We start from the raw sequence: 54,435 nt of genomic DNA on the forward strand, positions 1-54,435 counted from the left end.
GTGCCTGTCACGGAAATCCAGCCACGGCGCGGACGCGCCGTGAATGACTCCTCCTTCTTAAAACGAGTCTCCCGCGCCATGGACATGGTGCTGCTGGAACCCTGCGACAGGCACAGGGATGAGGATTGCGGGTGCATTACCATTTTGAATTCCTTGTCATATCACCCACTTGTTACTTCGCGCCCCGTATAAATTTGCCATCATGCGGCCGCGAATATCAGGCGCCGGGCTCGGAGAGACCTCGGTATCGAGAGGAGTGGACATATGAATTTCAAAACAGTTGCGGCGGCTGTGCTCGTTGTCGGCATGGGGGTGACGGCGGTCTTCGCGCAGCAGGAGGGCACGCATGAAGCGCGCGAAGCGCTGATGAAGAAGGTCGGCGGCTCGGCCGGCGCCATGACGGCAATCGCCAAGGGCGAGAAGCCCTATGATGCCGAGGTGGTGAAGGCAGCGCTGACGACGATCTCTCAAACCGCCAAGGTCTTCCCCGACCAGTTCAAGCCGGGCACGGAAACCGGCGACAAGGCGGCGAGCCCGAAGATCTGGGAAAACATGGATGATTTCAAGGCGCGCGCCGCAAAGCTGAGTAGCGACGCCGAGAAGATCCTCGCGCAGCTTCCGGCCGACGCTGCCGGTGTCGGCGGCGCGTTGAAAACGCTCGGTGCCAATTGCGGCGGCTGTCATGAGAATTACCGCATAAAGACGGATTAAGCGCTCGCCGTCCCCATCCGAATCCATCGGTTCGCGCCTGCCTTGCCGGAGGTGTGCACCGGTTTATCTTAGACCGTTGCAGTCGCTGAAAAGGGGAGCAGCATGGTCCGCAGGTTCATCCGGTTTGTGCTCTGTCTTGTCGGCATTGTCGCCCTCGGCGGTGCGGCCTTTTATTTCGTCACCGCGCCGAACCCGCTGCCGGAAAGCCATTGGGCCAATCTCGGCACGCCGGATGTGACGAACGGCGAAACGGTGTTCTGGGCGGGCGGCTGCGTCGGCTGTCATGCCGCTCCCGGTTCCGAAGGCGATGCCAAGCTCACGCTATCCGGCGGTCTTGCGCTGAAGAGCCCCTTCGGCACTTTCCATGTTCCGAATATCTCGCCGGACGAGAAGGCGGGCATCGGCTCCTGGACGCTCGCCGAATTCGGCAATGCCATGAAGCGCGGCATCACCCCCGGCGGCCAGCACCTCTACCCGTCCTTCCCCTATGGCTCCTATGCGCGCATGAGCGACAAGGACGTCAACGATCTTTTCGGCTACATCAAGACGTTGCCCAAGAGCGGCAATGTCGCGCCGCCGCACCAACTGCCGTTCCCCTATGATATCCGGCTCGCACTTGGCGGCTGGAAGCTCCTCTATTTCAACGACGCGCCCCGTATCGTGCTCGCCAACGCCGACGACAAGCTGAAGCGCGGCCGGTATCTCGTCGAGGGCCCGGGCCATTGCGGCGAATGCCATACGCCGCGTGACGCGCTCGGCGGCTTCGAGCCTGATATGTGGCTCGCAGGCGCTCCGAATCCGGAAGGCCGTGGTCGTATCCCGAACATCACCCCGGGCTCCAAGGACATCAGTTCCTGGAGCGAGGCCGATATCACCAACTACCTCGAAACCGGCTTTACCCCGGACTTCGACACCGCCGGCGGCTCGATGGCCGAGGTCCAGAGGAGTCTCGCGCATCTGCCGAAAAGCGATCTCGAAGCGATCGCCGCGTATTTGAAGGCGGTGCCGAGCCGATGATGCGAGATCCATGCCCGCGCGGCCACGGCCGCGGAGCTTGCCGGCAAGAGCCTCAACCAATGGGCGGAAGTGATACTGTCGAGAGCGGCCGGAAAGCCGGCCGCCTGAGCCTCACGCAGCCTTCGGCTGGTGCTCTGCGCCAAACATCAAAAGATACTGGTCGAGATCCTCGTTGCGGAAGTCGAGCGCCCGGTAGATTTCGGCGGCAAAGGTGGTCGGGGCGGAACCGGGGGCGGTCACCAGCATCCCATCGCGCACCGCCGCCGGCGCGTCCTTGTAATGCGCATGCCCGGAATAGCCGGGCAGGTCGGCGATGAAACGCAAGGCATTGCTGGTATGCGCCGCATTGTTCAGCGCGCCCGCCTTGGCAAGCGCCAGCGTTGCGCCGCAGATCCCCGCAACCAGTTTGCCGCGGGCCATAAAATCGGCGATGACGGGCTTTAGATCCGGCGCCTTCTCGGTCTCCCAGATCATGCCGCCGCAAAGCACCAGACCGTCGAACGCCTCCGCCCGCAGCGCTTCGGCCGCCGTATCGGGCGTGACGCGCAGGCCGCCCATGGACCGCACCTCAGCGCCACCGGGCGCCGCCGTCACCACGTCGAAGCCGAATTCGGTGCGGGCGGAAGCCGTCAGCTGCCCGACCTCCCAGTCCGCGAAAGCCTCCGTCAGAACCACAGCAAGCCGTGTCATTTGTCTCTCCCTCGTCCGTTGGAGCGGCAGGCGCTCAAGCCAGCGCCTGCATATAGCGCATGCCGGTGACCGGGCGAGGGGTGAAGTCCATATGCTGATAGAAACGGTGTGCCTGGATGTTTCCGGTCGCCGCACTCACCGAAAGGTAATCGCAGCCGGCATTCCTCGCGGTTTCGCGGGCGCGGTTGACGAGGTGCTGGCCGATGCCGTGGCCGCGATGGCCGTCGCGCACGAAGAGGTGGTGCAGGTCCATGCCACGCTTGCCTTCCTGCGCCCTGTAGAGCGGCACCAGGATGGCGTAACCGATCAGCCCGTCGCCGGTTTCGGCCACTAGCGCCGTGATCCATGGAACCGGGCCGAAAAGGTCGCGTTCCAACTGCTCGGACGTGGTGATCGCCGCATCGCCGTGATGGGCGGCAAGCAGGGCGATCATCTCGTTGAGTGCCGGCAGGTCCCGCGGTTTTGCCGTGCGGATCGTCACCACCGGGGGGCGGATCAATGAAATTTCGCTGTCTTCGATTGCAATCATGGCCTTCGCGTCCTTGTTTGGTATTCTGCCGTCAGGACGCTGCCGATTACAACAAAGCCGCCTGACGGCGGCTTGTTGACAACATGATCTGTCCGGCCGCCCTTTACAGGTACAGCCAAAAATACGTGCTGGTGATGTGCGCGTTGTTGATCATGCGCGATAGATTCTCCAGAACGCGCGATTTGTCAATGGGGCGTCATCATCCGTGGATACTATCTGTTAAGTTGCGTAGTGTGGCGCTGCAGCCTTATGTAGAAAATCCCATAATTCCAGACGAACGCTTTTACGGAGGGGCATCATGCGTTTCGTTTCCAAGGAAGTTGAAGGATATCGCATTTTCGCGGTCACGGGTGTCAACACCGTCTCGTTTGCCGTCGACTACCAAAATGCCGATACGAAAGGCCTGCTCGGTTTCGCGGTCGAGCGTTACGACCCCACGGAAAACCAGCGCTATTTCGTCTATGGCATGAAGGTCTTCGCAAGCGTCATCCCGCAGCCGGACGAGAAAACGGTCGTTACGACCTACGATCACCCGGTGCAAAGTTTCGTCTGGGACGACTTCACGGCAAAGCCGGACCGCCGATACGAATATTTCTTCTATCCGCTGAAAGGCAAGCCGAAGAACATCGACCGCAGCGCGCCGCCGGTGAAGATCGTGGTCAGGACTGAGCCGCTCTTTACGGAGCTTGAGCACGATATCTTCTTCAACCGCGGCGTTGCCAGCAGCCAGGCCTATCAACGCCGCTTCGGCAACGAAAAGCCTGACGATCTGCAGCCGGCAGAGAAGCGTCTTGAAGCGTTGCAATGGCTGAGCCGCGACCTCGACGAGGCGCTTTTCAGGTTCATCGATCAGGCGCGGGCCGGCGACACGCTCCTCGGATGCTTCTACGAATTCCGCTATCTGCCGGTCGCCGAGCGCCTGAAGGCCGCCATCGATCGCGGCGTCGTGGTAAAGCTCATCCTCGACGCGAAGATCAACGAACACACCGACGGCAAGGGCAAGTTCCATCCGAGCTTTCCGCGCGAGGACAACAAGGCTATGGTCAAAGACGCCGGGCTTCCGGCGACGGCGATTGCCCGCTGGCGGGAAAACAATCCGAACAACATCCAGCACAACAAGTTCCTGGTCCTGCTGAAAGGTGCTGCGCAGAAGCCGGCGGAAGTCTGGACAGGATCGACCAACATGTCGCCGGGCGGCATCCACGGGCAGACGAATGTCGGCCATTGGGTGCGCAATGCGAATGTTGCTGCGGCCTTTGAGGCTTACTGGAAGACGCTCGAAAACGATCCGGGCGCAGTTGAGGGAGAAACGAGAGCCGTATCCGATGCCAAGCGCAAGGCCTATCGCGACGCCGTGATGGGGCTGGCGCCGATTCCGGCGGACTGGGAGAATATTCCGAAAGGCGTATCGAGCGTCTTCAGTCCGCGGTCAGGAAGCAAGGTGCTCGACATGTATGTCGACGCGCTCGATTCCTCCACCGATTACGGCGGCATCACGCTTGCGTTCGGCATCGGCAAGAAATTCAAGACGGCGCTGGTCGACAACACGGAAGCCGAGATGCCGCAGCGCCCCGTGATCTTCCTGCTCTTGGAAAAGCAGGACAAGCCCAATCCCCGTGCCAGCGATCCCTTCGTGCCGCTGAATGCGAAACACAACGTCTACCAGGCCTGGGGATCGTTCCTGCGCGATCCGGTCTACCAGTGGACACGGGAAACCAATGCCAGGGCGCTCGGGCTCAACCAGCATGTGGCTTACGTCCACTCGAAATTTCTGCTGAAGGACCCGCTCGGCGCCGACCCGATCGTCGTGTCCGGTTCGGCGAATTTTTCAGAAGCTTCGACCAACGACAACGACGAGAATATGCTGCTGATCCGCGGCAGCGAACGCGTGGCCGACATCTACTTCACCGAGTTCAACCGGCTCTTCAACCACTATTATTTCCGCTCGATCCAGGAGGTCATGGCCGGCCGGAGCGATGGCCAAGCGAATGCCTCGGCCGATACCAGTGCAAGCCTCTTCCTGGACGAGAGCGAGACCCAGGAGTGGCTGAAGAAATACAAGCCCGGCACGCTGCGCTGGAAGCGCGTGCAGGTGTTCACCAAGATGGCGGGTGCAAAGACGTTGTAGCGTTCCGGAACGGACAAAACATTATGCGATGCTTCGCAGCCCAAGCGGCGGGCTCATCAAGCCGGTGGATGGTCGAGGCTGCGCCCTGCGGGCTTGCATCTCAGGATAAGGGCTGATCGCCGGCGCCCGCGGCACGGCCCTCATCCTGAGGTGCCCGAAGGCGAACCCGCAGGGCCTCGAAGGATCACCTCCTCGCACGCCGCCTTGGCGGTATGGATCCGCTGAATGCGTGCCTTTTGCCACCAGCGCCCATCCCATACTCTCGTCATTCCTGTTCCTGCGGCAAGGACAGGAATGAGGGCGGGAAGGATGGGGAAGCGCCAGTCAGCAACGCGGTCTTTGCCGTTCCGCCCGTCGAACATCACATGGAAAGCCAAAGATACGCTTCCCTTTCGCGGTTGCCGCATATACTATAGACCCCTATACTAAAATGGTAGCAGCCCTTGTCGCACACCACCCGTCAGAAGAAAAAGCTCATCGCCCGCGTCAGCCGCCTCAAGGGCCAGCTGGAAGCCGTCGAGCGCGCTCTGGAGGCCGAGCGCCCCTGTGGTGACATCCTGCAGCTGCTGGCCTCGATCCGCGGCGCGCTGAACGGGCTAACCGGCGAGGTGCTGGAGGATCAGCTACACGAGCACGTGCTGCATGCGGCCGACGAGAAGGCCCGCGCCGAGGCGGTCGAGGAAATTTCGCAAGTGCTGCGGACCTACATCCGCTGAAGAGATCGAAGGAGCGCGCGATGAGCACACAAACGCTAGAACACGACCATGTCTTCCTGGGTGCTGGCCATGAGCGCAACGAGCGCCGCGTCTGGTTCGTGATCGCGCTGACGGCGGTGATGATGGTCGTGGAAATCGGCGCCGGCACAATATTCGGCTCCATGGCGCTCGTCGCCGACGGCTGGCACATGTCGACGCATGCCAGTGCGCTTCTGATCTCAGCCGTTGCCTATCTCTATGCCCGCAAGCAGGCCCGCAATCCGCGCTTTACCTTCGGCACCGGCAAGCTAGGCGATCTGGCGGGTTTCGCAAGCGCCATCATTCTTGCCATGATCGCGCTGCTGATGGCCTGGGAGAGCGTCTTGCGCATCGCCAATCCGGTACCCATCAGCTTCACCCAGGCGATCGGCGTTGCCGTCATCGGCTTTGCCGTCAATCTCGTCAGCGCCTGGCTGTTGAAGGATAGCGGCCATCACCACGGGCACGGTCCCCATCATCACCACGGCGATCATGCGCATCACGATCACGGCGACCGTCCCCACCAGGGCGGGACCATCGACAACAACATGCGCGCCGCCTACACCCATGTCCTCGCCGATGCGCTGACCTCCGTGCTCGCGATTGCGGCCCTTTCCTTCGGCAGCCTTTACGGCTGGCTCTGGCTCGATCCGCTGATGGGCATCGTCGGCGGCCTCATCATCGCGCAATGGTCCTGGGGCCTGATGAAGTCCTCCGGCCGCGTGCTGCTCGATGCGATCGCGGACGGCGAGGAGCTGCCAGGCGAAATCCGCAAGGTGATCGAAACCGGCAGCGACCGCATCACGGACCTGCATGTCTGGCAGCTCGGCCCCGGCCATCACGCCGCGATCGTCGCCGTCGCGACGTCCGAGCCGCGCGAGCCTGCTTTCTACAAGGCGAAGCTCGAAAGCCTGGACGAGCTCTCGCACGTGACCGTCGAGGTCACGCAATTGCAGGCGGCCTGACGACGCCGCAAAGGCGACGACAAGGCGCCACAATCGCGGCCTAGCTCTTTGGCTTGTTGATTCAGCCGGAGTGATTTCATGAATGACTTTTCAATCCATCGCCGCACGATCTTGAAGACCGCGATGCTCTTTCCCGCACTTTCCCTTGCCTCGTTCGCCCGCGCCTCCGAAACCGATGACGACATTGAGCGCCGGTTGGCGGAGCTTGAAAACCGCACCGGCGGCAGGCTGGGCGTTTCCGTCATCGACACCGAAACAAAAGTCACGCTCGGCTATCGCGAAACCGAACGCTTCCCCATGTGCAGCACCTTCAAGGTGCTCGCCTCGGCCATGGTGCTTTCGCGCGTCGACAAGGGCGAGGAGAATCTCGAGCGTCGCGTGATCTATGACCAGGACAAGCTCGTCTCCTATTCGCCGGAAACGGAAAAACACGTCGGCGGGGAGGGGATGAGCGTCGGCGACCTTTGCAAGGCGGCAATTACGCTGAGCGACAATACCGCCGGCAACCTGTTGCTTGAAAGCGTCGGAGGCCCGAGGGCGCTCACCAAATGGCTTCGCTCGATCGGCGACCGCGCGACCCGCCTCGATCGCTGGGAGACGGCGCTGAACGAAGGCAAGAAAGGCGATCCGCGCGACACGACGACCCCGGACGCGATGCTCGACACGCTCGGCAACCTCGCGCTCGGCTCGGTGCTGTCCGAGCCCTCACGCGAAAAGCTGATCGAATGGATGCTGGCGAACACCACCGGCGATGCACGTCTTCGCGCCGGTCTGCCGGGAGCCTGGAAGGTGGGCGACAAGACCGGCACTGGCGACAATGGCACCGCTGCAGACATCGCCATCATCTGGCCGAAGGGCCGCGGCCCGATCCTCGTGACGGCCTATATCGCCGAGGCGACGGCGCCGGTGAAGGAGTTAAACCTCGTCTTTGCCGAAGTCGCGAAGATCGTCGCGGGCATGGCGCGATAATCAGCAAATTCAAAAGCATGCGGCGGAGATATGAATCTCCCCCGCATCGTCTTGAATCATTTTGCGAACTTAGGCGGTCTGTTCGCCTTGGGTGTCGGCCGCCTGAGACCCGGAAGCGGTGCCCTCGGTATCGTCTCGGTGATGCCGGGAAGCTCGTTTGATCGCCTCGGCAATCTGCTTTTCGCTTGCGTCGCGTTCCTCAGGCTGTGTGGCGGCAAGGTCATCCTCGCGTATACCGGGTTCCTTGAAAACGCGCTTGCGGTTAATCGCGTCCGGCGTCTTGCTGGCATAGTCGTGCAACCCGTCCACCAACTCGGCATGGTGTTTCTTGGGCGGCGAGATCGGCTTCGGTTTCCTCGGCAATCGTCGTGTCTCCCGGCGGGCTGCATCGCCCACATGGCGCTGGAAATGGAAGGCCCTGTATTGCTCAGCTGCAGTCAACCGCCGCTCTCGCTTGGCGCGCTGCTCTCCGGCGAGGTTATTGGGACTGAAAAGCCTTCAAATGTTTCCCCCGATCTCCATGAAAAGACTCACTTAAAGATTGCAGGCAGACCATGGCGGCAATACACGCCGCAAGGCTTTTGCTTCAATTTCAGGTCGTGCTTGAGGAGGCGGCGTTTAAATTTTGCCGCTTGAAGTGGAGGCCGCATTATAGCGGCGCCCAACGCCGGTAACGCCTACGGCAGCGTATAAGCGATCACGTAATCGCCGGGCTTCGTCCCCACCGACCCATGCCCGCCGGCAACCATGACGACATATTGCTTGTTGTCGCTGGCCGTATAGGTCATCGGCGTTGCCTGACCGCCGGCTGGGAGACGCGCTTGCCAGAGCTGGTTGCCGTTGGTGGCGTCGTAGGCGCGCAGGTAGTTGTCGACGGCAGCGCCGAGGAAGGCGAGGCCGCCCTTGGTGAGTATCGGCCCGCCGATACCCGGCACGCCGACCTTGAAGGGTAGCGGCAGCGGCGTCATGTCATGCACGGTGCCGTTCTTGTGCATATAGGCGATCTTGCCGGTCCGGAGATCGACGCCCGCGACATAGCCCCATGGCGGCGCCTGGCAGGGGATTTGGAGCGGGCCGAGGAGCGGTCCCATGAACACGCCGTAGGGCGCCCCGTCATTGCGGTTCAGGCCCTGCTCGCTGCCCTTTTCGTCCTGTCCGCGCGGGGGAATCTCGGCGGCCGGAACGAGCCTCGAGGTGAAGGCGAGATAAGTCGGCATGCCGAACATGATCTGCCGCTCCGGATCGACCGCGACGCTGCCCCAGTTGAAGGTGCCGAAATTGCCCGGATAGACGATCGTTCCCTCCACCGAAGGTGGCGTATAGCGGCCCTCGTATTTGTAGCGGTGAAAGGCGATGCGACAGGCGAGCTGATCGATGAGCGTGATCCCCCACATGTCCTTTTCCTTCAGCGGATCGGGCGAGAAGCTGAGGTCGGAGATCGGCTGCGTGGGCGCCGTATGGTCCTCGGGGATCGCGCCGCCCGGCGCCGGGATTTCCTTGAAGGGAATGATCGCCTCGCCGTTGCGCCGGTCGAGCACGTAGATGTCGCCCTGCTTCGTCGGGGCGACGAGAGCCGGAACGACGCTGCCGTCCGGCTTCGTCATGTCGAAGAGCACGGGCTGCGCCGGCACGTCCATATCCCAGAGGTCGTGGTGGACGAACTGCTGCACCCATTTCAGCTGGCCCGTATTGATGTCGAGCGCCACGACGGAGGAGGAGAACTTTTCGACATTGGCGCTACGGTTCATGCCGAGCTGGTCCGGCACCTGGTTGCCGAGCGGGATATAGACGGAGCCAAGCCCTTCATCGACACTGAAGACGGACCAGCTGTTCGGCGAGTTGGTGACGTAGGTCTGGCCTTCGGGCAGGGGTGCGGTCTGATCCGGATTGCCGGAATCCCAGTTCCAGAGAAGCGCGCCGGTGTTGATGTCGAAGGCGCGGATGACGCCGGATTGCTCCTGGGTCGAATAGTTGTCGTTGACAGCCCCGCCGATGATAAGCTTCCCGGCGACCGCGACCGGCGGCGAGGTGGAGTAATAATAGCCGGCCGGCTTGTATTTCATGCCGGTCTCCAGATGCAGCACGCCCTTGTCGGCAAAGCTTTCGCAGATTTTGCCGTCGGCTGCATCGAGCGCGATCAGCCGCGCATCGGACGTCGGAAGATAGACCCGTGCGGCGCAGGGCTGGCCGGCCGCGACGGCCGGATCGGCATAGTATGTCACGCCGCGGCAGGTCTGGTGCTGCCGGTCCGGGTTCATGCCGGAATTGGCGTCGTATTTCCATTTCTCCTTCCCGGTCTTGGCGTCGAGCGCGATCGCCCAGTTGTGCGGTGTGCAGAGATAGAGCGTGTCGGCGACTTTGAGCGGCGTCACCTGATAGGTCGTCTCGCCGATATCGTCAGGCCGCTTTACGTCGCCGGTCTGGTACTCCCAGGCGACCTTCAAATCCTTCACATTGTCCTTGTTGATCTGGTCGAGCGGCGAATACCGCTGGCCGAAAGGCGTGCGGCCATATTGATGCCACTCGCCGTCCGGCACATTGCCGCCGAAGGGCGGCGCGGCCGCCACGACCTCGTTGGGAAGATCGCCGGCAAGATCATGCGGATCGGTCGTCATCGAATAACCGGCAACGAGAATGGCGATGATCACCGGCACGGCGAGCGGCCAGGGATTGGCAGGGTAGGGAAGGCCGCTCGGGCTCGAAAACCCGAGCGGCCTTCGGATCCACGGCGTCAATAGCCAAAGCCCGAGCAGAATGATCAAGCCGCCGCGCGGCCCGAGCTGCCACCAGTCGAACCCGGCTTCCCACACCGCCCAGATGAGCGCCACGGCAACCAGCACCGCATAGACCCAGAGCGCCATGGCCTTGCGCATGAAAAGCAGCGCTGCGGTGATGAGAAACATCAACCCTGCAAACAAATAGAAGACGCTGCCGCCGAGCGTCACGAGCCACAGTCCGCCGCCGCTAAGAACCAGTCCGATGACAAGAAAAAGGATGGAAGTAATGACGATCGCCATAAAGCCGGTCTCCCGCTAAGGTGAGCTGGGCATGGTGGGATGGGGACAATTCCGCCGAATCAGCGACTTAGGGCGAAGGGGCTGTCGTTCAATGGTCACATTTGGCGCAGGGAGGCATGGATGGACGGCGGTATCGCCTCGCATGCAACGCTCCTCGTAGTCCCCGATTCCCTTCGTCCTCCATCATCCCTTTGCTTGTCAGGGAGATCCAAGAGATCCAGCAGCGCCATGTCCCTGGCGCCTGAGACTCCTTCTTGTGAGCTGGTCATGTCACGGCGCAGACGCGCTGTGGCTGGATTCTTGTGACAAGCATAGAAATGAGAAAAAGTGAGGAACACTCACGTTTTTCGAAAAGCGCCTGTAGTACCCGCTCCTTGGCCTCCGTGAAGCTGAAGCAATCGCAAAACCCCGGCTTCCCGCTCGCAAGAAACACGCAGCCGTGGTATGCAATCGCATCATCGGATACAGGGGATTATGCGATGATTTCTGTTTCCAGGGCGATTGGTGCGGCGGATTTTGAGATCGCCGCGGGATTCTGCGATGCGCTCGCGGCCTGGGATGCGGCCGAGGTGCAGGCCTATGGCGTCGCTGCGGAAGAAGTGCTGGCCATTTACCACGGCGAAACGAGCAGCAGCCTGGCCGCCAAATACAGTTCGGCGGACGCCATGATGTTCATCGCCAGAAGGGAGGGCTCGCCCGCGGGATGCCTGGCCTTTGCTCCATTCGATGACGTAACCATGGAGATACGCAAGTTCTACGTCGATCCCGAATTCCGCGGCAAGGGCGTCGGCAGTGCGCTGATGCGAGTGGTCCTGGCTGAAGTCGAAAAAGGCGATCGCCGCGCAATTGTGGCTCACACGACGGTTTATATGGAGAACGCGATCTCGGTCTACGAAGCCTTCGACTTCACGCGCTGCCGGCCGTTCCGCCAGATGCCGGACAGCATCGCGCATACCGAAGTCTTCATGTCGCGGCCGATCTGAACAGGCGCCGCGCAGAGACATTTCACGTCCCGCAAAACGTCTTTAGCACCCGCTCTTCCGGCTTCGGCGGCTCCATGTAGGCTGCAAACATCGGCTGGTCGTCGTAGGGCTTGGAAAGAACCGTCAGCAGCGCCTCGAAGAGCGAGAAGTCGCCGTCCTCGGTCGCGGCAACGATCGCCTGCTCGATGCGGTGATTGCGCGGGATGAAGGCCGGGTTGACCTTGCGCATCGCCTCCGCGCGTTCGGCCGGTGATTGCAGATCGCGCGACAGCCGCTCGCGCCAACGTGCCAGCCATTCGCCGCAGGCCTCCGGCTCGCGGAAGCTCGCGGTAAAGGCTGTCACCGCCGCATCGTCGCCGGCAGGCGCGCAAAGCCGCCGGAAGGCCAGCGTGAAATCCGCCTTTCCGTCCTGCATCAGCGCCAGCAGCGACTGGATCAGGTCCAGATCGCCGTCCTCTTCCGAGACGAGCCCAATCTTGCGGCGCATGCCGGAAAGCCAATGTGCCTGGAACCGCTTGCCATAGTCCGTAATGACGTCGTTGGCGCGCTCGACGGCCTTGTCCTGATCCGAATCGATCAGCGGCAGCAGCGTCTCGCCGAGGCGCGCAAGGTTCCACTGGCCGATGCCGGGCTGGTTGGCATAGGCATAGCGACCGTGATGGTCGATCGAGGAGAAGACGGTTGCCGGATCATATGCATCCATAAAGGCGCACGGCCCGAAGTCGATCGTCTCGCCGGAGACCGACATGTTGTCGGTATTCATCACGCCGTGGATGAAGCCGACATGCAACCAGCGGGCGATCAGCGCCGCCTGCCGCTCGCAGACCGCTTGGTAGAGCGCAAGATATGGGTTTTCGGCGGCCTTCAGCTCTGGATAGTGTCGTTCGATCACATAGTCGGCGAGCGCCTTGATGCCTTCGGCATCGCCGCGGGCCGCGAAGAACTGGAAGGTGCCGACGCGGATATGGCTTCCCGCAACGCGGGTGAAGACCGCACCCGGCAGCACCTCTTCGCGATAGACGGGCTGGCCGGTGGAAACTGCGGCGAGCGCCCGTGTCGCCGGGATACCGAGGGCATACATCGCCTCGCTGACGATATATTCGCGAAGCACCGGCCCGAGTGCTGCACGCCCGTCGCCGCGGCGTGAGAACGGTGTCTGTCCCGCGCCCTTCAACTGGATGTCCTGCCGCTTGCCGTTCCGGTCGATCACCTCGCCGAGCAGGATCGCGCGGCCGTCGCCGAGCAGCGGCACGAAGCCGCCGAACTGGTGCCCGGCATAGGCCATGGCCAGCGGTTCGGCGCCTTCCGGCAGGAGATTGCCGGAAAAGATCGCGGCACCCTCGCGCCTCAGCAAATCCACATCGAGGCCCAGTTGGGCGGCGAGTTTCTCGTTCAGCTTGATCAGCCAGGGCTCCGCCGCCTGCGACGGCTCCTGCCGCGCAAAGAAGTGCTGCGGCAACCGGGCATAGCTGTTGTCGAACGGAAAGGCGCACACAGGCGCAGCTTTTTCAAGAACAGAGGTCATAGGCCATAGGTAGGGCCGCGCCGCTGCGCATGCAAGCCGCACGGCAGCGGACACATCTGCCGCCATCGGTCACTGAGCATGCACCGGCCCTGGTTTGTCGGTTCCGGTTGGCTGATCGGCGACATGCGCATGATACCCGTTCGGACCGATGCCGATGTCCCGCAACAGGTGACCGTCGAGGCCCTCAAAGGGTATCAGCCCAGCATCGAACAGCTCGAAAACTTCGTGCTGATGCTTGTGTTTGTGGCTGAAAGCATAGCGCACTGCTTGTTGGATCAGGTGGCTCGGCCGCCATTGTTGGATCGTAACCATCATTACACCTCATGCACTCACTGCCTGCGGCGGTAGGCAGGCTTCGCAGATTGCCGTGACATGCCGGTGATCGGTGCCGCAGCAGCCGCCCAGCACGCGCAGCTGCGGCATGCTGGACAATAGCCTCCGGTAGCGGTTGCCGAAATCGATCGGATCGCCGGCGTCCAGCGTCTCGCTATCGTCGAGCTCGGCATGGCTCATCATCGAGGCATTGGCGCGGATGCCGCAAATACGCTTCACCCAGCCGCTATCATCATCGAGTGCGGCCTCGAAATGCGTCGGGTGCGCGCAGTTGATCATGTAATAGGCTGGCGCGCCGCCGGTCGCCGTATCCGTCGTTTCGATCGCATCCTGGATGCTGCGCCCGGTCACGAGCCTGCCGTCCGTTTCCACGGTAAAGGAGATCGCCGACGGCATGCCATGGGCCTTGGCGGCGCGGGCAACCCCGATCGCCTCGTCGATATTGGTGAGCGTGAAGGCCGTCACCATGTCCGCCTCCGTCCCGGCGAAAGCTGCGATCTGCTCGCCGTGGTAGTCCTCGGCTTCCGAAGCGTTCATCGCGCCCGCTTTGTAGCCGTCGCCGCGCGGGCCGATTGCGCCGCTGATGACGATCGGCATCTGCGGCCGCTCGTATTCGCCCCTCAGCCCGGCGAGCAATTCGACGGCATCCTCGTTTGCAGCCTTCAGCGCTTGCGGCGAATAGCCAAGCTTGTTGCCCCAGTCGGCGTTGGCGCGCCAGGTCGCCGTGTCGAGCACGAAGCCGGTGCCGTGCTGCCGCGCGATATCGAGATAGCGCCGGTAGTATTCCTTCAGCTTTCGCCGTCCTTCCGGCGAGGCGAGAAGGACGAAGGAAGCGAAATGCGGAAGCTCCATGCCCTCGTGGAAGATCAGCGTGGTTTCCATGCCGCCGTCGGTGATGAATGTGCCGCTTAACTGCGGCAGTCTGTCTCTGTATCTGCTCATCGGTAGCTCCGCCCCTCGTTTGACCGGTCGGATCGATCGGCCATGTGAGATTTCTCCGCCTTTAGAGCCTGCTAAACTAGCCGGCTTGCGGTATACTGGTGGCGATTTCCAAAGTTGCCGTTTGAAATCAATCGGTTGGGAGGATGAGGCGGCATGGGTGATGCGTTGGGCCGCGATGAAAAACTGTACCGGCGGTACAGGAGGGGCTGATGCGCAAGGGCGAGGAAACGAGAACCCGCATTCTCGATGTGGCGGAGGCGGCCGTACTCCAGAAGGGTTTCGGCGGCACCTCCATCGAGGAGCTGATTGCCGAGACCGGCATCACCAAGAGCGGATTTTTCTATCATTTCAAGGATAAGAACGAACTCGCGAAAGCACTGCTCAACCGCTACATCGAAAACGACGAGCGGATCTACGACGAGATCTTCAGCCGCGCCCGCGACCTAGTGGACGATCCGCTGCAATCCTTCCTGCTCGGCCTCAAGCTTCTGTCCGAACTGCTCTCCGATCTGCCGAACGGCCATCCCGGCTGCCTCGTCGCCACCGTCTGCTACTACGAACGGCTCTTCGACCGCGAGATACGGGAGATGAACAGGAACGCGGTACTCGCCTGGCGCCACCGCTTCCGCGGCATGTTCGAAGAGATCATGGCCGTCTACACGCCGCGCGAGCCGGTGCATATCGACCACCTCGCCGACATGGTCTCCTCCGTCCTGGAAGGCGGCATCGTGCTGTCGAGGGCCCTCAAGGAACCGAACATGCTTGCCGAGCAGATCCTGATGCTCAGGACCTTCGTCAAGCTGCTGTTCCAGCCTTCCGTGGAGGTCTCGAGGGCGTAGGCTTAGCGCGAGAGGCGGCGGATGCGGCCATGGCGTGGGGCTATGCGGCGCAGAAAGTCTCGGCGTCTCCACTCTCTCCCTCATCTGTGTGCTTGTCACAGAGATCCAGCCACGGCGCTTCCGCGCCGTGAATGACGTCTTGTTTGAATGTGTGTCTCCCGCGCTGAAGGACTTGAGCGCGCTGGATTCCTGTGACAGGCAGAGGAATGAGGAGAGTATGGGATGGGCGCTGGTGGCAAAAGGCACGCATTCAGCGGATCCATGCCGCCAAGACGGCGGCCCTGCAGCTTCGCCCTCGGGCACCTCAGGATGAGGGCCGTGCCGCGGGCGCCAGCGATCAGCCATTATCCTGAGATGCAAGACCGCAGGGCGCAGCCTCGAAAGACGAGTGCGGTGCGTCTTACCCGCTCTCCTCCATCGCCGCCGCCATCTCGGCGAGCTTGCGCACGGTGTTGAGGTTGCGCGACGTTCCTGCCTTCAGCGCCGGAAGCTTGAGCTTCGATTTTCCGGAGCCGATCGGATAATGCACGTAGATCTCGCGCCCGGCGACCTTCGCCTCCTCGCCGTCCGGCGCCACCATATTGTCAAGGGCACCCTTGGGGGCAGCCTCGGGCAGGAAGGTCACCAGCAGGAAATTCGGCTTGGCATCGGGAAAGGGCGCCTCGTCGACGATCTTCTGCAGTTCCTTGCGGCTGCGGATCATCACGCCCGGCTTCTTGCCGAATTTCTGGGCCAGCGCCTCGTCCAGCCGCCTCTCGACCGTCGCCTCGGTCTCGTCCGAGCGGAAAAGCACATTGCCGCTCTGAATGTAGGTCTCGACGTTCGTAAAGCTCAGCCGCTCGCAGATCGCCTTGAGCTCCGCCATCGGCAGAGCGCCCGTTCCGCCGACATTCACGGCTCGAAGCAGCGCGACATAGACCGGTATGGGTTTGCTCCTTTCACGATTCTGGTATCCGGGACAGGCGCCAACCCCAGCGACGCTCATTCCTGTGCTCGTCACAGGCGTCCAGCGCACCCAAGTCCTTGGGCGCAGGAACTCCATGAGAATAGTTCACTGCGCGGACGCGCCGCCGCTGGGTTCCTGTCACAAGGACAGGAATGAGGAAAGCCAATTCCCGTGCCGTCTCCCGCTCACACCTTCCCAACCACCTTGATTGCAAATGCATACTCAAACGCGATCTCCTCCAGCCGCTGGAAGCGGCCGGCGGCGCCGCCGTGGCCGGCGTCCATGTTGGTCTTGAGCAGGATCGGCGCTGCGCTTGTGGTCTTGTCACGGAGCTTGGCGACCCACTTTGCCGGCTCCCAATAGGTGACGCGCGGGTCGGTCAGGCCGCCGAGCGCCAGGATCGGCGGATAGGCCTTCTCGCTGATGTTGTCGTAGGGCGAATAGGACGCGATCTGCTCATAATCCTCGCGGCTCTCGATCGGGTTGCCCCATTCCGGCCATTCCGGCGGCGTCAGCGGCAGGCTGTCGTCGAGCATGGTGTTCAGCACATCGACGAAAGGAACGGCAGCGATGATGCCTGCGAACTTCTCCGGCGCCATGTTGGCGACGGCGCCCATCAGCATGCCGCCTGCCGATCCGCCCTCGGCGACGATCTTCGCGTAGGACGTGAACTTCTGTTGATTCAGATAGTCAGCGGCGGCGATGAAGTCCTTGAACGTATTGGTCTTGAAGGCCATCTTGCCGTTCTCGTACCAGGCAAAGCCCTTGTCCTTGCCGCCGCGGATATGGGCGATGGCATAGACGAAACCGCGGTCGGCGAGCGACAGGCAGTTGGTGTTGAAACCGGCCGGAATGCTGATGCCGTAGGCGCCGTAGCCATAGAGCAGGCAGGGCGCCGAGCCGTCGAGCGGCGTATCCTTGCGGTAGAGCAGGGTGACCGGCACCTGCTCACCGTCCCATGCCGGCGCGAAGACGCGCCGCGTGACGTAGTCGTCCGGATTGTGGCCCGAGGGCACCTCCTGTGTCTTCAACAGCGTCCGCTCGCGCGTCGTCATGTTGTAGTCGTAGAGCTGCGAGGGCGTCGTCATCGACGAATAGGAGAAGCGGATAACGTCGGTGTCGTATTCCGCAGCGCCTTGCAACCCGAGCGAATAGGCTTCCTCGGCAAAGGCGATCGCATGTTCCTCGCCGGTCTTGCGATCGCGGATGATAATCTGCGGCAGACCGTCCTTGCGCTCCAGCCACAGCAGGTGGCGGGCATAGGCCATGTGGTTGATGATCAGCGTTCCGGGCTTGTGCGGTACGACCTCGCGCCAGCTCTCCTTGGCGGGATTGTCAACCGGCGCTTCCATGATCTTGAAATCCTTGGCGCCGCCGTCATTGGTGAGGATGTAGAAGACGTCGCCGCCTTCCGTCAGCGTATATTCGATGCCTTCCTGGCGCTTGGCGACGAGCTTCGGCTCGGCCGTCAGATCCTTGGTCGAGAGCAGCCGGTATTCGCTGGTCTCATGGTCGTGAATGTCGATGAAGATGAAATCGTCGAGCAGCGAGCCGCCGACGCTCATGAAGAAGCCGGCATCCTTTTCCTCGTAGACGAGCCGGTCCTCGCTCGGCGGCGTGCCGATGATGTGGTGGAACACCTTGGAGGGGCGGTGGTTCTCGTCGAGCGCCGAATAGAAGAAGCTCTTGCCGTCCGGCGCCCAGACCCCGCCGCCGCCGGTGTTCTCGATCACGTCGGGCATGTCTTCTCCGGTCGCAAGATCGCGCACCCTCAGCGTGAAGAATTCCGATCCCCTGTCGTCATAGCCCCAGATGGCGCGGCTGTGATCGGTCGAGTGGTCGAGGCCGGCGAGCCGAAAATAGGATCTGCCGACCGCCTCTTTGTCGCCGTTGAGCAGAACGGTGCGGATCGTCTCGTCCTTGACGTCGCCGTCGCGCGGGATCCGGAAATAGCGCGGCTGCTCGCCGCCGGTCACGAAGAAGGTGCCATAAGCGTGAGCGCCGTCCTTCATCGGCACCGAGCTGTCGTCCTCCTTGATGCGGCCGCGCATCTCGGCAAAAAGCGTCTTCTGCAGCGGCTTGGTATCTTCCGTTGCCGCGTTCATATAGGTGTTTTCCGCCTCCAGGTGCCTGCGGATTTCGGGGTCGAGGATCGACGGATCCTTGAACATCGCCTGCCAGTTATCGGCGCGCAGCCAGGCATAATCGTCCGACCGGGTAATGCCGTGGCGGGTATCGGAAACGGGCTTCTTGGCGGCTGAGGGCGGGGTCGGCAGGTTCTGGAAAACAGACAAGGAAAGGCTCCGGATCGGAATTGCGGGGTGGAGAAGAGATAGAGGTGGAGGCGGGCTGGATCAAGCGCCAAGGCAGGCGAGAACCCCTGCGGCAAATCGGAGCCTTCCTCACGTTGCCTTGATGTCACCACATTGTTTAACAAAGTCCGCTACCGTCGCGCGGAATGTACGCTTCGTTTTGGCTTAGGCTGAGGGCCATAGACCGGGCGGATTCTGCCATGAGCATAAAGAGGAATTTGCCCGTAATGCCGAAATGTCTGGTCCTGTCCGTGTGTCTCGTCAGCTTTGCCTCCTGCGCCTTCGCCGTCGATCCCGCCATCAAGAAGCAGCTGGAAAAACTCGATCCCGCCACCCGCCTCGAACAGAGCTGCGACACCGAAGCGATGAGCCGCATCAACAAGGACAAGACAGGCTTCAAACCCGACAAGGTGATCGCCTACACCTTCAAGGACCCGATCCCCAGCGACGACAAGCTCGAAGCCCCCGGCGCCGTCTTCCGCAGCCAGGGCGACTGGTACCACCTCTCCTACACCTGCATCACCGGCCCCCAGCACATCAACGTGCGCGAACTGCAATACGAGATCGGCGAGAAAGTGCCGCGGGAAAAGTGGAGCACATATTATTTGTATGATTGAGATGTGGCGCGGCCCTTGCCGCGGTCTTCGCCCCTTGCTTTCTCATTCCGGTGCCAGGCACAGGAATGAGTGCGCAAGGAAGGCTCCGATGCTGAAAGGATATTTGGGAGGATGAGGCGTTGAGCGGCCAGCCTCACCCTCATCACTTCGGCAATTGCGGCAGCACTTTCTCCTCGATGAAGAGTTCATCGACGATCGTCATGACGATCAGCGAGAGCGGCAGAGCGAGCATGGCGCCGACGGCACCCCACATCCATGTCCAGAAGATGATGGCGACGAAGACGATGAAGGGATTGATTTCCAGCCGACGGCCCATGACGGCGGGGAACACCAGATTTTCCATGACGAGGTGCACGATGAAGAAGGCGGCCGCCGGCAGGAGGCCGATGATGATGCCGTTGTGGGTGAGGATGCCCGCGACCGCGATGGAAAACGTCATCATGGTGATGCCGAGATAGGGAATGAAGCTCGAAAGGAAGGCGAAGAAGCCCCAGAGCGCCGGCGCTGAGAGCCCGCCCGCCCAGGCAATCATCGCCATGACGACGCCGAGCGCCGCATAGATGACCGAGGCGGTTGCGAAATAAAAGCCCAGCACCCGCTCGACGGAGCTGATGACGCGGATGGCCGTGAGCCGCTGCTGGCGGGTGCGGAAGGTCAGGATGATCGTCTTGCGCAGGTTGACGCGCCCGGAGAGAAAAAGCAGCAGGGCGGCAAAGAAAATCAGCGCCTGCACGAGCGCCGGCGTCAGGTTTGTCGTCACCACATGCAGCACGTTTCCGGTGTTTTCGAGCAGCGCATTGATCGAGATCGGCCCGCTCTGGAGGCTTGCGGGGGTAATGCGCAGCCAGCGTATCTGCTCCAGATAGGGCATGATCCGGTTGATCGTCCTTTCGATGAACGCCGGAGCTTCGTTGGTCAGCGTCGTCAAAGGCCCGGAAAGCGAGCTGACGACGAAGAAGATGACCAGCGCAACGGCGCTTGAAAGGATGATGGCAACGGTGACGCGCGGCACGCCGAGCTTGCTCAATTTTTCCGCCGCCATGCCGAGGATCATGCCTACCACTACGGCGAGCGTGATGGGGATCAGGATCAGCGACATCTGGTATAGGACCGCAAGGCCAAGGATCGCGAAAATCCCGATCATCGCCCAGGCCATGCTGACGTCGAGCGCATCCTTCTGGACGCGGTGCGCCGGCGCCTGCGGCATCTCTTCCGTCGCGGTGGTCAGCGTGTCTTCCCATGCGCTCGTCCGCCGCTCGCCGATTGCGATCTTCTTTGCTTGTTTCCGGATGCCGTTGGCGAAGCCCATCTATGGAATGTCCCCGAAAGCCTCATTGGCTCGAAACGGAAACGCACGGAATGCGTGTTGGTTCCCGGCAGGCTGGCGTGCCGACGGATACTCAGTTTGGGCAAATTGACAATCGCGCGGCCTACTCGGAATAGTTTTGCGGGCTGGTCTTACCTCGGTGGAAATGGAGGGTGACATGCGCGAACCCGATATGCAGAAACTCGATAAACTGGTCGAACGGCTGGTCGGCGATGTCGGAGCTGCGGTCTCCGGCGCGCTCGTCGTGCTCGGCGATGATCTCGGTCTGTTCAAGGCTCTGGCGGACGGCGAGCCGCGGGATGTGGCGCGCCTTGCGAAGGAGACCGGGCTGAAGGAGCGCTATCTCCGCGAATGGCTCTCGGCGATGGCCGCAGCCGATTACATAACCTATGACGACGGGACGGACCGCTTCCATCTCACGCCCGAGCAGGCGATGGTGTTTGCACAAGAAGACAGCCCCGCCTTCTTCGCCGGCGCCTTTCAGGTGACGCAGTCCATGTGGATGGACGAGCCGAAGATCGCCGAAGCCTTCCGCAGCGGACGGGGCGTCGGCTGGCACGAACATAGTGTCTGCCTCTTCCGCGGCACCGAACGCTTCTTCCGGCCCGGCTACAACACGCATCTGGTTTCAAGCTGGATACCGGCGCTGAATGGCGTTGAGGCAAAGCTCAAGGCTGGTGCCAAGGTCGCGGATGTCGGCTGCGGCCATGGTGCGTCGACAATCCTGATGGCGCAGGCCTATCCCGCCTCGCGATTCTTCGGCTTCGATTATCATGCTCCCTCGATCGAGAAAGCCAGGGCCGCGGCTGAGGAGGCAGGCGTCGGCGACCGCGTCACCTTCCGGCAGGCCACTGCGGCCGAATTCCCCCCGCAGGGATATGACATGGTCGCAATGTTCGATTGCCTGCACGACATGGGAGATCCGGTCGGTGCCGGCCGTCATGTCAAGGAAACGCTAGGCCCCGGCGGCACCTGGCTGATCGTCGAGCCATTTGCCCACGACAATCTGAAGGACAACCTCAATCCGGTCGGACGCGTCTATTACGGCGCTTCGACGATGATTTGCACCCCGGCGTCGCTGTCGCAGGAGGTCGGCCTCGGCCTTGGCGCCCAGGCGGGCGAGATGAGGCTCAGGAAAGTGGCGCTCGACGCCGGCTTCTCGCATTTCCGCCGGGCGACGGAAACGCCGTTCAACATGGTGTTCGAGGCGCGGGCGTAGCGGCTCGAAGGAATGGGGGACGGACCGTTGCCTCAAGCCGAAAGCGTCAGCCCGATGCCCCACGGATCCTTGAGGAACACGCCGCCGTCGCGCTTTGCGCTGTCGATCTCCAGCCGGTCGAGTGCCGCCACCGCATTGTCGAGCGCCGCCTTGTCGTTGAAGCGCAGCGTGTAGTCGGAAAGGCCGGTCATACCGTCGGCGCGAGTGCCGGCGCCGCGGCTGTTCCAGATGTTGGCGGCGACGTGATGGTGGTAGCCGCCAGTTGCAAAGAAGCTCGCGCCGGGATAGCGCGCCATCAGCTTCAGGCCGAGGACGTCGCGATAGAAAGCATCGGCTTGCGGAATGTCGCCGACCTGCAGATGGATATGCCCGATCGCCGTGCCGTCGGCCATGCCGCCCCAGGCATCCTCGGGCGCACTGTCGTAGAGCGCCTGCAGATCGAGGCGGATCGTTGCCATTTCGACCTGGCCGTCCTGGTGGAATTTCCAGGCTTCGTGCGCCCGGTCGGCGTAAATCTCGATGCCATTGCCTTCGGGATCGGAGAGATAGATGGCTTCGCTGACGAGATGATCGGAGGCGCCGTCGAGCACGACATCGTTATGGGCCGCATGGCGCAGCCAGCGGGCAAGTTCCGTGCGGTTCGGCATCAGGAAGGCGGTGTGAAAGAGGCCGGCCGCATTGCGCGGCGCGATCTGCGCCTTGCTGTCCGTCGTCAGCGTCAGGAGCGGCAGCCCGTTCACGCCGAGCACCTCGCCGCTCGGCGCCTTCTCGATCACCTCGAGGCCGAGCATCGACTGATAGAAGCTCGAGACCAGCGGCAGGTCGGTGACGACCAGATGCGACTGGCCGACATAGGCAGGCCGCGTCAGCGCATAAGAGGTTTCGGTCGTCATATGTCTATCTCCTGCCATGGAAGGGAAAGGCGCACCGGCGGCGGCAGCGAAAGCGCTGCCCGTAGCAAGCTCGAGGAATGTTCGCCGGTCCATTTCGCCTTCAAGTCCTCTCGAGCCGCTGTACTTGTAGTTTATATGGCGGATTCCGATTGTTCACAGAAGATCAGTTTTTGAGGATAAAGCGTTGAGCGAATGTTGACGATCGCTTGTGCCCACTTGAACCTGTCCATCGCGCGTTATCTTCTTTTGTAGGTAAGCCCGATGTGGAGGAAACCATGTACAAGAAGATCATCGTCCCTATCGAGATGGGTACGGTCGAGAGGGGGGAAAGGGCATTCCGCAAGGCTGCGACGCTGCTTGATGCCGGCGGGGAGATCATCCTGCTCAATGTCGTGCAGGACGTGCCGACCTATATCGCCGTCGACCTACCGGCTGAACTGATCGACAATGCGATCGATGATGGACGCGCGCAGCTGGAGCAGATGCGGCTGAAGACCGGAATTGCGGCGAAGGTGGAGATCGGCCGCGGCCCGCCGGCGCACGGCATACTCGCCGCCGCCGAGGCGCACCACGCCGACCTCATCATCATCGCCTCGCATGTTCCGGATTTCTCGAACTATTTCATCGGTGCGACCGCTGACCGGGTGGTACGCCACGCCAAATGCTCGGTGCTGGTGGATCGGTAAGGATTAAAGCGTTTCATGAAGTTTTACCGCGCACGGTGCTGCCGGCTGTTGCGCCGCCGGCCGTTCAGTGAGAGCATCGGTAAGGGTCGAGGAATGGGTGCGCATTAATGGGCGAGTTCAACGGCATTCGCTGGGCTTACGACAGATATGAGCTGATCGCCGACGGCATCGTGCACGGCGTCGGCCTGGCGCTTGCGCTCGTCGGTGCGACCGTGCTGATTTTCTATGCGACGGTTTGGAGCTCCTACGGCGAGATCGCGGCCGCCTGGATTTACGGCGTCGGCCTTGTGCTGACACTCGGCATTTCCTTTTCCTACAATGCCTGGCCGGTGTCGCCCACCAAATGGTACCTGCGCAGGCTCGATCATTCGGCGATCTTCATCCTGATCGCCGCGACCTATACGCCCTTCCTTGAACGCGGTGCCGACGACCCGCTGCTCTTCGCCATGCTGATTGCCATCTGGGCGATGGCGGCCGCCGGCATCTTCCTGAAATGCGCCTTTCCTGGGCGCTACGACAAGCTGACGATCCTGCTCTATCTCGCCATGGGCTGGAGCGGCATTCTGGTTGCCGGGCCGGTCGCCTCGCGCATTCCCTTCGCTTCGATGCTTTTGATCGTCATCGGCGGCATCATCTATTCGGCAGGTGTGATTTTCCACGTCTGGGAAAAGCTGCGCTTCCAGAACGCCATCTGGCATGGCTTCGTGGTTGCCGCCGCAGCGGTACATTATTCGGCGGTACTCACCTGCTTCAGCATGGGCGCTGCCAGGCTCTGATCGTTCTTTCTTCGCACAAATTCGCGGTTTACATCGCCGAAGGCCAGGCGTATGCGCTTGGGCCGAACGAACCGGAATGGACATGACATGACCGACGCCGTCCTCGTGCGCGACGCCACCGAAGCCGATCTTGCGGCGATCCGCGACATCTACAACCACGCCGTCGAACACACGACGGCGATCTGGAACGAAACCCTTGTCGATCTCGAAAACCGCGCCGAATGGTTCCGGGCGCGCAAGGCGAGGGGCTTTCCGGTTCTGGTCGCGGAAAAGGCGGGGCAGGTCGCGGGCTACGCCACCTACGGCGACTGGCGGGCCTTCGACGGCTATCGCCATACGGCCGAGCACTCCGTCTATGTCGACAAGGACTGCCGCGGCGGCGGCATTGGCAAGCTTTTGATGCAGGCGCTTATCGAGAAGGCCAAAGAGAACGGCGTCCACGTCATGATCGCCGGCATCGAGTCGGAAAACGTCGCCTCGATCCGCCTGCACGAAAAGCTCGGCTTCCGCATCGCCGGCACCTTCTCCGAGGTCGGCACCAAGTTCGGCCGCTGGCTCGATCTCACCTGCATGGAACTCAAGCTTTCGAAGTGACCCCTCGTCGTTCAAGCGGGCATTCTTGGCACTTCAATCGCAGGCGAGGGAGCGGCAAACGAGGCATCGCTGTCTTGCGCTGCCCTCATCCCTGTGACGGGCACAGGCGGTCGATCGTTTCCCTTACCGGAAAATAGCTGGCGGTGGTGATGAGCGCCCGTGCGTTGCCTATTTCCCCGGCTCGAACACCATCGAATGTCCGTTGATGCAGTAGCGCAGGCCCGTCGGCGGCGGGCCATCGGGGAAGACGTGGCCGAGATGTGCATCGCATCTGCTGCAGCAGATCTCCGTACGGACCATGCCGTAGGAGCTGTCGCGATGCTCTGTCACCGCATCCGGCGAGACCGGTTCGAAATAGCTCGGCCAGCCGCAGCCGGCATCGAATTTGGTATCGGAGCGGAAGAGCGGCGCGTTACAGCCGACGCAGCGGTAGAGGCCGGTCTCGAAGCTGTCCCAGTAGGGGCCGGTAAAGGCGCGTTCCGTGCCGTGCTGGCGCGTGATGCGATATTGCTCCGGCGTTAGCTGCTCTTTCCATTCTGCGTCGGTCTTGCGGACTTTGGCGGTCGTGGTGTCGGACATCAGGCATGCTCCTTTCGCGCCGGAGGGGCGGTTCCGTCTTGGCCAGAATGTGGGGCGCAAGACAAGCGGGATCAAGACAGGACGGATTAGCCCGGCAATCATGTTCTATCGCGGGCCGTCGAAATATCTACACAAGGCTCATGCAGTGTGCATCCGCGATTTCGCGGAAAGGCTGCGGCGTAGCTGACGGCCCCTCGGGGAGAGGGCAGGGTAAGGGGCAATCGGCGAAATGCCTAGCCTATAGCTAATCCGAATTGATGGTTTGATCCCGACCGCGCCGTTAACGTACTTTTAGCCATGGCGGCTGATGCCAGGCGGGGGATATGGACGTGTTCATCGTTGTTCTGCCGTGGGCCTATTGCCTTGTGGCTGTGCTCTTTCTGACGATGACTTTGCTGGAAGGCTGGGCCAACCACGATGGTTGGACGTTGGCCCGCCTCGCAGGCGCGGTGGCATGCATCCTCTGGCCGCTGACCGTGATTGTCCTGCTGTTTCACATGTTTGCTTCTGCCGCTACGCTCCGCCAGGCCTGATCGGTCCCGCCTCCGATCATTCATCCAAACCTCCTCCGAAATTGCTTGAGGGCGCTTGCCGATTACCCTAAGTTCGCGCCAACGCATCACTTTCTGGCAATGAGGAGGGGACATGGCCGGTGTCACTGGTCTGACATTTTTGGCCTTGTGCCTGCCGCTTCTCGGCGCCTTGCTTTCCCCTTTCGTCATTCGCCGGCTCGGCGCAAGCGGCGTCTGGCTGCTGGCGGCCGTGCCGTTCCTGTCGTTCCTGCACTTCCTTCGCTTCATACCTGGCGTCGCCCGCGGCGAGGTGGTGACCGGCGGATATTCCTGGGTGCCGAGCTACAATCTGAGCTTCTCTTGGTTTTTCGACGGGCTGTCGCTCACCTTTGCGCTGCTGATTACCGGCATCGGCACGCTGATCGTGCTTTATGCCGGCGGCTACCTGAAGGGGCATCCGCAGCAGGGGCGTTTCTTCTCCTTTATCTTCCTGTTCATGGGCGCGATGCTCGGCGTCGTCGTCTCGGACAGTTTCCTGATGTTCTTCATCTTCTGGGAGCTGACCTCCATCACCTCCTTCCTGCTGATCGGCTTCGACCATGAGCGGGAGGCGGCACGACGGGCGGCACTTCAAGCGCTGGTGGTGACCGGCGGTGGCGGGCTTTGCCTGCTGGCCGGCCTGCTCTTTCTCTGGAACATCACCGGCGTCACGCAGATGTCGCTGCTTTCGCCGTTCGGCGATGTCGTCCGCGGCAGCCCGTTTTATCTGGCAACGCTCGGTCTCGTGCTGTGCGGCGCCTTTACCAAATCGGCGCAGTTTCCATTTCACTTCTGGCTGCCGAACGCCATGGAGGCGCCGACGCCGGTATCGGCCTACCTGCATTCCGCAACCATGGTGAAGGCCGGCGTGTATCTCCTGATGCGGCTGAACCCGGTGATGGGCGGCACACCGGCTTGGGAAATCCTGCTGCCGTTCTTCGGCGGCATGACCCTGGTTGCCGGTTCGGCGCTCGCCATTGCCCATGCCGACCTGAAGCTGAAGCTCGCCTATACGACGGTTTCTTCGCTCGGCCTTCTCGTCCTGCTTACCGGTTTCGGTTCGGAATACGCCATCGAAGCCGCGGTGCTTTACCTGGTGGCGCACTCGCTCTTCAAGGGCGCACTCTTCATGATCGCGGGCGTCCTCGACCACGAGACGGGCACCCGCGACATCACGAAGCTCGGTGGTTTGCTGAGCGCCATGCCGCTGACCTTTGCGATTGCGATACTCGCCGCGATCTCGATGGGCGGCCTTCCGCCCTTCTTCGGCTTCCTCGCCAAGGAGGAGATCTACGCTGCGCTCGCCGGTGGCAACCTGCGCTCGCTGGTGTTCACCGCAGTCGCGATCTTCGGCAATGCGCTGATGTTTGCAATTGCCTTTTCGGTCGGCCTGAAGCCCTTCGTCGGTCAGGCGGCAGAAACCCCGAAACATCCCAACGAGGCGCCCGTCCTGCTCTGGCTCGGTCCCGGCATTCTGGCAGTGCTGGGCCTTGCTGGCGCGCTCTTTTCCGGCATCACGCATCACTACGTCTCGTCGCCGATGGCTTCGGCCGTTCAGGGCGATGCAATCGACGTTGCGATCTCGCCGATGCCGCATCTCGGCCTTCCGCTCGCGCTTTCCGTATTGACCGTGATCCTTGGCGTTGCGGTCTATTGGAAGATTGAGCTGGCCCGGGCGCTGATGGTGTCCTTCCTGCAGGCGGCAGGGCCGGGGCCGGACCGCGGCTTCGATAGCTTCATCGCCGGGCTCGTCCGCCTTGCCTGGCGCGTCACCCGCATCGTCCAGCCGGGACGGCTCGAAATCTACGTGACCTGCACCTTTGTCTGCCTCGCCTTGATTCTCCTCGTGCCGCCGCTGCTTTACGGCGAACTGCCGTCGTTTCCCGTCTGGCCGCGCGGCGTCCAGCTCCATGAATGGGCGATCTTCCTGCTCGCCGTGATCGGCCTTGCGGCCGTGCTTTGCGCCCGCGACCGGCTGACGGCAATCATCTCGCTTGGCATCCAGGGCTTTTCCGTGGCGTTGATCTTCCTGCTCTTCGGGGCGCCCGATCTTTCCTTCACCCAGTTCATGGTCGAGACGCTGTCCGTCGTCATCCTGGCGCTCGTCATGACGAGGCTTCGCCTCTCGCCGACCGACCCGCGTCCGCTGCGTCAGCGGCTTGGCGACGGCTCGATCGCGCTTGCCTGCGGCCTCGGCTTTGCGCTGCTTCTGATGCGGGCGACGGAGGGGCCGTTCAATGCGGCGCTGACGGATTTCTTCAACACCCATTCGAAAACCATTGCCCACGGCGCCAATGTCGTGAACGTCATCATCGTCGATTTCCGCGGCACCGACACCCTCGGCGAGATCGCCGTCGTCGCCATCACCGGCCTCGCCATCATCGCACTGATCCGCATGCGGGCAGGGGGAGAGCGGAAGCTGGTCGCGCCTGATCCGGATCGAGTGGAGGCGGCGGAGTGAAACGCGTTTGTTTCCATCTCGGATGTTTCCATTCCGGCAGATTTGCAGCGCCCGGTGCTGTTGTCTGGAGACGGCATTGCCTCAACCGCCCTCATTCCCGTGCCTGTCATAGGAATCATTCAAAAGGCGGTTCATTCACGGCGCAGACGCGCCGTGGCCTCATTCCTGCGACGAGCACAGGAATGAGGGGACTATGGGATGAGGGCTGGTGGCAAAGCGCACGCATTCAGCGCGATTCATATCGCCAGGGTGGCGCACGAGGAGGTGATCCTTCGAGGATGAGGGCGGGTGATGAGGTACGGTTGTCCTTGCCTGCCACATCGACTGACTTGATGGGCGAAGAAGGTAGCCTCGTCCGCCGCTCGCCGCCAAGCGGAGCACCCACCCGATGAACACCCTCATCTTCCGCACCATCGCCCCCTTCCTCGTCGCGCTCATGCTGCTCTTTTCGGTCTTCATCCTGCTGCGCGGCCACAACGAGCCGGGCGGCGGCTTCATCGGCGGGCTTATCGCCGCTTCGGCACTGGCGATCTACGGCATCGCGGCCGGCGTGCCGGCTGTGCGCCGGGCAATCCTCTTTCATCCGCTGTCGATCGCCGGTGCCGGCCTGATGATGTCGGCGGTCGCCGGCCTGGTCTCGATCGCCGCTGCCGTGCCCTTCATGACCGGCCTGTGGGTCTATCCTTCAATCTTCGGCGTCGAGGTGCCGCTCTCGACGGTCATGCTCTTCGATATCGGCGTCTATTTCGTCGTCGTCGGCGCGATCACCGCCATTGCGCTCGCCCTTGAGGAAAGGGAGGTGGAGTGATGGAACCGCTTTTTGCGATCCTCGTCGGCCTGTTCTTTTCCGCCGCCATCTACCTGCTGCTGTCGAAATTCTCGATCCGCATCATGCTCGGTATCGCGATCCTTGGAAACGCCGTGAACCTCTTGCTCTTTACCGCCGGCCGCCTGACGCGCGAGGTGCCGCCGATCATTCCGGCGGGCCTCGACGCGCTGCCCGCCGGTGCAGCCAACCCGCTGCCGCAGGCCCTCATCTTGACGGCGATCGTGATCTCCTTCTCTTTCCTCGCCTTCCTGCTGGTGCTGACCTACCGTGCCTATCAGGACATCGGCACGGACAACACCGACGAGATGCGCGTCGCCGAGCCCGACGATCCGCCGCTTCCGCCAGTGGGGTATTGAGATGAGGATCGTGCGGATGATACCCCCCCTCCGTCCTGCCGGGCATCGCCCCCACAGGGAGGGAGATCGGCTGGTGGCGCTGGCTTTTTCCATGGGGGCCCCCTTCTCCCCAGCGGGCGGAAGGGGCCCAGAAGGGTCGGATGAGGGGGTAGGCTCGGCATATGGTATCCGTCGCTTGCGCTCCCGACGCTCGCGGCCTGCGCCGCTCGCCCCGCTCATCGCCTCGCTCGGTGCGGCACTTCTCCCCGCCGGGGAGAAGAGGAGGAAACTTTAAATGGCCGCCCCCATCGGCACCGACCTTTCCGCCGCGCTCCTCACCGCACCCGTCCCCCCAGGCAATTGGCTGGTGATCTTGCCGGTTGTGCATTGCATCGTGCTCGGCGCGCTGATGCTGATGCTTCGCGCCCATGTCCGCCTGCATGCGTTGATCGCCGTTCTCGGCCTTGCGGCCCTGGTGGTGGTCGACGCGGTGTTGTTGAAACGGGTGATCGACGATGGCCCAGTCACGATGGTGATGGGGCGCTGGCTGCCGCCTTTCGGCATTGCCTTCACCGTCGACCTCTTCGGCGCGCTGATGGCGCTTGCAGCCGCGATCGCGGCGCTTGCGGGCAGCCTCTATGCGCTCACCGACATCGACGCGGGCGGGCGGCGCTTCGGCTTCTTCCCCTTCCTCATGTTCCTGATGGCAGGCGTGTCCGGGGCGTTGCTCACCGGCGACATTTTCAATCTCTATGTCTGGTTCGAGGTGCTGCTGATCTCGTCCTTCGGCCTGCTGATCCTCGGATCCGAGCGCGAGCAGATCGACGGTGCGATGAAATATGCGGTGCTGAACCTGATCGGTACGACGCTCTTTTTGATTGCGGTCGGCTACCTCTACGCGATCTTCGGCACGCTCAACATGGCCGACATCGCCCTGAAGGCCGCCGGCCTGCGCGATAGCGCGCCGCTGATGACGCTGGCGGCCCTTTTCCTTTTTGCCTTCGCCATGAAGGCTGCCGCTTTCCCGGTAAACTTCTGGCTGCCGGCCTCCTATCATACGCCACGCATCGTCGTCTCCGCGCTCTTTGCCGGTCTGCTCACCAAGGTCGGCATCTACGCGTTGATCCGGGTGGTGGTGATGCTGCTGCCGGTGGAGCGCGAGGCGCTGAGCCTGATGATCGCGCTTGTCGGCGCCGCAACCGTCCTCATAGGCGCACTCGGCGCGCTGGCGCAGACCGATATCCGCCGCATGCTCGGCTATGTCGTCATCTCCGGCATCGGCAACATGCTTGCCGGTATCGCGATCGGCACGCCGGGTGGCGTCAGCGGCTCGGTTTTTTACGCGCTGCATTCCGTCATGCTGATGATGGCGCTCTATCTCTTGGCGGGGCAGGCGGCCCGCCTCGGCGGCAGCTTCCAGCTCAGCGCGCTTGGCGGGCTCTATCGCGAGTGCGGCTGGTTTGCCGCCGTCTCGCTCATCCTCTTCCTCGCCGCCTGCGGCCTGCCGCCGTTTTCCGGCTTCTGGCCGAAGGTCATCCTCGTCAAGGCCTCGCTCGATATCGGCGCATGGTGGCTTGCCGCCGCCCTTTTGGCCGGCGGGTTCCTGACGACCATCTGTTTCGGCCGCGTCTTCCTGCTCGCCTACTGGCGCCCGGCGCCGGCGCCTGTCGAGGCGGTCGCGATCGGCTGGCAATCGGCGCTGCCGCTTCTGGCGCTGACCGCACTCGTCACCGGTTTCGGCATCCTGCCGGAGCCGTTGCTGTCGCTGGCGCAGGCAGCCGCCGGAAGCCTCGCCGATCCGGGCGCCTACATCCATTCTGTCTTCCCGGAAGGAGCGGCGCAATGATCGCCTTCCTCGTCAATCTGCTGCTTGCCATTGCCTGGGTCGCCGTTTCCGGCAGCGCCTCGCTGCACAATCTCGTCTTCGGCTTCGTTCTCGGGGCCGTCGCTTTGGCGATCGTGCGCGAGCCTTTCGGCAGCAAGGGCTATCTTCACCGCACGCGCCTCGTCCTGTCACTCGCGCTGCTTTTCCTGAAGGAACTGGCGCTTTCGGCTTGGACCGTCGCGCGGACGGTGCTGCGGCCGAGGATGGAGATCTTGCCCGGCATCTTTGCCTTTCCGCTGACCGTCGATCGTGATCTCGAGATCACGCTGCTTGCCAATCTCATCACGCTGACGCCCGGCACGCTCTCTGTCGATGTTTCGGAGGACCGCAGGACGCTTTATGTCCACGCGCTCGACTGCGCTGATCCGGAAGCGACGAAGCGCGCCATTGCGAGCGGCTTCGAACGCAAGATCATGGAGGCTTTCCGATGATCGCGCCGTTTACGCTTGTTTCGGCCGCCGCCGCGGTCACGCTTGCGATCCTCGGGATCGCCTTCGTGCTCACCGCCTATCGCGTGATCATCGGACCGACGCTGCCGGACCGCATTCTCGCTCTCGATACGCTGACCGGCATTGCCATCGGCTTCATCGCGGTGATCGCCGTCAAGACGCGCTTTGCGCTTTACATCGATATCGCGATCGCACTGAGCCTGGTCGGCTTCCTCGCGACGGTTGCCTTCGCCCGCTTCGTCCTGTCGCGCCGTGGGCCGGGAGCCGGGCCGTCGCCGGCCGGGCAAGAACAGGCAGTGACGCCGGCGCCGGGCGATGCGGAAGGAAAGGCAGGATGATGGAATACGTTATCGCCACGGCAACCGCCCTCACGATGCTTGCCGGTGCGTTTTTTGCGCTCTCGGCGGCGATCGGCGTCGTCCGTTTGCCGGACCTTTACTCGCGTATGCATGCAGCCTCCAAGGCGGGTTCCGTCGGCTCCGGCCTGCTGCTGCTTGCTGCCGGCCTTTATTCCGGCGAACTTGCAATTTTCGCGCGCGCTGCCGCGGGCGTCGTCTTTCTGCTGCTGACCGCCCCGGTCGCAGCGCACCTCTTGGCCAAGGCGGCGCATGAAACGGGGCATAAATTGTGGGAACTCTCGGTTCGCGACGACATGGAAGGCCGATGAGAGTATAATTTTCAGCGATTTAGCTCGTTTTACGCAAGTTATGCACGCGATTGTGAACTAAAGCCGCAGCCTTGCTTGCAAAATCTTAGTGTTTTGAACTTTTTAAGTAGAAAAACTGCAAATAAGAATTGGACTTTCGGTAAAACAGTGATAATTGAAGTGTAAGTAGAGTTCTGATTTCGAATTAGAATCGTTTCGCCTATTCCATCTCTAGCTTTGATTTCGAATGTCTAATGAAGGCTGTGGTCGAAGAGTGCGGCGATTGTGATTCGTATTCGGGCAGTATTAGAACAGGTTTCGGTCTCAAGAATCTAGGGGTGGATTCGCGTTTTTAGGACATGATGCCGCTGTCTGGCCTTTTACTGTTTGCCTCTACGAAGGCGATCCTCTGAAAGAGGGTCATCCACGCATGCGAACAGGAGAAACAGAATATGACGGATACCGCGACCGGCAACGGGCCGGAATTGCTGGTAGAACTGACGGCCGATATCGTAGCGGCTTATGTCAGCAATCATGTGGTCCCGGTCAGTGACCTGGCCAATTTGATTTCCGACGTGCATTCCGCACTGAGCAACACGTCTGCACCGCAACCCGCCGCAGCCACCATCGAAAAGCAGAAGCCCGCCGTTTCGGTACGCAAGTCAGTACAGGATGATCAGATCACCTGCCTGGAATGCGGCGGCAACTTCAAATCTCTCAAGCGCCATCTGATGACCCATCACAGTCTCTCGCCGGAAGAGTACCGCGAGAAGTGGGATCTTCCCGCCGATTATCCGATGGTCGCTCCCGCCTATGCCGAGGCGCGCTCGCGCCTCGCCAAGGAAATGGGCCTCGGCCAGCGCCGCAAACGCGGCCGCGGCTGAGCCTCGCACGCTCTTAAGCGCGAAAGCCGGGCCCCAAGCCCGGCTTTTTCTTTGTGCGGACATGGAGGAAAATAATCCCAGTATATTCAGCCAGTAACGAAAAAGGCGAATTGAAACAAAAAGGAATTGCACCTGGTGCTTTTCCGGTCGTCCGGATCGAATTTGGCGCCTGCATTATTGCCGGAACCGGTAAATCCCTGTTGACCTCAATCTAAGTTGAGATGCGAACTTGATGCAGTCTGTCAGCCAAGGAGGCGCCGGTGGCCATCATTTTAAGCGACAGTGACCTGGACCGAAGCACGGCTATGCAGATCGCCATCGAGGCGATCGAGGAAGCAATGGCGGCGCGATCAGCAGGGGTATTGATTTCGCCGCCCAGGCATAGCGTGTCCTTTGGCGGCAAAGGCGACCTTGTCTTCACTATCGGCGGCACGATCGGCGAGGATTCCATTGCGGGCTTCAGGGTTTATGAAACATTCAAAGGGCTGCGCCACGAACAGGTCGTCGCGGTCTGGTCGACTGAAACGGCAGAGCTTCAAGGCCTTGTCGTCGGCAGCCGGTTGGGAAATATCCGAACCGGCGCGATTGGCGGCATCGCCATTCGTCATATGTCATCGCCTGGCGTCAGGACGGTAGGCGTCATTGGAAGCGGGCAACAGGCGCGGACACAGTTGGAGGCCGCGGCACTTGTCCGCAGGCTGGATCATGTCCGCGTCTATAGCCGCCACGAACAGAACCGCCGCACATTTTCAGCGGAGATGGAGCAGCGCTTAGGCATCCCCGTGGAGCCCGTGGTTTCGCCACGGCGCGCTGTAAGCGAGGCCGATATCGTCATTTGTGCAACGACCAGCCGAACACCGGTGATGGAGGCAGCTTGGCTGAAGCCCGGAGTTCACATCAACACCATCGGTCCGAAGACCGTGGATGAGCATGAGTTGGGCTTGGATATCGCCGCGGCCGCCCATGTTATCGCGACCGACTCTCTGGAGCAGACAGACGCCTATAAGGCTCCATTCTTCCTGCATGGGTCGCCCGATGCCGTGCGCCTGGTGGATTTGGCAGCGATCGTCAGCGGCAGGCTGCCTGTTCGCCAGGCGCACGATCAAACGACGTTGTTTTGCTCGGCGGGCCTCGCAGGCACCGAAGTCCTGGTGGCATCGAAGCTGCTTGCGGCTTCCGGCGGCAAGGCTCCTGCGGCCTGAAGTGGGCGGAGAGCCTGGATTATCTCGGGAACAGTAGCCACCTTGGCAATCTTTCCATTCATGTAGACAAGCGAGACCCTTCCATGCTCGGCATCATAGGAATCGATGCATTCCTCCGCCAGCACCACGCGAAGGTCGCGTTGGTAAGCGTCGATAGCGGTCATGCGAATACAAGCGTGCGTGTTGATGCCGCACAATACCAGCTCGCCCACGCCCATCGCCGATAGAATGTCTTCAAGTTCGGTCCGGTAAAACGCACTATAGCGCTTCTTTACGATGGTCGTGTCGCTTGGCTCCCAATTGAGGCCAGCATGAAGATGGGCGCCTGAAGTTCCCTCGATCGCGATCTTCAGGTTCTTGTCCCGCATCTCGAGAAAGGCGTCGCTAAGGTCAGGCCGAAATTCCGGCCGCACCCATATGACGGGCAACGCGGCCTGTCTAAAGGCCACAGCCAGCGTGTTGGTTTCACCGATCAGCCGAGCAGCTTCATCTGCGCTCCAATGGTCGAGGTAGTCATTGATGAGGTCGATGATAACAAGGGCGCGTTTGGTCATTAAGCGATTAAACGTCACAAAAGTTGCAGTGTTGTGACGCCACGCGGCATGCCGGTTTGGAACGTTTCTCGTTCATGCCGCGGACATGAAAATGCCGTCAATCACTCCCGAACATCAGCGACTGATGCGCTGCCGTTCCGGCCAGCGCCCCATCACCAACGGCGAGAGCCACGGAGCCTGCGGCCCTTGCTAGATCGCCGCAGGCGAAGATGCCCTTCGCGGTCGTCTGCTTTACGGCATCCGTCCTGATGAACTGGCCGAGCGGCCCCTCTTCGAGCACGCAGCCCAGTTGCTCAGCCCAAGGAATTTGCACTGAAGTCCGCGTCAGGGTGAACAAACCGTCCATTGCGACAATCCTGCCATCGTCCAGACAAACATCCGCACGGTCTCCTGCGATCTCGCGCACTGGTGTCGTCTCGACCTTGACTGCGCGCGCACGCAATTGCGCTGCCTGATCGGCATTCGGGACGACGATACCGTTGGTGAAAAAAGTCGTCTCGCCCCAGTCAGGAAGCATGAGGGCATGATGCATGGAATGCTCCCCGGATGCGATGACGCCGATCCGCCCCTGATTCAGTTCGTAACCATGGCAATAGGGGCAATGGAAGACAGATATTCCCCAGCGTTCCTGCAGGCCTGGAATGGCGGGCAGTCGATCGGCAACCCCTGCTGCCAGGATCAGACGCCTGCCTTCCTTCATAGGCTTGCCATCGATTTCGATAGCAAATCCATTGCTGGTCCTCTCTGCGGCTTGTGCCTTGGCATTCAGCCAGTGGACAGTCGGATAGCGTTCGAGCTGTTGGCGGGCCTCGGATACGATCAGGCCGGGTTCACGGCCGTCCTGCCCTAGAAAACCGTGCGAGACAGCGGCAAAGCGATTGCGGCGCTCACCGGCATCGATCACCAGGATCTTCCGTCGGGCACGGGCGAGCGGCAGCGCCGCTGAAATGCCTGCAAAGCTGCCGCCGATGATGATGACGTCGAAACTCATAAATAATCCTCTTACGTTCGTTCCGGTTCATCGCCCGGCGGGACAGCCGAACGTTAAGTCATGAAACTTGTTAAGTTACGTGAAATAGCTTGTCAATGATCATGCAACTAATATTGTTGCATGATCATGTATCTGTTACATCTGTGATCCGCAAACGAGCTGAACCAGGCCATGAGACACGACACCCGCTTATCCCGCATGCTGCATGTGCTTGTTCACATGGATCGCCACGAAGGCGTCGCAACATCCGAAACCATTGCAGCGATGCTGGGCACCAATGCCGTTGTCGTGCGCCGAACCATGGCCGGCCTGCGGGATCAGGGGTATGTCCGGTCCGAGAAGGGGCACGGCGGCGGCTGGATCCTGGCGCGTCCTTTGCGGGAGATCACCCTGCTCGACATCCACAATGCCTTGGGCGCGCCGCAACTCTTCTCGATCGGACTGGCGGGCGACAATCCGAACTGCGTCATCGAACAGGCCGTCAATGCCTCGCTTGCCGGGGCGATGCATGAGGCGGAAGCCATTTTGCTGGCGAAATTTGGCAAGGTCACATTGGCCGCGCTTGCCGAAGAATCCTCCAAGCGATGGGCAAGGCCTGCGCACTGCTCTTTAGCAATGGAGCATTCCTAGAATTGCCCCTTCGAGGCTATTTTCTGGACCAAACATGTTTCCGCGCTTAAGGCCGCTCGAAAGGCCGTCGGGACACTCGCACCGAAGAATGCAGGCAATAAACAAGGCCGGGCGAAATCGCACGGACCTTCCTCGTCATCGCTTTTCACACCAGTGCAAGTACATCCGTGGTCAATTGTCTGAAGCGACTGAAGGCATCGCGCAGCGGTCCGTTCCGACGCCGCCAACCGCCTGACGATATATAAGGGAATGCGAAAGATATCGTTTGCTTTGTATTCCCTGAAAGCGCACTGTCCAGCCTCCAGCAGCCATTTTCACGGGCGCTGCTGTCTGAGGGCGGTCATGCCCTAGCCCCGACCGAAAGGAGGACTGCATGTCTTCCGAAGTCACCATGAAATACCTGAACAGCGAGGACCTTGGCATACTGCAGCAGGTGCTGAGCGATGCAGGCTATACCGGCGACATTCGTTTCGATCAGCCTCGGACTTTTAATGCTGCGGCACTGCTGCTCATCCAGTTGTTCCAGGCAGGCACGACCTCGCCCGCCGAGCTTGCAAGTGAACTCGACCGCCACTTCGGCAAGGCAAAGCGTGTCGTCGCCATGCCTCCTACCGTTCCGCCGTTTCACCGTTTTGCCATTCAGGGCCTTCCGTCCTCGCTTTCCGCGATCGTCCACTGAACATGAACATAAGGCCACCCACCTTCGACGTCGACGATGCCCGGCGCGCGAACGAGTGCGCCTGCGTCTTCGACCATCTGGCGACGCAGATTGCGATTGAAGCCGCAAACGCGGGGTGGCTGCAGAGCGAGGTTGCATTGGCCCTCGCTGACGCCGCCGAGCGCTACGTCATGCGTGTCGCAGCCTGCGCCCACGAGATGCCGATTGCGGCCAACTGCAACGTTCGGGAGGCCTGACGCATGCGGAGCGGCCTTCTCATCGCGTTCTTTTGCGCATCCGCGGCTCTTTATCTGGCGTGGGGACAGATCGCTGCCTATCAGGAGCGGGAGCGCATTCAAACCGCCGATGCCGCCGAGCGCCGAACACGACTGGCGGAACTTTCCGCAGACGGCTGCAATGGGGCCGTTGGCTCCCTTTCGGCGATGGAGCATCGGCTCCTCAAGGCCGGAGGCATCGAGATCCCTGAGGCTCTGGCGAGCGACATCACGTTATGTCTCGAAGAGAATATCATGTCCGGCCGTTCACGGCTGCAGATGGAGCGGACGCACTTGATCAGGCTGTTTCCACGCGAGACGAGCGTATTGCCAAACGAATGACGGCGCGCTTAAGCCGCGACCCTCACCCGCGCTTCTTCCCGGATCCGGTTCACCATGGACCTCAGCCCGTTGGAGCGCTGGGACGACAGGTTCTCGACAAGGCCGATCTTCGAGAAGATATCGAAAGCATCGAGGCCCGCGATCTCCGAGGCCCTCTTGCCGGAATAGGTGGCAAGCACGATAGCGACGAGGCCACGCACGATATGCGCGTCGGAATCGCCCTCGAAGATCAGCACCGGATTTTCAGGATCCCCCTCGGGATGCGTCACCAGCCAGACCTGGCTGGCGCAGCCCATCACCTTGTTCGCGGACGTCTTCTTGTCGTCCGGCAGGTCCGGCAGTCCCTTGCCGAGTTCGATGACATAGCGGTAGCGGTCCTCCCAGTCGTCAAGGAAGGAGAAGTCGTCGATGATCTCGTCGAGAGATGCCATAAGTGGGCCTTTCACTATTGTGAGTGATATAGGTGAACTGCCGCCGCTTTTGAACCATTAAAAAGAAAAACGTCTGCCAGGCGGCAAACGCCATGGGGTCGGCCGCCGCACCACATCTGCCGCAGCAGCCCATTGCTGCGAATGAACTGGTGATAGAGGGCAGCTTCGCCATGGCACACCAGCAGCGCGACAAGCAGGCGGGCGCCAAGGCCGTGAGGCAGGCGCGAAGGATAGTCGGCGAAGTTCGGCAGCATTGCGGGGAGGCCGCGCCGCTCACGATATCATGCCGATGCCGCTGGCGGCCATGCCGAGAATGACGACGCCAACGGCATCCTGATCCTCTTTCCTTGCGCCCTGTTCCTCGCCTCAAGATCAAAGGCGGCCTTCGTCGCCAGCCCGCCTATCCTTCGAACGCATAGAAAAAACGCCGTGAGGGATGGGCACCCTCACGGCGCAGCACAATGCTGAAATCAAACAGGGCAGGCACGTCAGGCACGGGCATCTCCGTATCATGCGGATCGCCGGTGCAAGCTTGGGGCGGAGAACTCCGCGGAATTCTTAAAGGACCGGCTTCGGTGTCGGCAAGGGAATGGCGCCGGTTACGACCTTGTCGGAAACCGATTCGTCCTCCACCGGCGGGCGGTAGGGCATCGGCTGGTTCAGTGCGGCAGCCCTGTGCTCTTTTGCGGAAGGAGCATCGGCTGCGACGGGAGAATCGGTAAGCGGTGCGGCCGGCGTCGCCTCCGCAAGAGCCGGTGCCGTCTCGTCCGAGAACTGGCTGTCCAGCAGCTCATAAGCGACGCGGGCGCCTTCGCGGGCCCGGTAGCCGAGGGCGGTGAGCGTTTCCGCGCCCTTGGCGCAGACCTCCGGCTTCTCGTTGCACATGCCGGTGAGATATTCATAGGCGCCGCTTGCGGCGGTGAAGGCGTCGAAGAATTGGATTTGCGGGTCGTTGGCAAGCCGCGTCGAGCTCTCCGAGCTGAAGAGCGGCAAGAGGACCAGCACAAGGCCGAACCAGAACGATCCTTTGATCAGAAGCCACATTGTCGTTGCCCATCCTGTTTTTCCCGTCCGGTCTTCTCGCCGAATCAGGCCCGGTTTTCCGGTGTGCTTTCACCCTAGCGAGGAAATGCGAATGCCACTTTTCGAAACTCGACGGCATTTGCGGCAAATTTAATTCGAATTTTAAATAAAGGCATTCTGAGCGCATTTCAGTCAAATTGTAGCCATCGGGGTTAAGCATAGCGCAGTGGGCTGCCTGGAATTGCAGGGATTCCCTAAGGGCAGCGTGCCGCAAAGGTTAACACAATGCCGAAATGCGAGCGAAATCCATCGCTTACCCCCTATTAACCACAAAAACCAAAGGGCCCTGCGGATGGCTCAAAATGGGATTTTTACAGCTTTTGGGCTGTGGAGGGCCGCTTTGCCTTATCCTTTCCTTAAGCCGCCGGGGCCTATTGTCCGCACTGTGTAAAGAGCCTTTTCGGCGGGTATTGCGTGCGCGTATTGAGTGACATTGGCGGACGGGCGGCAGCCCTCGTGGACCGAGCAGCGGCAGGCTGGCTTTCCCGCACGGGAAGCGGCGAAGCTGTTGCCGAGCGCGAGCTTGCGATCCTGCGCCGCCTTGTCTTCCTCTCTTCCGCGGCCTTGATCGCTGCGCCTTTCGGCCTCTCCTTCGTCACCAGCCCCGCCGTGGCACTGCCTGCAGGTGTCGCGACCGTCTGCGCTGCCTTCCTCTTTTCAGCCGTGGGCAGCATCGCGCTTGCCCGCCAGAGCGCTGCTGTGTCGGCCGTCGCCGCGGCGCCCGCGGAAGACTTCTTCCTGGAAAACAGTGCCGGCCTCGTTCTCTTCCTCGATCCGCAAGGCAACGTCACCACCGCCGGTGGCCGTGACTGCCGCGAGTTCCTCGCCTGGATGCGCGATCCGAAGGGCAGGGGCTTCATCGAGCAGGTGCATGTCTCCGACCGCATCTTCGTCCTGCAGGCGCTCGACCGGCTGCGCCAGGGCGAGGAGTGCGCCAGCGTCGACCTTCGCCTCGACCGCCCCTGCGTTTCCCTTGATCTTCGCCAGTTCGCGCATCTCAGAATGGACATGACGGCGCGGCGCGATGAGGACGGCGAGCTCCTGGCCGTCGTCGCCCAGCTCCGCGACGTCTCGGTCGAACAGCAGCTGCGCATGGAAGCCCAAAGCCGGGCGGCCGATGCCGAATCCGCCAACGATGCCAAGTCGCGCTTCCTCGCCGCCGTCAGCCATGAGCTGCGCACGCCGCTGAACGCCATCCTCGGCTTCTCGGATATCCTGCTCGGCGAATATTTCGGCAAGTTCGACAATGAGCGCCAGCGCGAATACGTGACCCTGGTACGCGAGTCCGGCGCGCACCTGCTTTCCGTCGTCAACACCATGCTCGACATGAGCAAGATCGAGGCCGGCCGCTATGAGCTGCTGCTCGAACCGTTCGATGTCGGCGCCTCGGTCCGCTCCTGCGAGGCGATGCTTGCGCTGCAGGCCAAGGGCAAGGGTGTGACGCTGACGAGCCGCATCCAGCGCGGTCTCGACGAGGTTGTCGCCGACCAGCGCGCCATCCAGCAGATCCTCATCAATCTCGTCGGCAACGCCGTGAAGTTCACCGATGCCGGCGGCGCCGTCACCGTCGATGCGGCGGTGCGCGACGGCATCCTGCAGATCAGCGTCAGCGACACCGGCATCGGCATTCCGGCCGACAGGCTCGAATCGCTCGGCCAGCCCTTCATGCAGGTGCAGAACGATTATACACGTCATTACGAGGGCACGGGCCTCGGCCTGTCGCTGGTGAAGGGCCTCGTGGCACTGCATGGCGGTCACTTCGCGATTGCCAGCGTTCCCGGCGAAGGCACGATCATCACCATTTCGATCGCGGCGGATGGTTCCGGCGCCGGTGCCGCGCATGCGGAAAAGGACGGGGCGGTCGATTTCCCGCCGCGCCTGAAAATTGCGGCGACGAATGTCGCTGGACTGGAAGAGGGGCTTTTCGATGGCCGCGCGCAAGCGAAAATCGCCTAAGGGAAGGAGAGGCCGGCAGCAGCCGAGCCTGCTTCTCACAGGGGCTGCCGCCCTCGGCGGCGTGGGCATGACGGGCGCATCTGCGCTCGGCGGCGTCATTGCGCGCAATCCGTCGGTCGCAGGCGGGACCACCGCCTTTGTCGTCATCTTCAGCTTCGTCGCCGCCAATGCGCTCTGGTATCAGCCGGGTACGCATCCGCATCCCTTCTTTCGCACCCGCGATGTGCTAGCGCCCTTCTCGATCGGCCGTCCGACCGTGGAAGAGCCGCACCCAGGCGACGTCACGACCTTCAAGATCGAACGTCCGGGCGAGGAGGGCGCTGCCTCGACCACCAATGCGACGCCGCCGGCTGCAGCACCCGGCCAAGAGCCCAGTCAGCTGGTCATGGACATCCAGAAGGAGCTCATCCGCCGCGGCCTCTATAACGGCACGGCCGACGGTATCATCGGCCCGCGCACCAGCGCCGCGATCCTCTTCTTCGAGGAAACCGTCGACATGCTGCCGAGTGGCGATGCGACGCCGGATGTGCTTGCCGCCCTCAGGACCGATTCCATCGGCCCCTCGGCCGTTCCCGCCGAGAAGCCGCGCGAGGATGTGACCTCGAAAGCCTCGGCCGAGGATCCGGTCGCCGCCGCCATCCGCAGCGCCGAAAAGCAGATCAAGACCGCGCCCGCCGGCCCGAAGCAGGTCCCATCATCCGAGCTCACCAATGTCGATCTGGTACTGAGAATCCAGAAGGGCCTTTCCAACATGGCCTACGCCAATGTCGGCGTCGACGGTGTCGCCGGCGAACAAACCCGCACCGCCATCCGCCGCTTCCAAAAGCACTACAACCTGCCGGAAACCGGCGAGCCCAACGAGGCGGTACTGAAGAAGTTGAAGGAAATCGGTGCGATTTGAGGTTGGGTGAGAGCTGGCATCAAAGCTCGTCCAATGTGCATCTTCACTCCGACGACTCTGGTTCCTGGCGCCGTTTGAGGCGCTTTCAGCACCGTTTCACGACGTCGTTCCCGCGTGCGGCTCGACGAGGCGATCCGGCGTTGTCAGGAGCGTGGCGCAATACGCTGACCGATGCCGGGCAATCGCGGAGCTCTGCCAGCGCCTCCCTTCGCTGGGAGAGCTTGAACGGCAAGGCTGAGCCGGGAGGAAATCTTGCGGCAAGTGATCGGCGCGGTAGGAAGCCACCTTGCTTCGTGCCAACTGCGAACATTTGCGCTATGCTCAGCCGATGGAACGCCGGCACGCCAAATGGATTGCAACGCTATCGTTGGCCGTGGCCGCAGCGAGCGTCGCTGCGGCGCACCCGGATTCGCGCTGCACCTGCCGCAATCGGGATGGCACGAAGTACGAGCTTGGCCAGACTGCCTGCATCAGGGTGGGCGGAGCGTCGTATCTCGCACGCTGCGAGATGGAGTTGAACGTCACGACATGGCGTAAATTGCGGGACGGTTGCCCGGAGGCCTGAACCGCAACGGCGGGCCGCTCTGCCAAGAGCACATCCAATCACCGAAGCCGGTCCAGCCGGGCCGGCTTCGAAAATCCGGGGGACGGCTATCTGATCACCGGCTCGCCGTGATACCGGCGCTTTGACGGCTTCGATACGCCAAATCCGACTTCCATCATCAGGCGCGGCGTATGTTTGGCGAGCGTTCCCATATGGAAGCCGAAGGGATCTTCGACAAAGCCGGTGCCCGCCTTTCCTGTCAGCGTGACTGCGCTCTCCTTGCCGTAGAAGCCCAGCACGTCCTCGGCCGAATGTCCGACAAGCAGTGTCAACTGGTGCTTCATCCGGCGGCGGTTGTGGCTGCCTTGAACATAGACATGCGGACCGGCATCCGCATCGACGTCGGACAGATAGAAGAAGAATTTCAGCATCCGCCAGTCGTCGAGATCGAAGTGGAACTTGAACGAGGCGCGGCTTAGATCGGCTTCCGAGGCAGACGTCGTGGGGAAACTCCACCATGTCCGCGTGGTGATCAGTTTCGCCTCGCCGCCGAGATAATGCCGCGCGATATTGAGGAGCAGCGGATCTTGCTGCACGGCGACCGCTGCCTTGCATTGCAGAACCCGCTCGAAATGATGGCCGCTCAATATCGTGCGCTCGAAGCGGCGTTCGGCTTCGGCATGCTCTCCGGCGAGAAACTCGACCTTGCGCTCGAAATTGCCGAAACACGGCGTCTCGCGTGCAAAACGGGCGATTTCCTCATGGATGGCTGGCGGCAAAGTGAGGCCGGTGAAGATGCCATTTCTTCGCAATTCCGCAGCGGCTTTCTCCGCCTTGATCGCGCCAAACATTGACGGTGCAGTTGCCGAAGACGGAATGGGTCTGGCGGTCAGCCAATGGGCGCGACGGAAAGGCATCGTGCGCGCCAGCAGGAACATCGGCAGCCAGGCGGGATTTTCCTTGAGATCGGTTAAATAGGTTGGTACGCGCGCTGCCATGCGGCGAAGGGGCCCGCCTGTGCGGGCAATGGCTTCGAGGTCTTTCGGCTTAGATTTTGGCGCATCAAGCATCTGACATCCTTATTCGAACATGGTTTCCCATGGCGTTTTCCCCGTGGCGCCGGGCCCACGGTAGGTGGTTTTGGATCATGATGCAATGCAACATGGGGATTGCAGCCTGCTATATGGTTAATAACCAATTGAATAAATTAAAGAATTTCGGACACTGAGTCCCGCCGGGCAACGAGGCTGCGCCCGTATGTATGTGGCAACAAACGGGCGGCGCGCCGGTTCTAAAGCCGGTTGGGGCGGCGCCTAGAAGAAATGGAAGTCGTCGGCGGCAAGCGATGTGCCGTGGCTCACGGCCGCAAACGCCACCGCGGCCGCATCGCCGCTCCCGTCGGAATCGAAGAGCAGGCGGCCAGAGCATGTGTCGTAGATGATGTGGTCGTCCTCATGAAGCGCGGCTGTGCCCTTCGCGAAGGCCCCAGGGTCGAGCGCGCCCGCCACAACGCCGGCGAACACGGAGCTGTCCAGCCGGAAGAGGTCGTCAGCGGAGCTGAAGTCGAGGATTTTGTCGCAATTCGCCCGGCCGGGCTCGGTGTCGAAGACGAAGATGTCGCCGCCCGCTCCGCCGGAGAGTGTGTCGCGGCCGGTTCCGCCGTTGAGAGTGTCGTCGCCGCCGCCGCCGCGCAGGCGGTCCTTGCCAGCGCCGCCATCAACGGTATCGTCGAACCGGCTGCCGGTGATCCGGTCATTGCCGCCCATCGCGGCGACGAGAACCGGGTGATCGTACGCCTCATAGGTGGTGACGTCTTTCGCATCGGTGAGCGTGATCTCTTCGGCCGGCGGCACGATCATGATGGTGATCGTCGCCAGATTGCTGTTGCCCTGGCCGTCGGTGGCGTAAACCGTGAAACTGTCGGTGCCGGCGAAGCCGGCCGCCGGAGAATAGTCGAAGAGGTTACCGTTCAGGTAGTCTTGGTGATAGTGCAGGCTGCCCACATATTGGCCCTGATGAAACGGATAGTAGCCTGCTTCATATCGCGTCTCCTGCTGCAGCGTGCCATGGTCCGGCCCGTCCACGATGACGAAGCTCAACAGGTCGAAATCGGCATCCGACGCGCTGAACTTGATGTCGTCGAGCGATTGGCCAGGAGAAAGCGTGAAGCTCATGTCGGCGGCGGTGGGCGCATGGTTGACGAAGGTGTCGGGCTGCAGCGCGCCGCCTTCCAGGATGATCTGATGCGGGCCGTACTGGGTGTTTTCGCCGCCGAAATATTCGTTGGCGCCTTGCCATGTCACCACCATGTCGTCGGGGCTTTCGGCAGTGACGGAGATAATCTCAGTCGAAAGATAGGCCGCCTGGTCGGAGAGCGTGCGGATATAGCGGCCTTCGTTGTCGAAGACGAAAGTTTCCACCGTCGTGAAGATCTCGGTCCTGCCGTCATTGGTGAAGGTGGTGACGGTAAAGAAACCGTCGAACACGTCGACCGAGGCAAGATCGACCCAGCCGTACGGATAATCTGTATGCGCGGCCCCCGGTCCGAGGACGTCGCCGTCCGTTTCCGTTATGCTGAAAAGGATTGCATCGGGGCTCTCGTTGTTGATGTCTTCCCATACGGTAAGCTCACTGCCATTGCTCAAAGTGGGCATCGTATTTTCCTTCGTTGCAGGGAAACGGCACTGCGGACATCTTCACGGAGAGGCAAGATAGGCTGGGATGCGGGCCGATCAAGCTTGGCGATGGGGTTGACGCTTCCTTCGGCATGCTCGCTCGAAATCTGGTAAACTTTCTTCCTCAAAAAGGAGTGGGTATGTCCACAAGTGACCGGCAAGCCCATTGGCAGACTGTCTACAAGACCAAGGCGGAGAGCGAAGTCAGTTGGTACGAGGATACGCCGGAACTCTCGATGGTTCTGCTGCGTCAGGCCGGGCTGACGCCGGACATGTCGGTGATCGACATCGGCGGCGGGACCTCGCGGCTGGTCGATGCTCTTGTGGCATCCGGCCAGGCCCATATCAGCGTCCTCGATCTGTCTGCCGCAGCCATCGAGACGGCAAAGTCGCGACTGACAGATGCGACGCGTGTGCAGTGGATCGTATCGGACATGACCGCCTGGACGCCCGGCCGCCAGTATGATCTCTGGCACGATCGCGCCGCCTTTCACTTCCTGACGGAGGCGGCCGACCAAAAGGCCTATGTTCGGGTGCTGGGGCAGGCTCTCAAGAATGGCGGCAAAGCCGTGATCGGTACCTTTGCGCCCGACGGACCGGAAAAATGCAGCGGCCTGCCGGTCGCCCGCTACGATGCGCAAAGCCTGCAGGATGTTCTCGGCAGCGGGTTCAAGCTTGCCGCAACGCGCCGGCATGAGCACACGACCCCATGGGGATCGGTGCAGCAATTCCAGTTCAGCACGTTCGAGAAGGTCGCTGGCACGGAGTCGTTTGCTTGAACGATCCGAAACGCCCGGCACGCCGGCTCCTCCATCGCCGCCCCATCGATCAGATTATTGGTGCGCGCCAATTGCGGCGAGTTGTCGCGTCCCGTTCTTTCGTGCGTGTGAAGCCAACGTGACGGAGCCTCGAAACCTGAAGGAAATTGGGGCGATTTGACCGTGGCGGACCGGCTTTCGCACCGCGGAAAATTGCGAAGGCAATGTGCCTGCAGGGCCTTGAAATTCGTTAGGGCAATATCGAAATGTAATTTTGATTGTCATCGGCCGCTGGTTGGCGAAGAGGTACGTTTTGAGACCGTGGTCAACTTCGCTTGAAAGATACCAGCCGTATGGTATCTTTTTCCTGTCTGATACTGTTGGCCGACGGCCCATGGCCGGCCAGCTCAAAGATTTTTGCCTGCCGGGATAGCCCGAATGTTGTTTGAAGATTCCGGCAGCGCTCTATCCGAAACACATATTTCTGATCGCGCCATGTATAAATCAATCGCCTCCCTGAGCAGCGCGGACAACCCGCGGCTTTACAAGGTTCTTTTCGACCATTTCTCGTCGCTCTATCCGGCAATAGCCAAATCGAGCGTGGCTGAATTTCACTTAGGGGGCGATCAGACTTTTCGGCTCCTTCGAGGGTCGAAGGACCTCACTTTCGAGGTTGTCTACTCCGACATTTCCCGGTTCGCCTCTATCACCCGATCATTGAATTCACGAGCACGAAAATACATCACGGGCTTTGCTCTTCAGTGGAGCACTTCGCGCGTGGCACCTCCGCGCGGACTCCTGCAGCTTCCTCGTCCGCTGGATGAAACGCGGGTTCCTGAAGATGTGCTGATGGTGATCTTCCATCTTGATCAAGCCGATCCGGTCGAAGCCGAACGTAAGATCATGGCATGCATCAGCGCGCTCTATCCCACCGGTCCGACATTGCAGCGAGAGGCGCACGACTATAACGGCCAAAGAGCAATAGCGCAGCTCGCTGACTGGCTGTCGTTCCAGGATGCAAAGCGCGTGCTTGACATCGAAGACCCGGACCACGCGGCAACGATGCTGATCTCGATGATGTTTGGAGGAATGGCATCCTGCATGACCGCAGGTGGCGGCTTGCCGGACAGATCGAGCCTTATTGGCTATCTCAAAGGGTGCATCCACCTCTTCGTGAGAGGTTGCCGCTGCAAAGAGGCCGCCTGACCGGAAGAGCCGGATATGGCACTGCCGGCTGCTGTTCACCACCCCATTTTTGCGTGGCGGTGGAGCTCGGCTTTCTTTTGTTGGAATCTCTCTCAGCGGCCTCTTTAGCTTGGCCGGGCAGCACAATCTTGACCGCGAAACGGCCGCTCTGGCAGGTCTGATTGTGGCAAAAATACAACGTCCGCTGGTTCGAAACTATATTTGGTACGAACACGTTTATTAAATAATTGACGGGCTGGCGCATCGCCTGTTCTAAAGGTTGCGTTGCCGGAGCAAATCGCCCCGGCAACTCCTGGCGGACTGAAATTTCAGGGGACCGCATCCATCGCGCTAGCAAGAGCCAACCTTGGGGTTGGCCTCTGGAACGGAGACAAAAATGAACATTAAGAGCCTTCTTCTCGGCTCCGCTGCTGCCCTCGCAGTAGTTTCCGGTGCTCAGGCCGCCGACGCCATCGTCGCTGCCGAACCGGAACCGGTTGAGTACGTCCGCGTCTGCGACGCTTACGGCACCGGCTACTTCTACATCCCGGGCACCGAAACCTGCCTCCAGATCGGCGGCTACGTCCGTTTCGACGTTGGCTTCGGTGCTGGCGACGCATTCAAGAACAACGGCTCTGAGGACTGGGATGCCCGCACGCGTGCGCACATCAACGTCATCGCAAAGAGCGATACGGAATACGGCGTTCTGACGAGTGCGATCATTCTTGAATCCAATTTCCGTCCGAACGAAGTTGACAGCGACGCTCGTTCGGCTGGAGCATCTTCTACGTTCGGCAGTTCTCAGGACAGCACTGGCATCGACGAGGCTTACATCGATCTCGCCGGCTTCCGTGTTGGTAAGTTCGCCAACTGGTGGGATGATGACTTCTCGGGCGAAACCGACGTCATGACGACCCTCGATGGTTCGACGAAGCAGAACTCCATCCGCTATCAGTACGACGCTGGCGACTTCTATGCCGGTATCGCTCTCGAAGAACTGGTTCAGACAGAGGGCGGAAATGCCAACAACCTCGGTATCGACGGTTCCATCGGCGGCAAGGTCGGCGGCTTCACCTATGCGATTATCGGCGCTTACGACACCGACGCCCAGGAAGGCGCCGTACTCGCAAAGGTCGGCGTTGACGTTGGCCCGGGCACGCTTTCGGTTGCCGGTATCTATTCCACCGGTCTGGGCGATCAGGGCTTCAACGGCTACTACGACGCCGGCGAATGGTCCGTGGCTGCTCAGTACGCGCTCAAGGCAACCGACAAGTTCACGGTCACCCCTGCTGTTCAGTACATCGACAACATCGATGCCGACGCGAGTGGCAGCTGGGACAGCGGTAGCGAGCTGCGTGCTGGCGTTACGCTCGATTACAAGGTCGTAGAGAACCTTTCCACAAAGCTCACTGCAACCTATGTTTCGGACGATCACGACAACGCGGCGGATCAGGACTGGGTCGAAGGCTTCTTCCGCCTGCAGCGCGACTTCTAATCAAACGCGATAAAACTGATCTGAATTGACCTCTGATCAGTTTCGAGGGAAGAGCCCGGTATCCCAGCCGGGCTCTTCTTCAATTCAGGCGGTCAGCCCCTTTGCGAAAATATTAAGGCTCGAACGAAGGTAGGCTCGAGTCCGCTTCGCGCGTTTTTCCAAATCCATTTCCGCCCGGCCGATGCTCAAGCTTCCGAAGACGATGCCGATCAGCATGGTGGCTGCAGCGTCTGCGTCAGCAACCGTTATACGGCCCTTCTGCTTCATCTGCCTGAGCCACTCGGCGAGCTTTGCACGCGCGAGGCTGAAATCGTCCCGCAATTCCGCGACGTGTTCCGCCGCTTCCCAGCCGACCTCTATCATGAAGTAGTCATTCATGCCGGGCGCGTCTGCCGCACCGTCTTCATCGATAAAGAAGATTCTGGCGAGCTGTTCCTCCAGCGGAAGCTGGTCATCAATTTCCGGTACGAAGAAAATGGAATCGCTTCGAGATTTCAGTATATCCCGCAGAAGGTCAGCTTTTCCGTTGAAGAACTCGTAGAAGGTTCGTTTGGAAATGCCGCATCTGGCCGCTATCACATCAACCGTCGTATTGATGTATCCGTATTCGATGAAGACATCGCATCCCACGCCGATTATCTCATCCCGTCGCTGATCGGTGTCCACGCTTTTAGGACGCCCGCGCGGCCTCTTTACATTTTCCCCAGTTTTTGAACTCACGATCCCTCATCGCTTATAATTTTTTTCCACCCCGGCTTCGACTGATACATGAACCGGCCTGGCCGGTACAGGCCATCTGGACCCGCTCATCCGACGCGCGGCCCTCACGCCCAGCTCACGCATTGTCACCGTTGCGTTACGATCTCAAGCTTCTCAAAAGAATTTGCCCGAAGCAATACAGATGTTATTTTGTGCGACACACATTGCCATCGCGCGGCACGCTCTGATTACGTGCCTTGATTGCGTGCCGGGGGGCAAGAGATAGACGATGGAAAGTTCGTACAGGCGCAGGAAACAGCCGGAGCTGGTCAAGCGGACCCTGATAGATGAAGCGGCAAAACTTGCCGTGCGGGAAGGGCTTGCCTCCGTGACCGTTCAGGCCGTATCGGACGCAGCGGGCGTGACCAAGGGCGGCTTCATCCATCATTTTCCGAGCAAGAAGGACCTGATCGACGCCGTCTTCGGGGAACTTCTTGAAGCGATCGATGACGATATCGATGCCCGTATGGCCAAGGACCCCGAGCCGTATGGCGCGTTCACGCGCGCCTACATCAACTCGGTCTTCCAAAACAATCTCTGCGCCAAGGGCGGCCAGTGGGCGCCGCTGACGATTTCGGCGCTGACGGATCCGTATCTGCGCGAACTCATGGCAAGCTGGGTCGAGGAACGGGCGCAGCGCCACAATGAGACGGATGGCGATACGCACTTGAAGATCGCGCGCCTGGCTGCCGACGGCATCTGGCTCGCCCATCTTTATAAGATCAAGATCACCGATCCAGAGACGCTGAGGTCTGAGCTTTTGGCAACCACCAGAAAGCCGGATGCGCAGCGCAAGAACTAGGATACTTGCACCGATTCGGGTATGCGCCCTACAACCTAAGTCTAAGCCGCCGCGTTCGTTTGCAACTTATTAACCATATTACCTGAAGCTTTCCTAATTTGCTTGGGGGAGCCGAGGTCATGTATGCGCTGAAGACGGTGGAGGAGGTTGCCGACGAGCCGGATGGGCACAGCGCGGAGGCGTTGCGGCATGTCCTTTCCAGGCTCGCGGAAGAGGCGTCCACGCTCGGCATCGATCTCGTCGATATCGCCGGCGCCATCCAGGACATGGCGGCGATGTCGGCGCGCCATGCGACGGCATTCGACGATGTGACGCGGACAGCACTTTCGATCGCCGAGACGAACCGGGCAGTTGCCGTGTCGCTCAACGAGACGGACCGGACAGCAGCGGAGGCCCGGCACATGCTGAAGGAATCGGCCGGCCGCCTGTCGGGCTCGGTCGAAGAGATCGGCCATATGGTGGAGTCCTCTGAGGAGATCAGCGCCGAGATCAATACCTTCTCCAAATCGCTTGCCGATGTCGACAAGGTTGCCGCAGAGATCAGCACCATCGCGCGGCAGACGAACCTTTTGGCGCTCAACGCCGCAATCGAAGCGGCACGCGCCGGCGAAGCGGGCAAGGGCTTTGCCGTCGTCGCCTCGGAAATCCGCGCGCTGTCGCTACAGACCTCCAAGGCGACTGGCTCCATCCAGGATACGCTGGACGAGCTGCGCATCAGGATCGACCGTCTCTCGGCGGCAGGCAGCGGTGCGCGCGAAAGTGCTGCCGGCGTCAAGGACAAGTCCGAGGCGATGCGCGGCGCATTCACCAAGATGGAGCATGTGATCACCCAGATCCTCGACAGCTCCACGGTCATGGCAAGGACCACCGAGGCTGTCGACCAGCAATGCGCCGGTTTCGTCGCCAAGCTCGGCGAGATGTCGGCCGAAGTGCTGCATTCCAACGTGAAGCTCCAGCACGCCGCAAAGCGCGTCGACAGAGTCGTCGGCCTTTCCGAGAAACTGGTGCAGTTGACAGCAAGCGCCGGCGTGCAAACGGCAGACAGCCTCTGGATCGCCAAGGCGCAAGGTGTGGCCGCCGCGATTTCCGACGTCTTCGAACATGCCGTCGCCGAGGGCCGCATCGGCTTCGAGGCGTTGTTCAACCGGCAGTACCGGCCGATCCCGGGAACCGATCCGGTGCAGCTCATGGCGGCTTTCACGGAACTCACCGACCGCCTGCTGCCGCCGATCCAGGAGCCCGTCGCAGCCTGCGACGAGCACATCGCCTTTTGCGCAGCGGTCGACGAGAACGGCTATCTGCCGACGCACAACCGGAAATTCTCCGAACCCCAGCGGCCGGGCGATACGGTGTGGAACACCGCCAACTGCCGCAGCCGGCGCATCTTCAACGACCGCGTCGGCCTCGCCGCGGGAAAAAGCACAGCACCTTTCCTCGTGCAGACCTATCGCCGCGACATGGGCGGCGGCAGTTTCGTGATGATGAAGGACATCTCCGCGCCGATCACCGTCTGCGGGCGGCATTGGGGCGGGCTGAGGCTGGCGGTAAAGGTCTAGCGTTGCCGCCCGCACTCCGCCGGTCTATACCGCGCCCATGAGATTGCGCACCGACATCTTCGTTTCCGCCCTCCTGCGCCGCGTTTTCGCCAGGGGCGATTTCGCCGCTATTGAGAAGAAGGGGGCGGAGGAAGCAGGTGCCATCTTCATCCGCCAGCATTTCCGCGACGGGCTCGAAACGCTCTACGCGCCTGCGCCGCAAAGCGTCTTCGGTGAGCAGGAGAGCGGCATGCGTCTTTTTGAAATCAGGCTTGACAAATCGGAAGCCGAGAAGGTGCGCGAACTGCTCGACCGCGAGCGGAAGTTCGATCCGGATCTTTGGATCGTCGAGCTCGAAGCCGAAGACGTCGCGGAGATCGTGCCGCTGGCCGACGAGCGGCAGACCCCCCTCTGAAGTTCTTACCGGCGGCCGACGATGCGGCTATCGCGTGCCGGCGGCTCCTGGCGCATGGCGCGCGGGGCGGAAGCGGCGGCTTGCTCGGCCGGCACCTGGTCTTCCGGCTTGTAGGTATAGCTGTCGGCGCGACGCCAGGCTTCGACCCGCTGATGGCATTCGTCCGGATCGAGCGCATCCAGCACCATCCAGGCGCGAGTCACGTTGTGCTGCGGCTCGGAAAGATGCGGATACAGTCTCTCCAGCACGAAAACGGCGTCGAGAAAGCCCATGCCGAGGCTGGTCAGGGTCGTTGCGAGCTGCTGGCCGGAGAGATCCAGCATGATGCGCTCGGCAAGCCAGCGGCTGGCCGAAAGCGCCTCGGCAAGCGCCGTTGCGAAGGACCCGGCCTCCCGTGCGCGAGCAAAGCGGACGAGCAGCGCCTCCTGCATGTCGGACAGCGTGCGCAGGCCGAGGCGGTTGCCGTCATTGCGTCCGAGATGTCGTGCCAGCCCCTTGATCCTTTCGCGCATCGCCTCTTCGCTGGCAAGGCGCGCGACGAAATCGGCCGCCTCCATCGAGGCAGCGGTCGGCGGGAGCGCATGCGCTTCTGCCGGCTCTTCGGCAACGGCGGCTGGCGCAGTCTGGCGCGGCTCGGCCTGGCGCAGCGCCACGAGCGCATCGATGACCTTCGGCGAAAGGCTGTCGCGGCTGACGATCGCCCGGGCGTGGGCAGCTCCCTGCGACCGGGCGATGACGGTCAACGTATCGTCGTCGACCGCCTGCGAAGCCGTCAGGAACGGCGCGGCGATTGCGATCGGCTGGCTGCCGATGAAGAGGGCAACGGCCGATGGTATGGTCTTGCACTGGGAAAGTGCGGCAACCGCCTGGCGGCGAGCTTCGTCGGAAGAGGCCTGAAAAAGCGGCATGAACAGTTCGGCGAACTGGCGCAGCTCGGATCGGGTGGGATGCGCCAACCCTTCGAAACTGCTGACTGTCGCCATCAATACCACATCCTTTTTCCGGATGGCCAGGGGCCCCTCTAGGTCTCGAAACCGGTCACGCACACGAACACCCTGGGAAACGCGGAACTCGGGCCCTCATGCGCTGGCGGAACGCACATCAACCCATACGAAGATGAACAAATCCTACACCGGCACGGTTAACGGTTGCTGAAGATTTTAATCAAATACGAGACGATGATACACGCAAAAAGTGCATCGTGAAGGATCGCCAGCGCAATGAAAAAGCGCCTTGCAGCGGCAAGGCGCTCCGGACGCACACTCGGGATGCAGTTCAAAGACCTTTGTGCGAACGCATGGCCGTCAGCAGCTTTTCGCTATCGGTATGGCCTGCCTGGTAAAGATCGAGCGCGGCAGAGGCGGCAAATCGCGCTTCGGCGCTTTTGATATCGATCCGCTTTTCCGCGCACCATGCGTCCAATGTGCATCTCAGCACATCGAGGTCTTCCGGAGAATATGACGAGTTCAACATCAAAGACATCATCTGCCCTCCGTTCTTGCGGCAAGAGCATACATGGTCTCCCAACCGGCCGTTGCCCTAAAACTCGACTGGCAAAAACACGATACGCTCAAATGCGGCGGCTGCAATTAAATATTGTCTGTGGCGCAAATATGCAACAGTCGCCCTTTCCCGGGGTTTCGCCGAGTCGTGATTTTAAGTAATTGAAATCATTGTTAAATTATATTCGTGTTTTTGCTCTCGTCGGATTGAAACCAAACGGCTGGTAACCGCGTTTAATAACCGGTGTCGTGCAGACGCCTCGAACCTGCAATATTAGTAAACTGTTAACTATCGTGTGTCTCAATTCGGATAGGAACGGCGCGATTGAGTGCTTCGGTCGTCAAGATTCCGCTTCACGGTATTTCGAATA

Annotated in this window: 59 protein-coding genes; 37 read left to right on the top strand and 22 right to left on the bottom strand. The window is 61.3% G+C overall.

Features of this window, described 5'->3' with window-relative positions:
* The first annotated feature begins 264 nt into the window (after nt 1-264).
* The 3 genes from ISN39_RS03795 to ISN39_RS03805 all read left to right on the top strand — a co-directional run bounded on the left by ISN39_RS03795 (nt 265) and on the right by ISN39_RS03805 (nt 1,836).
* On the top strand, nt 265-711 hold the full coding sequence (locus tag ISN39_RS03795; RefSeq protein ID WP_194729228.1) for a cytochrome c: 447 nt from the start codon (nt 265-267) through the stop codon (nt 709-711).
* Between the two features lie 102 nt (nt 712-813).
* Nucleotides 814-1,728, top strand: coding sequence for a cytochrome c (locus tag ISN39_RS03800; RefSeq protein WP_194729229.1), 915 nt, complete (start codon nt 814-816; stop codon nt 1,726-1,728).
* Nucleotides 1,729-1,734: 6 nt separating this feature from the next.
* The gene (locus ISN39_RS03805) at nt 1,735-1,836 is read left to right on the top strand and encodes a toxin-antitoxin system HicB family antitoxin (RefSeq protein ID WP_194730096.1); all 102 of its coding nucleotides are present in this window, start codon (nt 1,735-1,737) and stop codon (nt 1,834-1,836) included.
* A gap of 3 nt (nt 1,837-1,839) precedes the next feature.
* Here the strand turns inward: ISN39_RS03805 and ISN39_RS03810 are convergent, their stop codons facing one another.
* A complete protein-coding gene (locus ISN39_RS03810; RefSeq protein ID WP_194729230.1) occupies nt 1,840-2,418 on the bottom strand; it encodes a type 1 glutamine amidotransferase family protein in 579 nt (192 codons plus the stop codon).
* Nucleotides 2,419-2,452: 34 nt separating this feature from the next.
* Nucleotides 2,453-2,947, bottom strand: coding sequence for a GNAT family N-acetyltransferase (locus ISN39_RS03815; protein ID WP_074067031.1), 495 nt, complete (start codon nt 2,945-2,947; stop codon nt 2,453-2,455).
* Nucleotides 2,948-3,245: 298 nt separating this feature from the next.
* Between ISN39_RS03815 and ISN39_RS03820 the strand changes: the two genes are divergently transcribed.
* From ISN39_RS03820 to bla, 4 genes are all read left to right on the top strand, one after another.
* The gene (locus ISN39_RS03820; RefSeq protein WP_194729231.1) at nt 3,246-5,075 is read left to right on the top strand and encodes a phospholipase D-like domain-containing protein; all 1,830 of its coding nucleotides are present in this window, start codon (nt 3,246-3,248) and stop codon (nt 5,073-5,075) included.
* Nucleotides 5,076-5,518: 443 nt separating this feature from the next.
* On the top strand, nt 5,519-5,791 hold the full coding sequence (gene dmeR, locus ISN39_RS03825; RefSeq protein WP_074067034.1) for a Ni(II)/Co(II)-sensing transcriptional repressor DmeR: 273 nt from the start codon (nt 5,519-5,521) through the stop codon (nt 5,789-5,791).
* Nucleotides 5,792-5,811: 20 nt separating this feature from the next.
* Nucleotides 5,812-6,774, top strand: coding sequence for a CDF family Co(II)/Ni(II) efflux transporter DmeF (gene dmeF, locus ISN39_RS03830; RefSeq protein ID WP_194729232.1), 963 nt, complete (start codon nt 5,812-5,814; stop codon nt 6,772-6,774).
* A gap of 78 nt (nt 6,775-6,852) precedes the next feature.
* A complete protein-coding gene (gene bla / locus ISN39_RS03835; protein ID WP_194729233.1) occupies nt 6,853-7,743 on the top strand; it encodes a class A beta-lactamase in 891 nt (296 codons plus the stop codon).
* A gap of 69 nt (nt 7,744-7,812) precedes the next feature.
* Here bla and ISN39_RS03840 read toward each other — a convergent pair whose 3' ends face one another.
* Nucleotides 7,813-8,106: a hypothetical protein gene (locus ISN39_RS03840; RefSeq protein WP_194729234.1), complete on the bottom strand. Its 294-nt coding sequence runs from the start codon at nt 8,104-8,106 to the stop codon at nt 7,813-7,815.
* Between the two features lie 314 nt (nt 8,107-8,420).
* The gene (locus ISN39_RS03845) at nt 8,421-10,760 is read right to left on the bottom strand and encodes a glucose/quinate/shikimate family membrane-bound PQQ-dependent dehydrogenase (RefSeq protein WP_194729235.1); all 2,340 of its coding nucleotides are present in this window, start codon (nt 10,758-10,760) and stop codon (nt 8,421-8,423) included.
* 479 nt (nt 10,761-11,239) lie between these two features.
* Here ISN39_RS03845 and ISN39_RS03850 point away from each other — a divergent pair, with 479 nt between their 5' ends.
* The gene (locus tag ISN39_RS03850; RefSeq protein WP_194729236.1) at nt 11,240-11,743 is read left to right on the top strand and encodes a GNAT family N-acetyltransferase; all 504 of its coding nucleotides are present in this window, start codon (nt 11,240-11,242) and stop codon (nt 11,741-11,743) included.
* 22 nt (nt 11,744-11,765) lie between these two features.
* Here the strand turns inward: ISN39_RS03850 and ISN39_RS03855 are convergent, their stop codons facing one another.
* The 3 genes from ISN39_RS03855 to ISN39_RS03865 form a co-directional block, all read right to left on the bottom strand.
* Nucleotides 11,766-13,268 carry a protein adenylyltransferase SelO gene (locus ISN39_RS03855; RefSeq protein WP_194729237.1) on the bottom strand — a complete coding sequence of 501 codons (1,503 nt, stop codon included), beginning with the start codon at nt 13,266-13,268 and terminating at the stop codon, nt 11,766-11,768.
* A 69-nt stretch (nt 13,269-13,337) separates the two neighbouring features.
* Nucleotides 13,338-13,583, bottom strand: a complete 246-nt coding sequence (locus tag ISN39_RS03860; RefSeq protein ID WP_194729238.1) for a hypothetical protein — start codon at nt 13,581-13,583, stop codon at nt 13,338-13,340.
* A 6-nt stretch (nt 13,584-13,589) separates the two neighbouring features.
* Nucleotides 13,590-14,543, bottom strand: coding sequence for a homocysteine S-methyltransferase family protein (locus tag ISN39_RS03865; protein ID WP_194729239.1), 954 nt, complete (start codon nt 14,541-14,543; stop codon nt 13,590-13,592).
* 209 nt (nt 14,544-14,752) lie between these two features.
* Here ISN39_RS03865 and ISN39_RS03870 point away from each other — a divergent pair, with 209 nt between their 5' ends.
* Nucleotides 14,753-15,382, top strand: coding sequence for a TetR/AcrR family transcriptional regulator (locus ISN39_RS03870; RefSeq protein ID WP_194729240.1), 630 nt, complete (start codon nt 14,753-14,755; stop codon nt 15,380-15,382).
* Nucleotides 15,383-15,782: 400 nt separating this feature from the next.
* Here the strand turns inward: ISN39_RS03870 and ISN39_RS03875 are convergent, their stop codons facing one another.
* Together ISN39_RS03875 and ISN39_RS03880 are read right to left on the bottom strand one after the other, a co-directional pair.
* Nucleotides 15,783-16,307, bottom strand: coding sequence for a DUF1697 domain-containing protein (locus tag ISN39_RS03875; protein ID WP_074070207.1), 525 nt, complete (start codon nt 16,305-16,307; stop codon nt 15,783-15,785).
* Nucleotides 16,308-16,513: 206 nt separating this feature from the next.
* Nucleotides 16,514-18,622, bottom strand: coding sequence for a S9 family peptidase (locus ISN39_RS03880; RefSeq protein WP_194729241.1), 2,109 nt, complete (start codon nt 18,620-18,622; stop codon nt 16,514-16,516).
* Between the two features lie 245 nt (nt 18,623-18,867).
* On the opposite strand from ISN39_RS03880, the gene ISN39_RS03885 reads away from it, so the two are divergent.
* The gene (locus tag ISN39_RS03885) at nt 18,868-19,257 is read left to right on the top strand and encodes a DUF930 domain-containing protein (RefSeq protein ID WP_039844316.1); all 390 of its coding nucleotides are present in this window, start codon (nt 18,868-18,870) and stop codon (nt 19,255-19,257) included.
* Nucleotides 19,258-19,399: 142 nt separating this feature from the next.
* Here the strand turns inward: ISN39_RS03885 and ISN39_RS03890 are convergent, their stop codons facing one another.
* Nucleotides 19,400-20,566: an AI-2E family transporter gene (locus tag ISN39_RS03890; RefSeq protein WP_194729242.1), complete on the bottom strand. Its 1,167-nt coding sequence runs from the start codon at nt 20,564-20,566 to the stop codon at nt 19,400-19,402.
* Between the two features lie 175 nt (nt 20,567-20,741).
* Here ISN39_RS03890 and ISN39_RS03895 point away from each other — a divergent pair, with 175 nt between their 5' ends.
* Nucleotides 20,742-21,803: a class I SAM-dependent methyltransferase gene (locus ISN39_RS03895; RefSeq protein WP_194729243.1), complete on the top strand. Its 1,062-nt coding sequence runs from the start codon at nt 20,742-20,744 to the stop codon at nt 21,801-21,803.
* A gap of 32 nt (nt 21,804-21,835) precedes the next feature.
* Here the strand turns inward: ISN39_RS03895 and ISN39_RS03900 are convergent, their stop codons facing one another.
* On the bottom strand, nt 21,836-22,696 hold the full coding sequence (locus tag ISN39_RS03900; RefSeq protein WP_246763275.1) for a VOC family protein: 861 nt from the start codon (nt 22,694-22,696) through the stop codon (nt 21,836-21,838).
* Between the two features lie 275 nt (nt 22,697-22,971).
* On the opposite strand from ISN39_RS03900, the gene ISN39_RS03905 reads away from it, so the two are divergent.
* The 3 genes from ISN39_RS03905 (at nt 22,972) to ISN39_RS03915 (ending at nt 24,752) form a co-directional block, all read left to right on the top strand.
* The gene (locus ISN39_RS03905; RefSeq protein ID WP_194729245.1) at nt 22,972-23,382 is read left to right on the top strand and encodes a universal stress protein; all 411 of its coding nucleotides are present in this window, start codon (nt 22,972-22,974) and stop codon (nt 23,380-23,382) included.
* Between the two features lie 107 nt (nt 23,383-23,489).
* A complete protein-coding gene (locus ISN39_RS03910; protein WP_022714509.1) occupies nt 23,490-24,158 on the top strand; it encodes a hemolysin III family protein in 669 nt (222 codons plus the stop codon).
* An 87-nt stretch (nt 24,159-24,245) separates the two neighbouring features.
* Nucleotides 24,246-24,752 (top strand): GNAT family N-acetyltransferase, encoded by a 507-nt coding sequence (locus ISN39_RS03915; protein ID WP_194729246.1) that lies wholly within the window; start codon nt 24,246-24,248, stop codon nt 24,750-24,752.
* Between the two features lie 168 nt (nt 24,753-24,920).
* Here the strand turns inward: ISN39_RS03915 and msrB are convergent, their stop codons facing one another.
* A complete protein-coding gene (gene msrB / locus ISN39_RS03920; protein WP_074067051.1) occupies nt 24,921-25,331 on the bottom strand; it encodes a peptide-methionine (R)-S-oxide reductase MsrB in 411 nt (136 codons plus the stop codon).
* Between the two features lie 323 nt (nt 25,332-25,654).
* Here msrB and ISN39_RS03925 point away from each other — a divergent pair, with 323 nt between their 5' ends.
* From ISN39_RS03925 to ISN39_RS03970, 10 genes are all read left to right on the top strand, one after another.
* Nucleotides 25,655-25,864 (top strand): hypothetical protein, encoded by a 210-nt coding sequence (locus ISN39_RS03925; protein ID WP_194729247.1) that lies wholly within the window; start codon nt 25,655-25,657, stop codon nt 25,862-25,864.
* 112 nt (nt 25,865-25,976) lie between these two features.
* The gene (locus tag ISN39_RS03930) at nt 25,977-28,343 is read left to right on the top strand and encodes a putative monovalent cation/H+ antiporter subunit A (protein ID WP_194729248.1); all 2,367 of its coding nucleotides are present in this window, start codon (nt 25,977-25,979) and stop codon (nt 28,341-28,343) included.
* A gap of 388 nt (nt 28,344-28,731) precedes the next feature.
* Nucleotides 28,732-29,151, top strand: coding sequence for a Na+/H+ antiporter subunit B (locus ISN39_RS03935; RefSeq protein ID WP_074067053.1), 420 nt, complete (start codon nt 28,732-28,734; stop codon nt 29,149-29,151).
* On the top strand, nt 29,151-29,528 hold the full coding sequence (locus ISN39_RS03940) for a Na+/H+ antiporter subunit C (RefSeq protein WP_039844325.1): 378 nt from the start codon (nt 29,151-29,153) through the stop codon (nt 29,526-29,528). The genes ISN39_RS03935 and ISN39_RS03940 overlap by 1 nt, the downstream gene beginning before the upstream one ends.
* 274 nt (nt 29,529-29,802) lie before the next feature.
* On the top strand, nt 29,803-31,353 hold the full coding sequence (locus ISN39_RS03945) for a Na+/H+ antiporter subunit D (protein WP_194729249.1): 1,551 nt from the start codon (nt 29,803-29,805) through the stop codon (nt 31,351-31,353).
* Nucleotides 31,350-31,823 (top strand): Na+/H+ antiporter subunit E, encoded by a 474-nt coding sequence (locus ISN39_RS03950; RefSeq protein WP_194729250.1) that lies wholly within the window; start codon nt 31,350-31,352, stop codon nt 31,821-31,823. Before ISN39_RS03945 ends, ISN39_RS03950 begins: the two co-directional genes overlap by 4 nt.
* Nucleotides 31,820-32,179, top strand: coding sequence for a cation:proton antiporter (locus ISN39_RS03955; protein WP_194729251.1), 360 nt, complete (start codon nt 31,820-31,822; stop codon nt 32,177-32,179). Before ISN39_RS03950 ends, ISN39_RS03955 begins: the two co-directional genes overlap by 4 nt.
* On the top strand, nt 32,176-32,508 hold the full coding sequence (mnhG, locus tag ISN39_RS03960) for a monovalent cation/H(+) antiporter subunit G (RefSeq protein WP_074067058.1): 333 nt from the start codon (nt 32,176-32,178) through the stop codon (nt 32,506-32,508). The genes ISN39_RS03955 and mnhG overlap by 4 nt, the downstream gene beginning before the upstream one ends.
* A gap of 431 nt (nt 32,509-32,939) precedes the next feature.
* Nucleotides 32,940-33,371, top strand: a complete 432-nt coding sequence (locus tag ISN39_RS03965; protein ID WP_022714520.1) for a MucR family transcriptional regulator — start codon at nt 32,940-32,942, stop codon at nt 33,369-33,371.
* Nucleotides 33,372-33,631: 260 nt separating this feature from the next.
* Complete coding sequence (locus tag ISN39_RS03970; protein ID WP_194729252.1) at nt 33,632-34,573, top strand: ornithine cyclodeaminase family protein; 942 nt, start codon at nt 33,632-33,634, stop codon at nt 34,571-34,573.
* On the opposite strand, the gene ISN39_RS03975 is transcribed toward ISN39_RS03970, so the two are convergent.
* Nucleotides 34,474-35,127, bottom strand: a complete 654-nt coding sequence (locus ISN39_RS03975; RefSeq protein WP_194729253.1) for an isochorismatase family cysteine hydrolase — start codon at nt 35,125-35,127, stop codon at nt 34,474-34,476. The genes ISN39_RS03970 and ISN39_RS03975 overlap by 100 nt on opposite strands.
* 97 nt (nt 35,128-35,224) lie before the next feature.
* Complete coding sequence (locus ISN39_RS03980; RefSeq protein ID WP_194729254.1) at nt 35,225-36,118, bottom strand: NAD(P)/FAD-dependent oxidoreductase; 894 nt, start codon at nt 36,116-36,118, stop codon at nt 35,225-35,227.
* 171 nt (nt 36,119-36,289) lie between these two features.
* Between ISN39_RS03980 and ISN39_RS03985 the strand changes: the two genes are divergently transcribed.
* The 4 genes from ISN39_RS03985 to ISN39_RS04000 all read left to right on the top strand — a co-directional run bounded on the left by ISN39_RS03985 (nt 36,290) and on the right by ISN39_RS04000 (nt 38,023).
* Nucleotides 36,290-36,748, top strand: coding sequence for an Rrf2 family transcriptional regulator (locus ISN39_RS03985; RefSeq protein ID WP_074067062.1), 459 nt, complete (start codon nt 36,290-36,292; stop codon nt 36,746-36,748).
* Between the two features lie 373 nt (nt 36,749-37,121).
* Nucleotides 37,122-37,427, top strand: a complete 306-nt coding sequence (locus ISN39_RS03990; RefSeq protein WP_194729255.1) for a hypothetical protein — start codon at nt 37,122-37,124, stop codon at nt 37,425-37,427.
* A 2-nt stretch (nt 37,428-37,429) separates the two neighbouring features.
* Nucleotides 37,430-37,663 (top strand): hypothetical protein, encoded by a 234-nt coding sequence (locus tag ISN39_RS03995; protein WP_194729256.1) that lies wholly within the window; start codon nt 37,430-37,432, stop codon nt 37,661-37,663.
* Nucleotides 37,664-37,666: 3 nt separating this feature from the next.
* Entirely contained in the window at nt 37,667-38,023 is a 357-nt protein-coding gene (locus ISN39_RS04000) for a hypothetical protein (protein ID WP_194729257.1), read from the top strand.
* 8 nt (nt 38,024-38,031) lie between these two features.
* Here the strand turns inward: ISN39_RS04000 and ISN39_RS04005 are convergent, their stop codons facing one another.
* From ISN39_RS04005 to ISN39_RS04015, 3 genes are all read right to left on the bottom strand, one after another.
* Nucleotides 38,032-38,454, bottom strand: coding sequence for a SufE family protein (locus tag ISN39_RS04005; RefSeq protein WP_022714528.1), 423 nt, complete (start codon nt 38,452-38,454; stop codon nt 38,032-38,034).
* A gap of 14 nt (nt 38,455-38,468) precedes the next feature.
* Entirely contained in the window at nt 38,469-38,708 is a 240-nt protein-coding gene (locus ISN39_RS04010; protein WP_194729258.1) for a hypothetical protein, read from the bottom strand.
* 304 nt (nt 38,709-39,012) lie between these two features.
* A complete protein-coding gene (locus tag ISN39_RS04015; RefSeq protein WP_074067068.1) occupies nt 39,013-39,498 on the bottom strand; it encodes a DUF5330 domain-containing protein in 486 nt (161 codons plus the stop codon).
* Nucleotides 39,499-39,951: 453 nt separating this feature from the next.
* Between ISN39_RS04015 and ISN39_RS04020 the strand changes: the two genes are divergently transcribed.
* The 3 genes from ISN39_RS04020 (at nt 39,952) to ISN39_RS36080 (ending at nt 42,959) form a co-directional block, all read left to right on the top strand.
* Nucleotides 39,952-41,493, top strand: a complete 1,542-nt coding sequence (locus tag ISN39_RS04020) for a HAMP domain-containing sensor histidine kinase (RefSeq protein WP_194729259.1) — start codon at nt 39,952-39,954, stop codon at nt 41,491-41,493.
* Nucleotides 41,465-42,394: a peptidoglycan-binding protein gene (locus tag ISN39_RS04025; protein WP_194729260.1), complete on the top strand. Its 930-nt coding sequence runs from the start codon at nt 41,465-41,467 to the stop codon at nt 42,392-42,394. Before ISN39_RS04020 ends, ISN39_RS04025 begins: the two co-directional genes overlap by 29 nt.
* A 328-nt stretch (nt 42,395-42,722) precedes the next feature.
* Nucleotides 42,723-42,959, top strand: coding sequence for a hypothetical protein (locus ISN39_RS36080; RefSeq protein ID WP_074070208.1), 237 nt, complete (start codon nt 42,723-42,725; stop codon nt 42,957-42,959).
* An 86-nt stretch (nt 42,960-43,045) separates the two neighbouring features.
* Here the strand turns inward: ISN39_RS36080 and ISN39_RS04030 are convergent, their stop codons facing one another.
* A complete protein-coding gene (locus ISN39_RS04030) occupies nt 43,046-44,008 on the bottom strand; it encodes a hypothetical protein (protein ID WP_074067071.1) in 963 nt (320 codons plus the stop codon).
* Between the two features lie 243 nt (nt 44,009-44,251).
* Entirely contained in the window at nt 44,252-45,592 is a 1,341-nt protein-coding gene (locus ISN39_RS37575; RefSeq protein ID WP_194729261.1) for an Ig-like domain-containing protein, read from the bottom strand.
* Nucleotides 45,593-45,753: 161 nt separating this feature from the next.
* Here ISN39_RS37575 and ISN39_RS04040 point away from each other — a divergent pair, with 161 nt between their 5' ends.
* The 3 genes from ISN39_RS04040 (at nt 45,754) to ISN39_RS04050 (ending at nt 49,051) form a co-directional block, all read left to right on the top strand.
* Nucleotides 45,754-46,392 carry a class I SAM-dependent methyltransferase gene (locus ISN39_RS04040; protein ID WP_194729262.1) on the top strand — a complete coding sequence of 213 codons (639 nt, stop codon included), beginning with the start codon at nt 45,754-45,756 and terminating at the stop codon, nt 46,390-46,392.
* 417 nt (nt 46,393-46,809) lie between these two features.
* Nucleotides 46,810-47,577 carry a TetR/AcrR family transcriptional regulator C-terminal domain-containing protein gene (locus tag ISN39_RS04045; RefSeq protein WP_074067074.1) on the top strand — a complete coding sequence of 256 codons (768 nt, stop codon included), beginning with the start codon at nt 46,810-46,812 and terminating at the stop codon, nt 47,575-47,577.
* Between the two features lie 376 nt (nt 47,578-47,953).
* The gene (locus ISN39_RS04050) at nt 47,954-49,051 is read left to right on the top strand and encodes a porin (protein ID WP_039844342.1); all 1,098 of its coding nucleotides are present in this window, start codon (nt 47,954-47,956) and stop codon (nt 49,049-49,051) included.
* Nucleotides 49,052-49,135: 84 nt separating this feature from the next.
* Here ISN39_RS04050 and ISN39_RS04055 read toward each other — a convergent pair whose 3' ends face one another.
* On the bottom strand, nt 49,136-49,717 hold the full coding sequence (locus ISN39_RS04055) for a TetR/AcrR family transcriptional regulator (protein ID WP_194729263.1): 582 nt from the start codon (nt 49,715-49,717) through the stop codon (nt 49,136-49,138).
* A 322-nt stretch (nt 49,718-50,039) separates the two neighbouring features.
* Between ISN39_RS04055 and ISN39_RS04060 the strand changes: the two genes are divergently transcribed.
* The 3 genes from ISN39_RS04060 to ISN39_RS04070 all read left to right on the top strand — a co-directional run bounded on the left by ISN39_RS04060 (nt 50,040) and on the right by ISN39_RS04070 (nt 52,562).
* On the top strand, nt 50,040-50,612 hold the full coding sequence (locus ISN39_RS04060; protein WP_194729264.1) for a TetR/AcrR family transcriptional regulator: 573 nt from the start codon (nt 50,040-50,042) through the stop codon (nt 50,610-50,612).
* 119 nt (nt 50,613-50,731) lie between these two features.
* The gene (locus tag ISN39_RS04065; protein WP_194729265.1) at nt 50,732-52,168 is read left to right on the top strand and encodes a methyl-accepting chemotaxis protein; all 1,437 of its coding nucleotides are present in this window, start codon (nt 50,732-50,734) and stop codon (nt 52,166-52,168) included.
* Nucleotides 52,169-52,205: 37 nt separating this feature from the next.
* Nucleotides 52,206-52,562, top strand: a complete 357-nt coding sequence (locus ISN39_RS04070; protein WP_194729266.1) for a DUF1491 family protein — start codon at nt 52,206-52,208, stop codon at nt 52,560-52,562.
* Nucleotides 52,563-52,567: 5 nt separating this feature from the next.
* Here ISN39_RS04070 and ISN39_RS04075 read toward each other — a convergent pair whose 3' ends face one another.
* Together ISN39_RS04075 and ISN39_RS04080 are read right to left on the bottom strand one after the other, a co-directional pair.
* Nucleotides 52,568-53,608 carry a hypothetical protein gene (locus ISN39_RS04075; protein ID WP_194729267.1) on the bottom strand — a complete coding sequence of 347 codons (1,041 nt, stop codon included), beginning with the start codon at nt 53,606-53,608 and terminating at the stop codon, nt 52,568-52,570.
* A 229-nt stretch (nt 53,609-53,837) separates the two neighbouring features.
* Nucleotides 53,838-54,044 (bottom strand): hypothetical protein, encoded by a 207-nt coding sequence (locus ISN39_RS04080; protein ID WP_194730097.1) that lies wholly within the window; start codon nt 54,042-54,044, stop codon nt 53,838-53,840.
* Between the last annotated feature and the right edge of the window lie 391 nt (nt 54,045-54,435).

It is taken from the genome of Rhizobium sp. 007, assembly GCF_015353075.1.
Classification (GTDB): domain Bacteria; phylum Pseudomonadota; class Alphaproteobacteria; order Rhizobiales; family Rhizobiaceae; genus Rhizobium.

What these genes read in the sequence shown, in the direction of transcription:
- ISN39_RS37575 (WP_194729261.1), bottom strand. Translation starts at nt 45,592, where the DNA reads ATGCCCACTTTGAGCAATGGCAGTGAGCTTACCGTATGGGAAGACATC.
- ISN39_RS03905 (WP_194729245.1), top strand. Translation starts at nt 22,972, where the DNA reads ATGTACAAGAAGATCATCGTCCCTATCGAGATGGGTACGGTCGAGAGG.
- ISN39_RS03910 (WP_022714509.1), top strand. Translation starts at nt 23,490, where the DNA reads ATGGGCGAGTTCAACGGCATTCGCTGGGCTTACGACAGATATGAGCTG.
- ISN39_RS04060 (WP_194729264.1), top strand. Translation starts at nt 50,040, where the DNA reads ATGGAAAGTTCGTACAGGCGCAGGAAACAGCCGGAGCTGGTCAAGCGG.
- ISN39_RS36080 (WP_074070208.1), top strand. Translation starts at nt 42,723, where the DNA reads ATGGAACGCCGGCACGCCAAATGGATTGCAACGCTATCGTTGGCCGTG.
- ISN39_RS03855 (WP_194729237.1), bottom strand. Translation starts at nt 13,268, where the DNA reads ATGACCTCTGTTCTTGAAAAAGCTGCGCCTGTGTGCGCCTTTCCGTTC.
- ISN39_RS03895 (WP_194729243.1), top strand. Translation starts at nt 20,742, where the DNA reads ATGCGCGAACCCGATATGCAGAAACTCGATAAACTGGTCGAACGGCTG.
- ISN39_RS04070 (WP_194729266.1), top strand. Translation starts at nt 52,206, where the DNA reads ATGAGATTGCGCACCGACATCTTCGTTTCCGCCCTCCTGCGCCGCGTT.
- ISN39_RS03980 (WP_194729254.1), bottom strand. Translation starts at nt 36,118, where the DNA reads ATGAGTTTCGACGTCATCATCATCGGCGGCAGCTTTGCAGGCATTTCA.
- ISN39_RS03955 (WP_194729251.1), top strand. Translation starts at nt 31,820, where the DNA reads ATGATCGCGCCGTTTACGCTTGTTTCGGCCGCCGCCGCGGTCACGCTT.
- ISN39_RS04010 (WP_194729258.1), bottom strand. Translation starts at nt 38,708, where the DNA reads ATGCTGCCGAACTTCGCCGACTATCCTTCGCGCCTGCCTCACGGCCTT.
- ISN39_RS04005 (WP_022714528.1), bottom strand. Translation starts at nt 38,454, where the DNA reads ATGGCATCTCTCGACGAGATCATCGACGACTTCTCCTTCCTTGACGAC.
- ISN39_RS03850 (WP_194729236.1), top strand. Translation starts at nt 11,240, where the DNA reads ATGATTTCTGTTTCCAGGGCGATTGGTGCGGCGGATTTTGAGATCGCC.
- ISN39_RS03795 (WP_194729228.1), top strand. Translation starts at nt 265, where the DNA reads ATGAATTTCAAAACAGTTGCGGCGGCTGTGCTCGTTGTCGGCATGGGG.
- ISN39_RS04000 (WP_194729257.1), top strand. Translation starts at nt 37,667, where the DNA reads ATGCGGAGCGGCCTTCTCATCGCGTTCTTTTGCGCATCCGCGGCTCTT.
- ISN39_RS03930 (WP_194729248.1), top strand. Translation starts at nt 25,977, where the DNA reads ATGGCCGGTGTCACTGGTCTGACATTTTTGGCCTTGTGCCTGCCGCTT.
- ISN39_RS03985 (WP_074067062.1), top strand. Translation starts at nt 36,290, where the DNA reads ATGAGACACGACACCCGCTTATCCCGCATGCTGCATGTGCTTGTTCAC.
- ISN39_RS03915 (WP_194729246.1), top strand. Translation starts at nt 24,246, where the DNA reads ATGACCGACGCCGTCCTCGTGCGCGACGCCACCGAAGCCGATCTTGCG.
- ISN39_RS03965 (WP_022714520.1), top strand. Translation starts at nt 32,940, where the DNA reads ATGACGGATACCGCGACCGGCAACGGGCCGGAATTGCTGGTAGAACTG.
- ISN39_RS03815 (WP_074067031.1), bottom strand. Translation starts at nt 2,947, where the DNA reads ATGATTGCAATCGAAGACAGCGAAATTTCATTGATCCGCCCCCCGGTG.
- ISN39_RS03990 (WP_194729255.1), top strand. Translation starts at nt 37,122, where the DNA reads ATGTCTTCCGAAGTCACCATGAAATACCTGAACAGCGAGGACCTTGGC.
- ISN39_RS03810 (WP_194729230.1), bottom strand. Translation starts at nt 2,418, where the DNA reads ATGACACGGCTTGCTGTGGTTCTGACGGAGGCTTTCGCGGACTGGGAG.
- ISN39_RS03870 (WP_194729240.1), top strand. Translation starts at nt 14,753, where the DNA reads ATGCGCAAGGGCGAGGAAACGAGAACCCGCATTCTCGATGTGGCGGAG.
- msrB (WP_074067051.1), bottom strand. Translation starts at nt 25,331, where the DNA reads ATGTCCGACACCACGACCGCCAAAGTCCGCAAGACCGACGCAGAATGG.
- ISN39_RS03975 (WP_194729253.1), bottom strand. Translation starts at nt 35,127, where the DNA reads ATGACCAAACGCGCCCTTGTTATCATCGACCTCATCAATGACTACCTC.
- ISN39_RS03935 (WP_074067053.1), top strand. Translation starts at nt 28,732, where the DNA reads ATGAACACCCTCATCTTCCGCACCATCGCCCCCTTCCTCGTCGCGCTC.
- ISN39_RS04015 (WP_074067068.1), bottom strand. Translation starts at nt 39,498, where the DNA reads ATGTGGCTTCTGATCAAAGGATCGTTCTGGTTCGGCCTTGTGCTGGTC.
- ISN39_RS03995 (WP_194729256.1), top strand. Translation starts at nt 37,430, where the DNA reads ATGAACATAAGGCCACCCACCTTCGACGTCGACGATGCCCGGCGCGCG.
- ISN39_RS04065 (WP_194729265.1), top strand. Translation starts at nt 50,732, where the DNA reads ATGTATGCGCTGAAGACGGTGGAGGAGGTTGCCGACGAGCCGGATGGG.
- ISN39_RS04080 (WP_194730097.1), bottom strand. Translation starts at nt 54,044, where the DNA reads ATGTCTTTGATGTTGAACTCGTCATATTCTCCGGAAGACCTCGATGTG.
- dmeF (WP_194729232.1), top strand. Translation starts at nt 5,812, where the DNA reads ATGAGCACACAAACGCTAGAACACGACCATGTCTTCCTGGGTGCTGGC.
- ISN39_RS03945 (WP_194729249.1), top strand. Translation starts at nt 29,803, where the DNA reads ATGGCCGCCCCCATCGGCACCGACCTTTCCGCCGCGCTCCTCACCGCA.
- mnhG (WP_074067058.1), top strand. Translation starts at nt 32,176, where the DNA reads ATGATGGAATACGTTATCGCCACGGCAACCGCCCTCACGATGCTTGCC.
- ISN39_RS03800 (WP_194729229.1), top strand. Translation starts at nt 814, where the DNA reads ATGGTCCGCAGGTTCATCCGGTTTGTGCTCTGTCTTGTCGGCATTGTC.
- ISN39_RS03885 (WP_039844316.1), top strand. Translation starts at nt 18,868, where the DNA reads ATGCCGAAATGTCTGGTCCTGTCCGTGTGTCTCGTCAGCTTTGCCTCC.
- ISN39_RS03860 (WP_194729238.1), bottom strand. Translation starts at nt 13,583, where the DNA reads ATGATGGTTACGATCCAACAATGGCGGCCGAGCCACCTGATCCAACAA.
- ISN39_RS04025 (WP_194729260.1), top strand. Translation starts at nt 41,465, where the DNA reads ATGGCCGCGCGCAAGCGAAAATCGCCTAAGGGAAGGAGAGGCCGGCAG.
- bla (WP_194729233.1), top strand. Translation starts at nt 6,853, where the DNA reads ATGAATGACTTTTCAATCCATCGCCGCACGATCTTGAAGACCGCGATG.
- ISN39_RS03940 (WP_039844325.1), top strand. Translation starts at nt 29,151, where the DNA reads ATGGAACCGCTTTTTGCGATCCTCGTCGGCCTGTTCTTTTCCGCCGCC.
- ISN39_RS04045 (WP_074067074.1), top strand. Translation starts at nt 46,810, where the DNA reads ATGTTGTTTGAAGATTCCGGCAGCGCTCTATCCGAAACACATATTTCT.
- ISN39_RS03845 (WP_194729235.1), bottom strand. Translation starts at nt 10,760, where the DNA reads ATGGCGATCGTCATTACTTCCATCCTTTTTCTTGTCATCGGACTGGTT.
- ISN39_RS04050 (WP_039844342.1), top strand. Translation starts at nt 47,954, where the DNA reads ATGAACATTAAGAGCCTTCTTCTCGGCTCCGCTGCTGCCCTCGCAGTA.
- ISN39_RS03925 (WP_194729247.1), top strand. Translation starts at nt 25,655, where the DNA reads ATGGACGTGTTCATCGTTGTTCTGCCGTGGGCCTATTGCCTTGTGGCT.
- ISN39_RS04040 (WP_194729262.1), top strand. Translation starts at nt 45,754, where the DNA reads ATGTCCACAAGTGACCGGCAAGCCCATTGGCAGACTGTCTACAAGACC.
- ISN39_RS03890 (WP_194729242.1), bottom strand. Translation starts at nt 20,566, where the DNA reads ATGGGCTTCGCCAACGGCATCCGGAAACAAGCAAAGAAGATCGCAATC.
- ISN39_RS04030 (WP_074067071.1), bottom strand. Translation starts at nt 44,008, where the DNA reads ATGCTTGATGCGCCAAAATCTAAGCCGAAAGACCTCGAAGCCATTGCC.
- ISN39_RS03820 (WP_194729231.1), top strand. Translation starts at nt 3,246, where the DNA reads ATGCGTTTCGTTTCCAAGGAAGTTGAAGGATATCGCATTTTCGCGGTC.
- ISN39_RS03865 (WP_194729239.1), bottom strand. Translation starts at nt 14,543, where the DNA reads ATGAGCAGATACAGAGACAGACTGCCGCAGTTAAGCGGCACATTCATC.
- ISN39_RS03950 (WP_194729250.1), top strand. Translation starts at nt 31,350, where the DNA reads ATGATCGCCTTCCTCGTCAATCTGCTGCTTGCCATTGCCTGGGTCGCC.
- ISN39_RS03900 (WP_246763275.1), bottom strand. Translation starts at nt 22,696, where the DNA reads ATGACGACCGAAACCTCTTATGCGCTGACGCGGCCTGCCTATGTCGGC.